Raw genomic sequence first — 57,146 nt, forward strand, 5'->3', positions numbered from 1 at the left:
GTCAGCGATCTCGCAGATGTATTTGCCGTCTCGCGGCCTACGATCTACCGCACCCTCCAACGCACCGAGAGTGCCAATTAGCGTGCAAATATCAGTGCCATTTATCGTGAAGAGTCACACCCGAGGAACGCACTGAAACGCACTGAAACGCAAAACGGGGCGCCCTTGGCGCCCCGTTTTTGTTAGTCCTGCATATTGCACCGGTATCGGGCCCTCTGCTTATTCCGCGGCGGCTGCCTCAGCCGCGTTGATTTCTGCAGCCTTCTGTTCGACCTGTTCAACGATATGGTCGACCATCTCTTCATTGCTCATCTTGTGGCTGGCCTTGCCCGCCAGATAGACCATCCCGGCCCCGGCCCCACCGCCGGTGAAGCCAACATCGGTCATCAACGCCTCACCCGGACCATTCACGACGCAGCCGATGATCGACAGGCTCATCGGGGTGTGGATATGGGCCAGTCGCTCTTCCAGCGCTTCAACCGTCTTGATCACGTCGAACCCCTGCCGCGCGCAGGAGGGACAAGAGATGATATTGACGCCGCGGTGCCGCAGGCCCAGCGATTTCAGGATCTCAAAGCCGACCTTCACCTCTTCGACCGGATCGGCAGAGAGGCTGACCCGCAGCGTATCGCCAATGCCCATCCACAAAAGCTGTCCCAGACCGATGGCCGATTTGATGGTTCCGGAGACAAAGCCCCCTGCCTCGGTAATCCCAAGGTGGATCGGCGCATCTGTCGCCTCGGCCAGTTGCTGATAAGCGGCTGCCGACATGAAGACATCAGAGGCCTTCACCGAAATTTTGAACTCGTGGAAATCGTGATCCTGCAGGATGCGGATATGATCGAGACCGCTTTCGACCATCGCTTCGGGGCACGGCTCACCGTATTTGTCGAGCAGGTGTTTTTCCAATGAGCCGGCGTTGACGCCAATCCGGATCGAACAATTGTGGTCGCGGGCGGCCTTGATCACTTCGGCGACGCGTTTTTCATCGCCGATATTGCCGGGATTGATGCGCAGACAGGCGGCGCCTGCCTCGGCTGCCTCAATCCCGCGTTTGTAGTGGAAATGGATATCCGCAACGATGGGCACCGGGCTTTCGCGCACGATTTCCTTCAGCGCCTTGGACGAAGCCTCATCCGGGACCGAGACGCGCACCAGATCCGCGCCCGCCTCCGCGGCGGCCTGCACTTGGGCGATGGTCGCAGCGACATTGGTGGTCAGCGTATTGGTCATGGTCTGCACAGCGATGGGCGCATCCCCGCCAATCGGCACGTTCCCTACATGGATCTGGCGGCTCTTGCGGCGCTCGATATGGCGCCAGGGTCGAATGTGATTCAGCGACATGCGGTCCGTCCCCTATGGTCCTGCTCCTCAGCCGGTAGATACGTGCTGTGGGCCGCGTCTGCAATGGCAGGCGAGGTCAGACACAGTAAAAGCGGAAAAAGGATCAGTCCTGCGCGCCGTCGACCTGCTGCTGCGCCACCAGGGTCGCAAGGGCGCGGTTGCGGTCATCCTCAAGATCGGCAACCTCGAACCGGCCCGAAATCGCATCCGGGGACAGATCGACATTCTTGGTCACCCGTCCACGCTGGCCCACGGGACCAAAATGCTGTCCATTGACGGCAAAATAGATGCCGCTGCTTTCCCCGGTCTTCAGGGTCGGTGCAACTTCGGTCAGTGGAATCTCGAACCGGTCGCCCGGCTCCATGATCCCTTCGAAGATGACGCTGCCATCCGCGGCGGTCACCTCGACCCATGCCGGACGTACGGCAAGCATTTCCGCGCTTGGCGCCACCTCTTCGACGACCTGCGGTACCGTCAGCTGCTGCCCGGCGATGTCCGCAGGCAGGCTGGCCTCCGCCAGTTGGATGGATGGCAGATCGGGTTCGGCAAAGTTGCCAAAGGTGCGCGGATCAAGTGTTGCAATCGGCGCGTCCCGGGCTTCGAGAACCGGAACATCCAGCGCCTGGGGGCGATAGAGCCGGTCCAGCGCCGCTGCCGCAGGATCCGTATCCGCATTCGCCAGGTTCAGCTGCGCGCCTTCCAGCGGGTCCACATCCGCCAGCACAAGCGGCGTCTGATCGACCGGTGCGAACTGCACCTGCTGCACTTCTTTCAGGATGCTCCAGCCGCCGTAGCCGATGCCAGTGATCAGCGCCGCCAGCACCATCAGCGATCCGATGGCGCGTGGCTCCACATGGCTGAACAGACCACCCGCAGAGGGGGCAAAAGGCGTATTGGGCGAGGTGAACGGGTCGCTGCCCAGCCCACTGGCATTTGCCGCTTGTGCACCGGGTGCAACCTTTGCCTTACGCACCGAGGCCTCGGCCGACATGCCGTGGGCAACCGTAAAGCCGCTTTCGCGGCAGAAGGTCTCAAACGCCTCTTCGGGATCCATGTTCAGATAGCGCGCGTAAGAGCGCACATACCCGGCGATGAAGCCGGGCGTGTCAAAAACTGAAGGATCGGAATTTTCAATCGCAGCGATGTAAGACGCCTTGATGCGCAACTCTCGTTGCACATCAAGCAGGGATTTCCCCATGGTTGCGCGCTCGCCGCGCATCATGTCGCCAAGCCGCAGCTCAAAGTCGTCAAAACTTTTGGGCGCGGATGGCTCACCCTGCTCTTTTGATTTGCGCTGAGTAAGGCGCCCGATCATGCCTGCTGTCCCATCTTTACCTGCCGCAACCGGATTTTGATGTCTGCAGAATCACCCTAACGACTCAAGCTGACCAATCCGTTGATGAAACGATAACACACTCAACAGTTTTGAACACAGAACTGTGCACTACCCGGCCAATTCGGCGCGATTCAGCGCACAATGCGACCAAAGACCGTCCATTGCCTTGACCAAAGCGTCGATTTCCAGCGGTCCATGCACCGGCGACGGGGTGAACCGCAGCCGTTCGGTGCCGCGCGGGACGGTGGGGAAGTTGATCGGCTGAACATAAATGCCGAAATCCGACAGCAGCATATCGCTCAACTTCTTGGTGTGAACCGGGTCGCCGACGATAACCGGCACGATGTGGCTACCGTGATCGATAATCGGCAGGCCCAGCCCCTTGAGGCGCATTTTCAGGATCTTTGCCTGTTCCTGATGCTTCTCGCGCAGCTCGGGCGCGGTCTTGAGGAAAGCCACCGAGGCCGCCGCCCCGGCTGCAACCGTCGGGGCCAGCGAGGTGGTGAAGATAAAGCCGGGCGCATAAGAGCGGATGGCGTCGCACATCTTGGCCGAAGCCGCGATATAACCACCCATCACACCATATGCCTTGGCCAGAGTGCCGTTGATGATATCAATACGGTCTGCGAGACCGTCACGCTCGGCGACGCCGCCGCCGCGTGGGCCGTACATCCCCACCGCATGCACTTCGTCGAGATAGGTCAGCGCGCCAAATTCATCGGCCAGATCACAAATCTCTTCGATGGGACCTAAATCGCCGTCCATGGAGTAGATCGATTCGAAGGCGATCAGCTTGGGCGCCTCCGGATCGTCTGCTTCCAGCAGTTCGCGCAGATGAGCCACGTCATTGTGCCGGAAGATACGCTTGGCCCCGCCGTTGCGGCGCACGCCTTCGATCATCGAAGCATGGTTCAACGCATCGGAATAGATGATCAGACCAGGGAAAAGCTTGGGCAGGGTCGAAAGCGTTGCGTCATTCGCCACATAGGCCGAGGTGAACAGCAAGGATGCCTCCTTGCCGTGCAGATCCGCCAGTTCAGCCTCTAGGCGTTTGTGATAGACGGTGGTGCCCGAGATGTTGCGGGTTCCGCCGGAGCCTGCGCCAGTTGCATCGATCGCCTCATGCATCGCGGCCAGAACCACCGGGTGCTGCCCCATGCCAAGGTAATCGTTACCGCACCAGACGGTGATATCGCTTTCGCTGCCATCGGGACGGGTCCAGACCGCATGCGGGAACTGTCCGTTCTTTCGTTCGATATCGATGAAGGTCCGGTAGCGGCCTTCTTCGTGAAGGCTTTCAATCGCTGCGTCGAGTTTCGCGGTATAGTCCACCGGCATCTCCATAGCTGTAAGTCTGGCACCCAGGGCGCTGGCGCGAAGGCAGTCCCATTCACATTTATGAATAACTACCCTAGACGCCGATTTTGATCAACTGCTTACGCAAAAGGCATGTTGCGCAACATTGATGCAGGTCAAATAGACCTAAGCAACTGAGCCCACAACCCGGCGCGGGCGGCTATTTCCTGACAATTGCGTGCCCCGGGGCGCTGAAAGGCGCCGGTCATAGAGGATCGGAAACTTTGGAAAATACCTGCATGGACAGCCGGCTATGGCGGTTCATCCCCTCGTCCAGCTTCCCCACTGGCGCCTCTTTGACGGCGCTGCTACGGTCCGCGACAAATCATCACAAACCATAATCAGAACGCAGGAGTGAGACATGTCATTGAATGAAGTGCTGGACTGGATCGACGCCGATGTGAACGCAGCAACGGACCGGCTGCTGGACCTTCTGCGGATCCAGTCCGTCTCGACCGACCCGGCCTACAAGGCAGAATGCGAAAAGGCGGCTGACTGGCTGGTGGCAGATCTCAAATCCATCGGCATCGACGCCGAAAAGCGCGTAACCCCCGGCCACCCTATGGTGGTGGGCCACGTGGGGCAGGAAAACAAGGACGCGCCGCATGTCCTGTTCTACGGCCACTATGACGTGCAGCCGGTCGATCCGCTGAACCTGTGGAAGACACCGCCGTTCGAGCCGCAACTGGAAGAGACCGAAAACGGCACCGTCATCCGAGGCCGTGGCGCATCCGACGACAAGGGCCAGCTGATGACCTTTGTCGAAGCCTGCCGCGCCTGGCAGGCGATCCACGGCTCCCTGCCCTGCCGCATCACCTTCTTCTTCGAAGGCGAAGAGGAATCGGGCTCGCCGTCGCTGGTGCCCTTCATGAAAGAGCACGCCGAAGAGCTGAAAGCGGATATCGCGCTGATCTGTGACACCTCCATGGTGTCGCGCGGCGTGCCCTCCATCGCCTCGCAGCTGCGCGGGATGCTGAAGGATGAATTCACCCTGGTCGGCCCGCGCATCGACCTTCATTCGGGGCACTACGGCGGCCCGGGCCTCAACCCGCTGCGCGAAATCAGCCGCATCGTCGCCTCTTTCTATGACGAGGAAACCGGCAAGATCGCCGTCGAAGGCTTCTATGAGGGCGTGAAAGAGGTGCCCGAGGACCAGATGCGCCAGTGGGAAGGCTGCGGTTTTGATGCAGACGACTACCTTGGCAACGCCGGTTACACCCAGGCCCATGGCGAAAAGGACCGCAGCATCCTAGAGCAGCAATGGGCGCGCCCGACGCTGGAGGTCAACGGACTGTGGGGCGGCTATAATGGCGCCGGATCGAAAACCGTGATCCCCTCCGAAGCGCATTGCAAGATTACCTGCCGTCTGGTGGGGGACATGGACCCCGACGCGCTGCGCCTGAAAATCCGCAAGCATATCGAAGATCGCCTGAAACCCGACTGCAAGGTGGTCTGGGACAACGATCTGGAAGGATCGCGTGCTTCGGTGATGGATATCACCCGCCCCGAATTCACCGCCGCCCGCGGCGCGCTGAGCGACGAATGGGAGCGCGAGGCGGTCTTCTGCGGCATGGGCGGATCGATCCCGATCGCGGGTTTCTTCAAATCCATTCTCGGCATGGAATCGATGCTGATCGGGTTTGCCAATGAAGATGACGCGATCCATTCCCCGAACGAGAAATACGACCTCAAGAGCTTTCACAAAGGCATCCGCTCCTGGGCGCGGGTTCTGGAGGCTCTGACCAAGTCGTAAGGGGCCAAGATAGGGGAGCGGCGGCTCCCCGCCACGCCCGGCCCTGTGGGCCGGGCATCCCTCATTCAGGGACGTCACACCACTCAGGGAGGTCAGCTGGATGGCATCAGAAATCGAAACGGGCCGCGCCGAGGTGAACGGCGAGGCGATTGCCTACACCCACCAAGGCAGCGGACCTGCCGTTCTGCTGCTGCATGGGTTCCCGCAAACCCGCGCCATGTGGGATACCGTGGCACCACGCCTTGCCGAACAGTTTACCGTGGTGACCGCCGATCTGCGCGGATATGGCGACAGCAGCAAACCAGGCGACATGACCGCGATGAGCTTTCGCGAGATGGGCGCCGATCAGGTGGCACTGATGCATTCTTTGGGCCATGAGAGCTTTCACCTCGTCGGTCATGACCGCGGCGCACGCACGGCGCACCGGATGGCGCTTGATAGCCCAAACGCCGTTGCTAGCCTAACGGTGATGGACATCGTCCCCACCCACCTGCTGCTGGGTGATCTGCACCAAGAGGTCGCCCGCGCTTATTATCACTGGTTCTTTCTCGCGCAGCCCGCGCCCTTTCCCGAGCGGATGATCGGGGCGGACCCGGACTACTATTTTGAAAGCTGCCTGTTGGGCTGGGGCGGCGCGACGCTGGAGGATTTCCCGGCCGAGGCGCTGGAGGCCTACCGCAAGAGCTGGCGTGATCCGGCGTGCATCCACGCGATGTGCAACGATTACCGCGCCGCAATCGATGTGGATTTCGCGCTAGATGCCGCTGATCTGAACTGTCAGGTCTCCTGCCCCGCGCTGGTCCTTTATGGCGCCACCGGCGCTATGGCGAAACAATACGATGTGGAGGCGACCTGGGCGCCCCGCCTAGCCAACATGCGCGCTGCGGCCATTCCGGGCGGGCATTTCTTCGTGGACCAGCACCCATCGGAAACCGCGGAAGCGCTCATGGACTTTCTCAGTGAACAACCAGCGTTCTGACATCCGGTGATCTTGGCACCGATGGTGTCGGCTACATGGGCACTGAGCCTGTGCAGACTCTCGCGGCCTTGGCCGATGATAGAAGGCACAGCGCGGCCGCCCACCCTTACTGCCAATACCCCGCTCTGCAGGCAGCCTACCCCTTGCGTGCGCGCAGGTCTCTTGCGGCCTTGAGCACCAGCAGCACCAAGGGGGCGCCGTGCATCAGCAGATCGAACCAGTCGAGGGCGCGCTGCAATTCGCCTGCAAACAGCATCCTGAGCTTTTCCCACAGGTGCGGTTCGGGGAAGAAAGGCGCCAGCCCCAGAAGTAGCGCGACAATGATCGCAGTCGTCCAGTCGATGGAATCCAGCAGTTTCATGACGCGCGCATCTAGTCCTGATTTTTCGAGGAAAAAGGAAGTGGCGCGGTTGACGGGGCTCGAACCCGCGACCCCCGGCGTGACAGGCCGGTACTCTAACCAGCTGAGCTACAACCGCGCATGGCCTATATAAGGCGTCCCGACCGGTCCCATTTCGGGAATTCCCATTGTTACATGGGACCAGACTTATAAGTGGCGCGGTTGACGGGGCTCGAACCCGCGACCCCCGGCGTGACAGGCCGGTACTCTAACCAGCTGAGCTACAACCGCGCATGGATCTCATATCATCTGCCTTTCGGCATCCCCCATCCGGAGCGGACCCTGGTATTGCCCAAGGCGGGCAGGCAGCAGTGGCGCGGTTGACGGGGCTCGAACCCGCGACCCCCGGCGTGACAGGCCGGTACTCTAACCAACTGAGCTACAACCGCTCGCTGCCCGTTCAGCATCTCTGCCGAACGTTGGGGTGTAATATTCCCAGGCCTCGGGTATCGTCAAGCGGTGTTTTGTCATTTTATCCGCTTTCGGCCAAAAAAATTCATTCCCAGATGTAAAGCATTGAAACCAAGAGGAAAGCTCCCTATCCCTCCCCGCACTCGCGAACCAAAGACCCGTATTCGCTCCGTCGCCGTGAACCAGAGTAACTGTCGGATCAGCAATAGCGCTCAGGGCCGATCCACTGCTCATCCGAATAGCGGTCGCCATGCGCCCATCCCACGGGCAGCACAGTCTCGATCCGCTCCAAGTCCTCAGGCGTCAGCGTCAGATCGGCGCCCGCGACGCATTCCTCAAGGTGTTTGACGCTGCGGGTCCCGGGGATCGGGATCACGTGGTCGCCGCGAGTCAGCAGCCAAGCGTTGGCCAAAGCTGCCGCCGAGGTCCCCATCTGCGCCGCAAGTGCACGGAACTTATCGGTGATCCGCAGGTTCTCACTCAGATTCGGCTCCATGAACCGCGGGTTGCCAGCAAGGAACGGCAGTTGCGGGATCCGCGCCTTCGGAATCGGGTTGTCTGTCAGCAAGGAGCGCCCCACCGGCGAGAAAGCCACAAAAGCCACCTCGAGTTCGGCGCAGGCCTGTACCAGGCCAAGATCGGGGAACCGGGTCGACAAGGAATATTCCGATTGCACAGCCGCAACAGGAAAGGCCGTCATCGCTCGCCGCACGGTTGAGGGCGCCACCTCCGAAAGACCGATCGCGCGTGTCTTGCCCTTTTCCACAAGGCGACCAAGGTTCGCCGCCGTTTCCTCGGGCGTGAAACGCGGATCGCGGCGGTGCGCATAGAACAGATCGACACACTCGACGCCCAGCCGCTGCAGGGATTTGTCCAGCTCTGCCTCAAGATGCTCTACCGAGTTATCAAAGCACCGATTGCCATCGGCATCGCGCGTGATCGTGGCCTTTGTCGAGATCACAAATTCATCACGCGCCCCGGGATTGGCGCTCAGGTAAGATCCGATGGCGTTTTCGGATTTTCCCATGCCATAGATATTGGCGCTGTCCAGCAGCGTCACACCCAGATCCCGGCAGCTGTCGAGAATGGCGTGGCTTTCGGCCTCATTGGTGGGGCCGTACATGTCTGAAAAGGACATCGCGCCATAGCCGATGCATCCGACCTCTGGTCCCTGGGCTCCAAGTTTGCGCTGCTTCATGAACTCTCTTTCCGGCTTCGATTATGTGTTCGTCCAGCGCATGGTGCAGAAAAGAAGCCCGTTTGTCGAACGCTCTTCCCCGTCGTTCTTGCCTGCCCCTTAGCGCTCAGGCAGAATCAGGCCCATCGCCATTTCCCGCTCTGCGTGAGGACACCCATGTTCGACATCCTGTCAGACCGCACCTATCGCCATCTGTTCCTGGCCCAGGTCGTGGCGCTGATCGGAACCGGGCTTGCCACCGTTGCGCTGGGTCTGCTGGCCTATGATCTGGCGGGCAGCGGCGCGGGGCTGGTGCTCGGCAGTATCTTCACGATCAAGATGATCGCCTATGTGGGGATTGCACCCATCGCCGGGGCCTTTGCCGACCGTGTGAACCGTCGCGCCCTGCTGGTCACGCTGGACCTCGTGCGGGCGGCAGCGGCCCTGTGTCTCCCCTTCGTTACCGAGGTCTGGCAGGTCTATGTGCTGATCTTCCTGCTGCAATCCGCATCAGCTGCCTTTACTCCCACATTCCAGGCCACGATTCCGGACATCCTGCCAGAAGAGGACCGATATACCCGGGCGCTGTCGCTGTCGCGGCTGACCTATGACTTGGAAAACATTGTCAGCCCGACGCTGGCGGCGCTGCTGCTGACCGTTATGGCCTATGACACGCTATTCCTTGGTACGGTCGCTGGCTTTGTCGGCTCGGCCCTGCTTGTCGTCTCAGTGCTGCTGCCCAGCCCCAAATCCACCCAGCGGCGCGGTATCTACGACCGCACCACCCGAGGGATCCGGATCTATCTGGCCACGCCGCGGCTGCGCGGTCTTCTGGCGCTTAATCTTGCAGTCTCGGCGGCCGGAGCCATGGTGCTGGTGAACTCGGTGGTTCTGGTGCGCGGAGAGTTGGGCCTGAGCGAAAGCAATGTGGCCTGGGCGATGTTCGCCTTTGGCTTCGGCTCGATGCTGGCGGCGCTGCTGCTGCCGCCCGTTCTGGACCGGGTGCCGGACCGGCCAGTCATGCTGTCCGGCGCCGGGCTGCTGGTTGCGGCATTGCTGGGGCTGGCGGCCCTGGTGGCGATTACGGGCCTCAGCTGGGGCGGGCTGCTGATCAGCTGGTGTCTGGTCGGCATCGGCTATTCGACGGTCATGACCCCCTCCGGACGGCTGTTGCGCCGCTCTGCCCATGCCGAGGACCGCCCGGCCATCTTTGCCGCGCAGTTTGCCCTCTCCCATGCTTGTTGGCTTCTGACCTATCCGCTGTCTGGCTGGCTGATGACCGTCTTTGGCACGCTCACGGCGCTGATCCTGCTGGCGGCGCTTTCTTTTGTCGGGCTGCTGCTGTGCCGTTTCCTCTGGCCTGCCCAAGCCCCATCGGAGATACCCCATAGCCACGCGGATCTGCCGCCGGATCATCCACACCTGCTTGAGCACGGAGATGAGGCGCACAAGCACACCATCATCATCGACGATCTGCACCGCGACTGGCCGACGCGCGGCTGACAATCAGGCGCTCCCCACGCTGCTCCCAGCCGGCGCACTCACCTCCCCCACGCCAACGTGATCCGCCCGACCTTGCGCAAGCCATGCCGGTATTCGAAACCCGCCGCGAATAGAAAGGATACCCCTATGCCCAAAGCCGTCATCTATCGCATGGATTTGCCCAATTACACCTGTGGTTTCGGCACGGCAGCCCTTGATCTGCTGCGTCGCGAAAAATTCGATATCGAAGAACATGTGCTGCGCACCCGCCGGGAAACGGATGCCTTCAAGGATAAGCACCACGTCACTACAACGCCGCTTGTATTCATTGACGGGGAGAAAATTGGTGGCTTCACTGAGCTGAAGAAACACCTCAAGGCCCAGAAGCCGAAACCAAAACGGTTCTGGAAACGCTGATCCACAAGCCCCCCGTCATGCCCGCGGAGCAAAGACGCGCATAAAGCGGGGGGCGTCTTGCCCCCCTGAAACTGGTCCAAGCTGAGTGCGAAATTTTGGGTACATTTCTGGCAACAGAGGAGTGTACCGATGCCGAAGAAACGATTTAACGACGAACAGATTGCCTTCGCATTGAGGCAGGCAGAAGCTGGAACGACGGTCGGCGAGATATGCCGGAAGTTGGGCATCGCCGAAGCGACGTTCTATCGCTGGAAGAAGGTTTATGCCGGGATGGGTGTGTCGGAGATCCGAAGGCTGAAGCAGCTCGAGGACGAGAATGGCAAGCTGAAACGGCTGGTCGCAGATCTGACTTTGGACAAGCCGATGCTGCAGGATGCTGCGAAAAAAGTGGTGAAGCCTGTTCGACGTCGCGAGGTTGTCCGACACTATCAGCATGTGTTCGAGGTGTCGGAGCGTCGGGCCATGGGCTTCGGGCGGGCTTCTCACAGATACCAATCCAGGCGCAGGTTTCTGGCTATGATAGAAGGGGGCTACACGCCTGCGGTGAGAGTGGTGCATTCGGCCACCAAAGCCCCGATCTGGCGGATGAGTCGCGATGCTATCGCAGCGTTCAACGCACGTTTCACTACACTAACGGTACTGGCGGCGGAAACCGGCGTTCACCGCAACAGGATTCTGGCCGTTCTGGAGACGTCGGGTATCAAAAAATTTGAGCCCGACGGCGGGATGTCGGTCCCGTCTATCTTCGAAGCGAAGTCGTGCCGATCTTACCAGTCTTAAAGGTTCAAAGGGCGTGAAGCGTCGCTTTGCTATGGAAAGCATGGAAAACGATTGATTATCAATGTTCTGAGATAAATCACGCGATGACCACAAGTCCCTCTTGACAGGGGGGGGCATGAAAACCGACAAAACGTGCAATGTTATGGGTCACTGGCACATTCTGCCAGTTAACCAATTCTTTGCACAGACAACCGATTCGGTTAAGTTTGCCTCCAATTTAACGGCTTTATATCAACAGCTTAGACACCAGGCCAAACCCATGTGGGGCATAACCTTGCACACTTGGCGCATAACCTTGCACACCCTACGGCAACAAAAAGGGCCCGCGAATGCGAGCCCGTTTCGTTCCTCATCTATCGTGCGATGCTGCTATTCGTTTTGCAGCATCTCCATAAGTTTGGCGCTGTCTAATGTGTCGCGGTAGTCTGGCGCAGTGAACGGAGACAGCTCCAATGGAAGGCGAGAGTTTTGCGCATAGGCTTCGGCGAAAATATCTACCGACGCAACACTCACGCCGCGAAACCGGCACAATCCGAAGGCCCGGATCAAGAGCTCGATCACGAGCCCCCAGCGTGAAGCACATGCAAAGTCCAGCCGCTCCAGAAAATCCACATCCACAAGATCGTCGACATTGATCCCTCCATGGTCGGCATAAGCATATACGAGTTGTTCAACTCGATCATGTCGGGATCCTTGCCGGGGTCGGCGCTTTTACCCAGGCTGATCTCATCAAAATGTACCGGCGCCAAGAGGTGGGAGAGCTGTTCTTCGGAATTCACGTAAGTAGCCAGTACCGGCACGCCGGACAGGATCAAGATCAGGGGCCACTCGGGCTCTTTCATCAGTGATTTGAAGCTGTCGAGGAAAATCCGGTTCGACTTGGCTCCCGGTGTGAAAACATGCTGGCACTCATCGTAGTAAAAGCCGATCACCCCGTGTTCGCGGCTGTGGTGACGTACCAGGCCCCAAATTTCGCTTTGCGTCCGCCTCGGCGACACAGGATAGCCCAATTTTTCCAGGGTTTTCTGGCCAAGGTCTTTCCAGCTCACCGATCCGTCCAACTTGCAGTACAGGATCTTCCCCGGCATCCCGTTCGGCATTTCAGTCTGGCTGGCATTGAATTCCTCGACCAGTTTGACTGTCTCGGAAGTCTTGCCGACTCTAGATTCTCCGGTCACCATCAAGCCGCGCGCCTCGAAATGCCCAGCGTTGCTGGCCTTAACGTAGTAGTCGGTCACACAATTGGTGAACGCTTCACGCAGGATCGCTGCCCGCGGGAAGGTGTAGTGTGCGTTTTGCAGAGCGCGCGATGCACTGACGCGTTTTGGGTCTATGAAGCTCATTTGGTGTCCGTGGAAAATCGAGTAGTTAGTGGGCTGTCGTATCGGTCAGTGGATCAAGAAAACTCACCCTCCTGATCGGGGCGACCAAGCCGGATGGGCTTTCGAGTGGTTTTGCTTTTCTGTTTGGGCCGTTGCTTCTCGGACGGTTGCACTTCCTTGGTTTCAGGAGCGGGGTTGGATGGCGCGAGATCAATTACCTCTGCATCTCCGATAGGCAGCACGCCTGGACCTGAGGAGGCCGTCGCCAACGAGCCGGGCGCGACAGTGTCCAATGGCACCCTTGTTCTTACGACCTGTGATGATGCGAACAGGGCCTTTGCCTTGGTCCTGGCTTCTTCGAAGGTCACGTAGCTACGAGGCAGGCGGCGTTCTACGCCGATTTTTTGAAGGAGTTCCTGCCTCTCGAGCCGTACCTTCGCAATACGGTCTTCATAGAGCTTCGTGGTTTCAGGATTCTCACGACGGTAGCTCGCCATCAGGTCAAGGTACTCGACGACGGTGAGGTCAGCGAAAATGGTCGTTTGCAAATCTAGCCGATACAGTTCCGGATCGCCTGGAAAGACTGCGGTCGCAAAATTGAGGTTATCCGGGTCGATGAAGACGGACACCTTCCCTTTCCATTTATCTACAGCTTTCTGAAAAGCGTCCGACGAATAGGAAAGGCCGGACAGAACCCGCACACCTTCGTCGTTTGGTTTAAGTTTGAATTTCCAACCCAGATGCTTACGTCGCAGGTCTTCGTTGACAGCTTTGAAAATCCCCCGAGTTTTATTGATCTCGTTGTAGACCTCAGCCGGGCGCCTTCCGCCCATACCCACGCCCATATGTTTCAAAGATGGGTACTCATCGATGAAGAACTTGGTGATAATTTCGTAGAGGACGTCAATATCAAGGACACCAGCTTTATTGGCATCATACGCTGGCAGTTCTCCAGGTTTGCGCCCCGTATATCCGTGAAGAAGCTTCAGCAGCATCGACTCCGTTGTACCAAACATGCGCTCGACAAACGGCTTGTCAGCGGACGCGTGTGTTCGCACGTCGGTGATCGCGGAACCGACGCCAAGAAGAGCCGTTTTAACCTCAGAGTTTCTCAAACCTGTTCCGTTGTCGTTGCGGATTGGACTTGCCCTGAAAAAGTGGAGAGCACCAACTGAGGAACCAGGAGGTGTTCTATGGGAAATGGCAACAGACCGACGCCGGAGTTTCGGCGGGAAGCAGTCAGACTGGCACTGACCAGCGGTCGGACGCGGCGGGAGATCGCGGAAGATCTGGGGATTGGACTTTCGACATTGACGCGATGGCTCAGTCGCGAGCGAGATGCCAGTGATCCGGTCGAGGCTTCGGTCGACGTGCATGCTGAGTTGAAGCGGTTGCGACGCGAGAACGCAGTGCTGAAACAGGAGCGCGACATCCTAAAAAAAGCCGCAGCCTTCTTCGCGAAAGACGCAAGTCGATGAGCTTTGCTTTCATCGAGGCGGAGAAACCGCTCCGCCACGGCATTCACCGTCGCACCAGCCTCCAAGGTCATCGCGACGGCCAAGGCCTTGGCCTCATCCGGCCACCGGCGATGTCCCGACGCGTAAATCTCGACGCCCAGAGATTTGAGAAACGAATTTGTAGCGCACATTGCGAAACGCACTCCCCATCATGAGATGGAGATCACATCGCAGCCGAAGCCATTAGCAGCAATGTGGGGTTGAGACGGCGCTTACCGTTAAACGGCTGCTTCCGCGCAAATTTGATCGCGGCGCGCGGCACGCGGCGCGCCAAAGAGGGAGGTGCATCGAGCGTGCCTAACTTCAGGACAATTCCTGCAAGCCCCGGCCTGTGGGTGAACAGATGCGTCCCTCAGACTGCGCAGAAACTGAGCTTGACCGCGTCTTTCAGATCGTGCCGCGTGAAGCTGACGGGCCCGCCCGCGGTTATCTGGATGTCCGCTTCCGGGAAAACGGCCCACGTCCGCCAAAATCCGCCCCAGTCGCAGCAAAGAAAGATCGGCAGGCTCTGCCAGGCCAAGGCGCAGATCACCCAGCAGATCCCAAAAGGCGAAAAGTTGAAGTTCCCTGGCTGAAACGACACAATTCCCAACTCGCACAGTTCAAAGGGACCTAAGGTCTCTTCCTCCAAGCCACTGAAATCGCCAACCACGCCGCCCCTCACCAAGTGACGTGAAACTGTCAAGAATTAATCGTCGCAGAACAATGGAACGCCTTCAATGGCCTTTTTCAAAACCTTTGGTGGTATCGATAAAAAGTCATGAGTCATTTCATCGAAGTAATTGGCATTCTCATAATAGTTCCAAGAGTGCTCTCGATCCTGAAGAAATGAAAGCGTGTCAATAAGTGACGTACTTATCTTTTGGTCTCTCAACAGGCTGGCGACATCAGGGTTCTCATAGAAATCCTTCATTTTCGAATTGAATAACTTCGGTGTATCCCCAAGCATTCCCCTGTAGTGATGGAGATACCTCCACACTGCAATAATGGGATCCATCTTGTCCAGCGCTTGAAAAATTCTAAACACTTTCGACTGTGCATCTCCCGAAAGGTCCATGACAGCACGGAAAGCCTGGCGATGCTGCTCCGACAAGAACAACCAGACGAAATCATTTGCAATTCTCTCTAACTCATTCGGTGGGACGGTTTTAAATCTTTGTTCCGCATAGACGCGAATGCTCGCCCTCTTGCTTCGAGACAGGCTCGTATAAGCCGGTATGTCACCCAAGATGACTTCATTTATGTCATGATACGCAATTAAGAGTAGAAGGTCCCGCCTATCTCCTGCAGAAAAATCAAGATCCAAACATGGTATAAAGCACTCCGATATATGCGCAAGAGAAATAACGTGATCATATACACTTCTCACTTTGATTTCCGGCTTGAATCCCTGGAGCCTAATTAACTTTCCAGACCTCTTTACACCTTTTAAGGTCTTTACAATGGGGATTCTGCGAACTTGTGGGAGCTGAATTGCCTCCCCTTCAAGATCGTCCAATATCTCCATAACGTGAGATTTTATCCCCAAAGTGCTATCGAAATTCTTTTTGGCACCATATCGCTCAACTTTCAGCGATTGCAAAAAATCTAGCGCGGACGCCAAGCTCTTTCCGTATTCGCTCTTTTTCCTGAAGTCGATGTACTTTCTGTCTTGGAGGAACTCAGGTATTTCACAGTCATCAACAAGGACAGGCACCACCATTGTCTTGCCGCCGGACACTTGTTTGAAAAATTGAGATTGCCATTCGGTCGATACCCACTTCGACCTCACGGCCGCCTCGCTGAGAAACAAAAATATCACATCTGCTTTGGTCAATCCATTTTGAATCTCCTCTGAAATTGATGCGGCATATGGAATATTGTCCTCGTCTATCCAGGTATCGAAACCACCACTTTTCAAATCCGAATTTATTCGGCGTACAAACGCTTTGTCTCTCGATGAATGGCTTAGAAAAATTGAAAGGCGTTGCATTCTGCGTGGCTCACGGTTCTTTGGCTTCTCCAGATTAGGCTTGCCTGCTTGGAGAGATAAGTCAACAGCGCTCAATTGCGGAAGACTTGCCTCATAGCGCCTTGTGTGGCGAGATTTCTAAGTGTTCAGGTTCCGAAAGTATGATTTTTGGGGCTGTCGCGTGGCAATTCTCCAAAGGTATCACGTCTCCCTATACGAGCAGCTTCCGGATTGGCTTTTCGCTGTTCCTTGTCATCTCGCCGCTGACATCCATTTGGTTCGTTTCCGCGAGGTTTCTGCTCTGCCACCCCTGCCGAGCGCCTTGGATGGTATGATCGGGCGACTGTAGTGGAGCTTTCGACTACCGACATTGCTGCAGTCGCCACGAATGACCGCCTCGCGTAAGCTGCGCTGCAGCGGCGAGTTCCTCACCGAAGGTCCGCAATGGGCCGGTTGGGCACTTCCAGCATTGGAGGTGGCGCTGAGCCTGCAAGAGGCGCTTTTGCGCCAAGCAACCATTTGTTACCCAGGCGGCGCACGTCGGCTCCCCTGAGGCCACACCTGAAATTAAAGCGCGAACTTATCTCTATCGAAATTTCCACTCTGGTAGTCCAGCGGAGGCACTGTCGCATGAGCCAAGGCACATAAATCCGACTGGCCTCCGGCCGTTCGATCGACGATGCTCGTAACCCTGTCACTAGACTCCACTCGCAAAGAGATCGCTAGTTGGACACCCAGCTTCAAATCGGCGATTTAGGACCCGAGATGTATCGGCCTTAGATGGAGATCCCGCTTGGTAGATAAGTTACGCTTGGCGGTTGAGCCTTGTGATTGCGAGACGCTGCCCTCCTTTTTCTCGCGCATGGCCGCAATCAACGGTACTGATACTGCGGGTTTCGCCTTGGACCTGGGGTTCAGCTTCAAACGCATCCTAGAGCAAGACGAGCTTGCTGTCGCGGCATTCGCCGCGAGATCAGGATTGACGCAAGATCAACTCTCAACTTTGCTGTCTTGGACTGGCGAGCGTATCGGAGACGTTCGCATGAGATATCGGGGAGAGGTGTTCATATCGCGCGCCCTGCGTAGTCCGACCGTTCGCGGATGCCCTCATTGTCTGCGCGAACAGGCAGAAGGACAAACCTATCCATTGCGGCACATGACAATATCGGGTGCTTGGCAGTGTCGCGGCGCCGATCTGTGCATTCGGCATCACCATCCGCTGGTGCCTCTCTGGACGTACTCCCGGCCGCTCGAGCGCTACAACATCGGCGCAAGGTTGGCAGAGATTCTTCCCGACATTGCTGCGCGCCGGTTTGAAAGCGAACTGATTGAACCATCCGCATATGATCGATGGCTCGATCACCGACTGTTTCAAGGCAATGACGATACGTGGTTGGCCACCCAACCGTTATTTGCAGCCATGACATTCTGCGGTCTGCTCGGGGCAGCTCTCCTCAACAAGCAAGGAGAAGAATCCGAGGATCGCAAAGCAAAGTCCTTGGGCTTCGTAGTCGCCTCGCAAGGGCCTGACGCAATCCGGGAAGAATTGGGGCGCCTGACGCTTGCCGAAGATGGAGGCGACGCAGTCACGAGAGGCGAACTCGCCCCGATCTTCAAAACATTTGATCGCCTCTATCGCCATGATGATGCCTTCGACGGCTTCCGGGATATAGTCAGAGCTCACGTCTTGGAGATCTGGCCAATCGCAGCTGGAGAGGAGATCCTTGGTCAAATCATGGTCGAGCGAAGACTTCATTCTCTGACCTCTGCCAGCAAAGAAACCGGCATAGGGACGGCAGTCCTGAACGACTTCCTGACAGAAGCAGGTGCGTTCAGCTCGGATGACGCCCGCAGTGATGCGCGCAAGACCTTCAACGCGCAGGAATTTCAAGCCCTTTTGGAGGAGATTCCAACACTCGTTGGTCCGATTGCGATGCGCCGAGCAATCGGCGCTACGCTTGCGGAATTAAAGTCTCTTGAGGCGGACGGCGTACTCGTCCCCCGAACTAAAGTGAGGACGATCAAATCGCCATGGCGCGTGCGTGATGGCTTGGCCCTACTTGAGGAACTGGAACTCCAGGCCATTCCGATAGATGAAGACACACCGGGCTGAGACACCATCCAACTTGTTCATAAGAGACTGGGCGTTTCGGTCGGGCGCGTAGTCACTGAGATCCGGGACGGGAATTTGGGTGTCGGCAAACGCAGGGACGTCTTCGGCTACCGCGGGTTCGTCGTGCAAATCGCCGAAGTTGAGCGGTTGACGAAGCACGGACCTCAAGGTGCAAAATCGACCACAATTGGGAACGAAATCAGTGCAGCCGCGTTCGCGCGCTCAATCGGAGTTCGGGAGAAGGGCGCTTTCTTGGCACTAATAGAAGGGGGACATACACCCGCGACTGAGATTTCACACCCGGTGATGAAGCGTCCACAGTGGCGGATGACCAGCTCTGACATCACCGCTTTCCATGAAACCTTCACCACGCCAACGGTCATGGCTGAAGAAAGTGGCATGCACCGAAATACGATTCTTGCGGCCTTGGCTGCTGGAGATGTCCATGCTTTCCAGCCTGATGGCGTGAATGTTGGGCCTATCTACCTTCGTGACGAAGTGGAAGCCATCCTACGCAATCTCGTGATCTGAGGTTTGCAGTCGGCCACTGGGCGTCGAAAACTGGCAAATACCTGTTGTATATCAGCATCTTGAGGGTGCCCCATATCGAAAATAAAATTTTCCCTTGACAGTAGCTGTGCATGAAAGTCGACAAAACGTGCAATGTTATGGGTTACTGGCACATTCGAAAGAATGGCGATCCCTCGAGGACTCGAACCCCGAACCTGCTGATTAGAAGTCAGCTGCTCTATCCAGTTGAGCTAAGGGACCGCTGAGGACCAGTTACGACACCCGCAATGCAAGGGTCAAGGCGCGGCTGACAGGTCCAGATGCATAAAGACAGACCAGGGATCTTCACTGTAGTCCCCAAAGGGCGGACACTCCGAAAATCCGTAGCTTTCATAAAGCTTTCGCGCAGGGAGGAACTCTGGGGTAGAGCCGGTCTCCAGGTAAATGCCAGAGGCGTTTTCCTGACGGGCAAGTTTCAGGAGATGGTCCAGAATGGCCCTGCCCGCGCCACTGCCGCGGGCCTCAGAGAGCGTGTGCATCGATTTCAGCTCACGGGTGTTATCCGCCAGCCGCTTCAGCGCGCCCATACCGATCGCCAGACCATCGCGGCGCAGCAGGAAGAACTGCACGTCCGGACCTTCAAGACCACTGCCGTCCAGCGCGTGACAGCTCTCTTCCGGAGATTGCGCGGCCATCTGATCCAGGTGGCGCCGGATCAGAATCGCCGCATCGGGATCCGAAGGACGGGCCGGTACAATCACGGTTTCGGGCATCTTTGGTTCTGTAAGTCGGGGCAAAGTTGTTTCCACGTGGCAAAAAATTCAACATGATTTCAAAACCTTATTTTACGCCTTTCCTCCCTCGGAGCAAGGATGCCGCGAGAATAGGGGCAAGATCCCGCGAACTCCCTGAAATAGAAAAAGAAAAGTCATGCGAAGCGGGCTCCATCTCAAGATCTGCGGGGGTAGGTCAGGCTGCGTTTTTCGCGGACACCAAGGGGACAACATCTACAAGGAGTAATCCAATCCCTTGCTTGCGGGGATGTCGGAAGGCCGGGATGTTTCCGTTGAGAATTTCGGAAAACAGGTACTCAAATCGGTCGGCCCCGCGCTGGCAAGCATAAAAGATCGGATGCAAATCGCCGGTTCGCCGGACACCGGTGTTGTCGGCGAACCGGCGATTTTTGCCAGTAGCTCATCAAGGTGCGATCGACCAAAGAAGACGTGCCGAACCCAGCCGCGTTCCGTACTTAAGATCAGCGGGAGGACAATTCCTCCGAGAGAGAGAACTTCAATTTGCCGTTTCGTTGCGCCGAGATATTCGGGGAGATCGCAAAGGGGGATCGCGGTCTGGAACGCCTCAACCATCGAAACCGTAGTGACAGCGTCAAATACCATTTTCCCGCTTCCAGGTAGCTTACGACACGGGTAAAGGCTTCGAGCGGTCATACGCGCTGTCTCACACGCAGGGCCGGATTGGGCCGAAATTGGCGCCTAGATTTCTCCAGCCGAACATTGACGAAGCCAATCAGAAGCAGGAATTTGCCCAGGCCTTGACTTGTTCAGCGAGCTCAAGGAGTTGGTCCTCAAGCGTCTTGCCAGTCACCCGTTTACGGGGCTTCAGGTCGTGATCGCCGTCTTCCAGCCAGTGCAGGGTCACGGCATTGGACAGATCGTATTCCTGCACCTCTTCCCGCGTGCCGAATGGATCGCGGGTGCCTTGGCAGATGAGGGTTGGACAGGTGATCTCGGCAAGGTTCTCACCACGTCGATTGCCGGGCTTCTTCGGCGGATGGAACGGGAAGCCGAGGCACAGCATGCCTTTGATCCGCCCCGCGTCATAAAGGTCCTGAGCGATCAGGCTGGCCACGCGGCCGCCCATGCTTTTCCCACCAATGATCAGCGGACCATCGCAGCCAAGCGCATCAATGGCGGCGAGGAATTCTGGCGCGTAGGTGTCGGCCTTTGCCGGTGGGCGTTTAGAGCCGCCAGTGCGACGGGCGGACATGTAGCTGAACTCAAAGCGGGCGACGCGGAAGCCTTGGGCATCCAGCCCTTCGGCAACCGTATCCATCCAAGGGGTGTCCATCGCTGCGCCAGAACCATGGGCCAGAAGGATCGTGGTTCGCCCCGGTTCGTCTCCGTTCAGCAGGAAATCCATCGTGCCCTCCTACGAGATCAGGCTGCGGCGAGATCAGGCTGCGGCGCCTGTGCGCTTAGCCTCTTCGACGGCCAGTTCGGCCATCTTCAGGGCTGCCTCACGGCTGCTGGCAACCGCGATGAACCGTCCGTTGTGACAGAACTTTGCGCCTTTGACGCTGCTGGCTTCTTCCAATGCCTCGTCGGTCAGGCCAGCCCATGCGGCGGGCAGATCGGCGCGTTGTTCAAAGCTGTCACCGCTGATGCGAATACCGCCGATGGACCAGTCATTGTCACGCGGGGCCACCACAAACAGCAGGTGGTCCGCGCCAGTCGCCTCAATGGCTGAGCGGAAGGGCATGCCCATTGGCAATTCTAGAATGCGCGAGGTGCCAGCATCGTGGATCGCCTTGATGACCATGGCTTCGGCACGACGCTTGGCGGCTTTCTTGTTGATCGACGCCTCGACAAACGCCCGTGCGATCGGCAGCGCCTCTGCGAAGGCTTTATCGTCCGCGTCATTGCCGCGGTTGTCGAAGACGGGCTTCAGGCTCTCCAACAGGACCGAGAGGGTCAAAGGCGTCAGCGGACCTGCAACCGAAGGGTTCATCGCGCCGTTGTCGATCAGATCGATGGGCAGGACAAAGCTCTGCTCAAAGCTGGCGTGGATGTCTTCCAGATCGGCCTCGGGGATCTCCAAAGCGCGGAGGTAGTCAAGGCCGTAATGCTTCCAGATCAGACCGAAGGAACTGTAGGGCTGTTCGTCCTCACGCACGGGATTGGGGCGCTGGTGGTGGTCAAAAATACCCGCCTCAGCGTCATACTCGCGGCCCACATCATAGATGATCTTGCCCTCACCGGGGGTGATCCACGCGGCGTCACGGGTGCGCACCACCTCCGCCTGCGGGAACAGGCGGGTCAGGATAACCGAGGAAAGAAGTTCGTCCGCGTGGAAACCGCCATTGTGGGTGACGAGGTGGGTAATGATCATGATGGGCACTCTGGCAGATCTGGAAATACAACGGGCGACCGGTTGGGTCGCCCTGAGGAAATCGCGTTCGGGGGGATTCCGGCGGCGATGCGACAAGCATCAACATGCTGTGCGCCGCGCTCACCAATATCTAAATCTGAGGCTCCGCGAAATCTTTGCCCCGATTCCGCGACAACCTTGCCCCGATTTACAGGTTCAGTGGGTCCAGGGACCGCGGCGGTTTGTGGCGAAGTTATCGCCATAGCCGCCGGGGCGGATGTTGGTCTTGCGGGTCTTCGGTTCGACCACCTCGGCGGTGATGCCGTGATCCTTGGCGTATTCCAGCGCCTCTTCCTTGCTGTCAAAGCGCAGGCGGACCTGGCTTTGGGTATCGGCAGAGGAAGTCCAGCCCATCAGAGGATCAACCTCGCGGGCGCTTGCGGGTGCAAACTCCAGAACCCATTTCCGCGTCTTGGCCATGCCCGAGGTCATGGCGTTTCTCGCTGGCCGGTAAATACGCGCTTGCATTGCAGTCTCCTACTCATCCGATGCTGCCTATATGCGATGATACGCGCGCTGCGGCAAGATCGATTTATCCTTAGTATTGCGACAATGCTAACCCGTCTGCCTGCTGCGCCTGCGCCGCAACAGCGGTTGGATCAGGCGGCGATAGCTGAGCGCCGCGCCGGTATAGGTCATCACCAGAGCAAATGCGGCCGCCAACCCCGCCAAAGTCTGCCCCAATAGGCCAAAAACCTCTCCGGTATGCAGGAACCGCAGGAATATCCGCGCCTGCTGACCCGCGCTGCGGTCAGAGAAGTCACTGCGATCCAATACCGCCCCATCCCGGGCATCCATGGTCAGCGTTACCTGTTTCGTCGGCTGGCGGCCGGTGCCGCTGTCGACGGTGATGCGGATTTTTTCTGCAACCGGCAGCGCAACTTCCATCCGCTGCCAGTCCGGAATATTCGCGCTGGCCTGCAACAGCGCCAGATCGAGACCTGAAACCTCGGCCACGGCGTCCGACGCGCCCTGCCCGGCCCCTGCCCGCCGACGCAGTTGCACCGGTTCTTCGCCATAAAGGCGGAACACAAGATCGCTGGCCCAGGGGTAAGAGATCACCACGCCTGACACCACAATCGCCAGCAGGGGCACAAGCGCCCAGAAGCCGAAGACATGGTGCCAGTTGTAATCGCGGGCCTTGCTGCTGGGCAGGCCTTTGCGAAACCACAGGTTCATGCGGACAATCCGCCATTTCCACGCCCGGGGCCACCAAAGGTAGAGGCCGCTTGCCAGAATGAACAGAAAGCCAAGGTTCGCGGCCCCTGTCACCGCCCTGCCCAGATCGCGCCCATCGCCAGAGAGCGCAAACCAGCGGTGCAGATGTTCAACCGTGGAAAAGAATGCAGCGACTCCCGCACCCTGTTCCGGCAGTAAATCGCCGGTGAATGGATCGAGAAACAGTGTGGAATTTCGCCCGACCTGCACGGCCACGGGGGCATCCGGATCTTTTGCAAAACGAAGCGCTGTCGCCCGCCCCCCTGTTTCAATCGGGGCGATGCCTGCCAGTTCATCCGCAGACAGCCTCTCTGTGCCCACTTCGGACACGGCGGGTGTCTGCGCCCAACGGGTGATCTGCGCCTCATAGGTTAGCAACAGCCCCGTCAGTGACAGCATCAGCACCACAAGGGCAACCATCAGGCCGACCGTCAAATGACTCCAGAAAATAAGCTTCCGCATGGTTTTGTCCCCGGATCGTTTTACGCCACTCTTTCTGCAACGCAGCAGGCCGCAAGCTCCGTCGCAGTGCCGTGCAATTTTTCGGGAACTTGCCCAGGACTTGCCCCTGCCCCCTTGATCTGGAACAAAAAGAGATCAAGTGTATGGCCGCCAGACTGAGGAGCGCCAATGCCCTACGCCCATTCCGACAAATCGCTGCCGATGATGACCGAACGCGAGGCCGTCCAGCGCCCCAAGCTGGAAGGTGGCAAGAGCTTTGTGATGAACACGGAGTTCAGCCCGGCCGGGGATCAGCCCACCGCAATTGCGGAGCTGAGCGCCGGCGTCAACGAAGGTGAGCGCAATCAAGTGCTCTTGGGCGCCACTGGTACGGGCAAGACCTTCACCATGGCCAAGGTGATCGAGGAAACCCAGCGCCCGGCCATCATTCTGGCCCCGAACAAGACGCTGGCGGCGCAGCTGTACGGTGAATTCAAGGGTTTCTTCCCGGAGAACTCGGTCGAGTATTTCGTATCCTTCTACGACTACTACCAGCCGGAGGCCTATGTGCCGCGCAGCGACACCTATATCGAGAAGGAAAGCCAGATCAACGAACAGATCGACCGGATGCGCCACTCGGCCACGCGGGCGCTTCTGGAACGCGATGACGTGATCATCATCGCCTCGGTCTCCTGTATCTACGGTATCGGCTCGGTCGAGACCTATTCGGCAATGACCCAGGATCTGAAGGTCGGTGAGATGTACGACCAGCGGCAGGTGATGGCCGATCTGGTGGCCCAGCAGTACAAGCGCAACGATCAGGCGTTCCAGCGCGGCTCGTTCCGGGTGCGGGGCGACACGCTTGAGGTTTTCCCGGCACACCTTGAGGACCGCGCGTGGAAACTGTCGTTCTTTGGCGAGGAACTGGAGGCGATCACCGAATTCGATCCGCTGACCGGGGAGCGCACGGGGTCCTTCGATCAGATCCGGGTCTATGCGAACTCCCACTATGTGACGCCGAAACCGACGCTGAACCAGGCGGTTATCGAGATCAAGAAAGAGCTCCGGTTGCGGCTGGATCAGCTGGTTGGCGACGGCAAGCTTCTGGAGGCGCAGCGGCTGGAGCAACGCACCAATTTCGACATTGAAATGCTGGAAGCGACGGGCCATTGCAACGGGATCGAGAACTATTCGCGCTATCTGACGGGCCGCGCGCCCGGAGAGCCGCCCCCTACCCTGTTTGAATTTATCCCTGACAACGCGATTGTCTTTGCTGACGAAAGCCACGTCTCCGTGCCGCAGATCGGCGCCATGTACAAGGGCGACCACCGGCGCAAGTTCACCCTGGCCGAACACGGCTTCCGGCTGCCTTCCTGCATGGACAACCGCCCGCTGAAGTTTGAGGAATGGGATGCAATGCGGCCGCAGTCGGTCTTTGTCTCGGCCACCCCCGCCGCGTGGGAACTGGAACAGGCTGGCGGCGTTTTTGCCGAACAGGTGATCCGACCCACGGGTCTGTTGGACCCAATGGTCGAAATCCGCCCCGTCGACATGCAGGTGGACGACCTGCTGGACGAGATCCGTAAGGTATCTGCCGATGGCTTCCGTACGCTTTGTACCGTGCTGACCAAACGCATGGCCGAGGATCTGACCGAATACCTGCACGAGCAGGGTATCAAGGTGCGCTACATGCACAGCGACATCGACACGCTGGAGCGGATCGAAATCCTGCGCGACCTACGGCTTGGCGCCTTTGATGTTCTGGTGGGGATCAACCTCTTGCGGGAGGGCCTTGATATTCCCGAATGCGGGCTGGTGGCCATCCTGGATGCCGATAAGGAAGGCTTCCTGCGCTCTGAAACCTCGCTGATCCAGACCATCGGTCGCGCGGCGCGGAACGCCGATGGCCGTGTCATCATGTATGCCGACCGCATCACCGGCTCGATGGAGCGGGCCATCGGAGAAACCGACCGCCGCCGTGCCAAGCAGATCGCCTATAACGAGGAACACGGCATCACGCCGGAAACCGTCAAGAAGAACGTCGAGGACGTCATGGCGGGTCTCTACCAGGGCGATGTGGACATGAACCGCGTCACCGCCAATATCGACAAGCCGATGCATGGAGCCAATCTCGAAGCCCACCTCAACGGGCTGCGGGAGCAGATGCGCAAGGCCGCCGAGAACCTCGAGTTCGAGGAAGCCGCCCGCCTGCGGGACGAGGTCAAACGACTGGAGGCCGTGGATCTGGCGGTCTCGGACGATCCGCTGGCCCGCCAATCCGCCGTCGATGCGGCTGCTGAGGCTGCGGTGAAAACGCGTGGCAGGTCCACGGCGGGCAAGCCGGGACAACGCGGCGGCAATGTGAAACGAAAATGGAAGTAATCTGAGCCTGTTCAGATCCTGTGCAGGGGGCTGCAAGACGCCCCCTGTCCCGGTTTGCCTCCTTGCCTGATCATCATTCTGTGTTAGCCTGACATGGGTACACAGGAGTTTTGTTTATGAGTATTTTTCGCGTTGCCACCCTCGGTCTGTTTTTGATTTCTGCCGGAGCGCTTCACGCTGGCGGCGATGCAGGTTACGGAGGCAGCGGGTCCTCTGTCGGCCTGTCCGCCGCAACAAGCAATACGGTCGCTAAGACGCTTTCGCGGGGCTTCAGCCGTTGCGAGAATGTCGATTGGGTCTACCGCTACGATTGCTATCGGCTGGTTTACAAACGGTCTGGCGACAAACTGCGCGGCAACACGGCCTATTCCGAAGCGCAAAAGGCGCTGGACCTTGTCGAGAACACCCTTAGCGCTGCGATTGCCAAGAACCGCGATCCGGGTACGAAACCCAAACGTCGTGGGTTTGAGGTATACACTCCGGTCAAACCCTCTGCCCTGCCGAGGATGAAACAACAGACGCGGAAGGCGATCCAGCAAGCCGAAACCATCCTGCTGCGGGCGCCAGAGGAAAAACAGGTCTATTATTCCCGCATTGCCGATGCGCTGAATTCCAACAAGGCGCTGCTCCGCTCCGCTCTGTTGAAGGGCGTACAGCCGGGCAGCACAGCCGTGCGGCTGGCCGCCGTGGCTTTGCACCGTTTGGTCGGGCTGGCTGGATGATCAGACCTGTCGATCCGGTTAGGCATCGGATCAAAACAGATCGGGGGCACGATACACACGCCCCCGTTCTCACTTCTGAAAGTTCAGGAATTACCGTTCCAGATCACCTCAGCGTACCACATGCACGGCGCAACCGGCGTGCCGCACCACCTGCGCTGCGGTCGAGCCCAAGAGCAGATCCTGCATGCCCGGACGGTGGGAGGCGATAATGATCAGATCGGGGTTGTTCTGCTCGGCCCAATCGAGGATCGACCGCCCCGAATGCCCTTCAATGACCATACCTTTGGCATTGGGCAGGGTATCCGCCAGTGCCGACAGCTCGCTTTCCAGCGCGGCGCGGGCCTCGGCCATGTAATCGGCCGGCATATAGGTGATCGCGTAGGACGGGATCTGTTCCACCACATGCAGCAGGGTGATCTTTGCCTCAGGCGTCGCCAAGAGGCGTGCCAGTTTCAAAGGCGCGGATACATCGCGGTCAGGGTCAAAGGAAATCGGTACAAGAATATTGTGATACATTGGGTCCTCCAGTCATTCGGGCTTGGGGACAACATGCCCGGCGCGTGCCCCCAAGGCCTTGATCCATATCAGTCTATTTGCAGATCTCAGTCAAAGGTGGCGGCAACTTCGTACATCACCGGTTCGAAACTGCGGCACAGGGCGCTGATCTGGCGGTTGCGTTCACGCATTTCCTCCGAGCGCAGCATCGCCATGAAATCCTCGCGCCGTTTCCACTGGGAATAGTTTGCGATCCGGGTTTGCGCATCATTCACATGCAGCCCCGCCGCAATGAACCCTGGCTGCCGGGAAATGAAATTGTCATAGGCGTCTGTCAGCGCATCCAGCAGATCCTGACAGGTTCCCGGTGTCATTTCAAAAGTGGTGATGACCGTCTGAATATCGGCCGTTTTGGAAATTGTCGGCATCGTTTCCTCCCGTGATTGGCCCTGAACACCTCCACCCTACGACGATTTTGCCGCAAACAAGACTGTTTTCCGCGTGCAACTTGAGCTTGTGGCAAAAACATCCAAAGGTAGATTTCAAGTCAGCAAAGCAACCCAAGGGAGTTTCAATTGCGGATCTGGATCCTCTCCGGCCTGTTCAGCCTGCTTCTGGCGCCGCCCGCGCTGGCTGGGGCCTGGCTGCGTCAGACAGGCCAGGGTTTTGTTGCCGCCAGCGCCACCCTGCGGCAGACCGAGGATGGCACTCTGCGCCATGAGCTGGGGTATTTCGGGGAATACGGCTGGTCGCCGCGGCTGACCCTTGGGGTGGATCTGAACCAGAACGACCGGCAAACGGGCCACGCCCTGCTGTTTGCCCGGATCCCGCTGACCACCGGGGAAACCCGGCCCCGGCTGGCGCTGACAGTCGCGGGTGGCGGCAGTCACCAGCGTGGCTATTGGAGTCCCATGTCCCGCGCCACCCTGTCCTTCGGGCATGATTTCACGACCGCCCGCGCCAGCGGCTGGATCTCGCTGGATGCCAGTTACGAATACCGGGCCAGCCTCCCCGATCCGATCTGGAAACTTGATGCCACCTTTGGCCTCAACACCCGATCGGCCCTGTCGCCAATGCTGCAGATCGAAACCTCCCGCAGCGTCGGGGCGCCATTGACCTATGCCATCACCCCAAGTCTGCGCTACCGGACGGCACCCGGTCAGGAACTGGTTGTGGGGCTGGAGCACAAACAGGCCAACAGTCAGAGCCTTGGCCTTAAAATATCCCTGTGGCATAGGTTCTGAAACAGGCTCAGGACAACAATCCGATGACAGATCCAATCCGCCCCACCGATGACGAGGCGCGTAGCCTTGCCCAGTCACTGATGGAGAAGGCACGTTTCGCCGCCCTGGGTGTCATTACCGAGGATGGCACACCGCTGGTCACGCGTGTGGCCTTTGGCCTGTCGCCAGAAGGGCATCCGATCAGCCTGATCTCGACCCTCTCCTCCCATACGCGTGCTTTGCAGAACAACGCGGCCTGTTCCTTTCTCGTCGGGGAGCCGGGTGACAAGGGTGATCCCCTGACGCATCCCCGGCTCAGCCTGCAGGGCCATGCGCAGTTCATCCCCAATACCGGCGAAGAACACGCCCGCCTGGCCGCGCATTACCTGCAGGACCACCCCAAGGCGAAGCTCTACATCGGGTTTGGCGATTTTGCCTTTGTCCGGCTGGACGTGACAGCAGGACATCTGAACGGCGGCTTTGGCAAGGCCTTTGTTCTGACCCCAGAAGATCTGACGCCCCCCGCCTGAGTGGCGCGCTAGCGGTCCACCCGCACGATCACCTGCACCTCTCCTTTGACCGCGTCCTGCCAGTTCAGCTTGACCCGGTCCTTACCGCTACCCTGCTCGACCTCGGCATAGGGCATGGCATATCGTTTGCTGCCACCAGACGTGCTGATCGGCCCCAGAGCGGTAATCGCATCCACCTTGCGCGCGTGGCCTTCAAACGGCAGCTGCCCATCCGTGTCGATGGTCCAGGTCGTGGCGGCGCTGCCTTGGGTGTATTCCAGCCGCAGAGGACTGGCGGCGGGAGAGGTGATCCCGTGAAAGGTATTGCCTTCGAAAAAGACCATCTTGCTGCGGCTGAAATCCAGCCCGGAGAAACTGGTATCCACCCGTTCAGCCCGGTCTATGAAACCATTGATCGACCGGAACTTGTTGCCCGAGACCGTGACACCGTTCAGGAAATGCCCGGTGCCATAGGGTTTGACCACGATATAGCTGAACCAGGGCGCGACCTCACCAGACAGAAACACATTGTCAGTGATCGACAGGGCGCTGAAGGAAAAGCCTGAACTGAAATCCGGCGTCGGGTCCTGTTCGTTCGTCCATTCGACAAAACAATTGTCGATGTAATTGTCGGACACGGTCGTCGAACAATAGGTATTCGTCAGCACCAGCCCGGCGGTGCGCACGCCATTGGCGATACTGTCACCCTGAAAGAAATGGTTGCCGGTGACCGTATTATTCGCCCCGGCCAACAGCGCAAAATGGCGGAATTTGCTGGCACGGTTGTTGCGCAGCTTGGCATCATTGGCGTTGACGTTGATGGCCACGCTGCTCCGGTCCGGCACATCAAGCGGCTCTTCGGCGGACAGGAACTGGCAATTGTCGACCAGTATGCCCTGACAGCCCGACCCGATCGAGGTGATCCCGCGATCCTTGGGCCTGGAGATGAAGCAATGATCGAGACTGAAGACGGTGCCCGCCGACGGCAGGCGCAGGGCGCTGCAATGGGAATTGCACTGCACCTCGACCTCGGTCATGCCAAATTTGCTGAGTTGGCTGAAGCCGGAGAAATCCAGCAGATACTTGAAGTCCTTGAAGGTGAAATTCTGCGTGCCCACCGCGTCATAAAGCGGCGCGTTCAGCGTCAGCTCACCCGCGCCGGTGTTCTTGGCCCGCACGTAGATTTCCCGCCCCACCCCGCTGCCTTCGACCAATGCGCCAATGGCGATATTGGCGATATTGGCCACGTTGCGCAGCTTGCGCGGATCGCCGCTGTCGTAGGTCGCCTGAGAGCTCACGGTTTCGGTATCCCAGGCCGCGCCGCCCACGGCGGAAAACTGACCGTTGCGGATCACCCGGCGGGTGGCATAAGAGCTGCGGTTCGGCACCGCCGCCTGCATGTCGATCGGTTTTGTCACGGTGATCACGCGCCCCCGCAGATCCAGCGATTCATGATCCACGTTGTTGAGCAGCGCCTGAAATGCCTTCTTGAAGGCAAGCTCTTCGTCACCAAAGGCAGCGGCATAGGCGGGAAAATCGAAATTGCGCCGCATGAGCAACATTTTGTCTGTCGGCATGGAGAGCGTGCCTTCGAACACCATCTCATTGTACATCGACACCGTTTCGGCCAGATAGAATTCCCCTTCCGGCACCAGAACCCGGCGCCCGTCGGCGGCAGCATCGGCGGCTTCAAAGGCGGCTGTGTTGTCCTGAACCCCGTCCCCGATGGCGCCGAAATCCGTCACATCCACAAGGCTGATCATATCACGCAGAAAGGCGCTTGTGATATCGGTGATCTCGATATCGTCGATCCGCACAACGCCGCCATTGGGGCCAATCAGGTCCAGTCCGAAATGCCCGTGGTCGGCCGCAAGGCCCCAGGGCATATCCACCCCACTGCGACTGCCAGTCCCGACGATGGCCGTGATCTCCACCACCTGCCCATACGAGGTCAGCGTCGTGCTGGTGCCGGTTTCGACCACCCCGGACAGGTGGCTGTTATTGGCCTGCCCGGCCCAGCCCGCGACCCGCACCGTCGGAAGCGCGCCGCTGATCGCCTTGATACGGGCGCGGACCTGCAGGTAACACCCCGGCAAGATCGGCGTCTTTCCCATGAAACGCAGCTTTTGCGTGCTGTCGAGCTTTTGTAGCTCAAGGCAGCCGCCAAAATCCGCATCCGCCGCCACATAGGCCGCGTTCACCACCCCGTCATAAGTATCCGAGCCCGGCGTGCCATCGCCGCTGGACCACTGATCCAGCCCTTCCTCGAAGGGTGAAGGCGCCAGTTGCAGCCCATCGGTGATCACCTTGTTCATGGGAAACCCTTTCCTATGCCACGACGCGCCAGCAGCGCAGATCGGAAAGGGTTTAGAATGTCCGGCTTAATCCGGCGTCAGACAGGCGCGCGCTGCTCCTGCACCGGGCCTCATGCCTTCAGGCATTGCCTTGTGGCACTTTCAGGATTTGCACGGCGTTGATTTTCCAATCGCTGCCTTCCCCGACAACCTGATAATCCAGCAGGTGCAGCCGCCCGTCCTGATCTGTGATCAGCACCCGTTGCCAGAGGTTACCGGCGACCTCTCGCAGCTCCAGATAGCGGACCTGGTTTGGGCGCAGAACCATGGGATAGCCGCGCTCGACCATCTGACCAAAGCGTTCGGGCGTGCCAAACAGGCTGCGGATGCGGGGGGAGGCAAAACCGAAAGCCCGCGTGACGTCATCATCGCGAAACGCCTCAATCTGGGCCCCGATCACGCGAGTGATCCGGTCCCTGTCCTCTGCCCCCGCAGGCAGCGCCAGAAGCACCAGCGAAAACACAAAACTTGCAAACCTGAACATTGGCGACCTCCAACGATACCTAGATGTTTTAGCTAGGCCAGGAATGCGGGAGGTCAAAAATTAGATGACAAGGGCGTAGCTTGCGGGCCGTCAAAAAAAGGGCGCCGCATTGGGCGCCCTTCTCATCCTTGTCTTGCGGTGGTCTCAGACCAGCTCGCCAGCCAGTGCCTTGTCGATCAGGGCCACGGTCTCTTCCACGCCGTAAAGGGCGACGAAGCCACCAAAGCGCGGACCCTGGCTGGCGCCCAGCAGAACCTCATAAAGCGCCTTAAACCAGTCGCGCATGTTCTCCTTGCCGAAATGCTCGCGCCCCACCTCAAAGACGATGCCTTGCAGCGCTTCGCCCGTGGTCTCGCCATCCCAGGATGCCAGTTTGCCGCGGAATTCCTCCAACGCGGCACGCTCGGCGTCGCTCGGCGCGCGGAACACTTTCTGCGGCTCGACGAAATCTTCGTAGTATTTGACGGCAAAGCCCGCCGCCGCGTCCAGATCGGGGTGGGTCTGCGGCGTTGCATCGGGCGCATAGCGGCGGATAAAGCCCCAGAGCGTTTCCTTGTCATGCGCCGACGCCACAGAGGCCAAGTTCAGCAGCATCGAGAAAGGCACCACCATCTTGGACTCCGGCACATCCCCGCCGTGGATGTGCCAGACCGGGTTGTTGAGCTGCCCCTTGAGATCCTGACCGTGGTAGGCTCGCAACTGCTGATGGTATTCATCCATCGCCTTGGGGATCACATCGAAATGCATCCGCTTGGCCGTTTTCGGCTTTTGATACATGAAATAGGTAAGGCTCTCGGACGAGGCATAGGTCAGCCATTCGTCGATCGACACGCCATTGCCCGAGGTCTTGGAGATCTTCTGGCCGTTCTCATCGAGGAACAGCTCATAAGTAAAATGCTCAGGCGCGCGCCAGCCCAGGATCCGGCAGATCTTGTCATAGATCGGCGTGTTGGTGCTGTGGTCCTTGCCGTACATTTCGAAATCAACTTCCAGCGCTGCCCAGCGCGCGCCGAAATCCGGTTTCCACTGCAGTTTCACGTTGCCGCCGGTGACCGGCAGGGTCCATTCCTTGCCGTCCTCATCGTCAAAGGTAATGCTGTGGTTTTCCACATCCACCTTTTTCATCGGTACGTATAGAACGCGGCCAGTTTCCGGGTGGATCGGCAGGAAGATCGAATAGGTCTGGCGCCGTTCCTCGCGCAGGGATTTCAGCATGACCTCCATGATCTCGTCATAGCGTTCGCAGGCGCGCTTCAGGATCTCGTCAAACTGGCCCGAGCCATAGAATTCGGTCGCCGAGTAGAATTCATACTCGAACCCGAAGGTATCCAGGAACCGGCGCAGCATGGCGTTGTTGTGGTGGCCAAAGCTGTCGTGGGTGCCAAAGGGATCGGGCACCGAGGTCAGCGGCTTTTGCAAGTGGTCGTGCAGGCTCTCGGCATTCGGGACATTGCCCGGCACCTTACGCATGCCGTCCAGATCGTCGGAAAAGCAGATCAGTTTGGTCGGGATATCGGAGATCACCTCGAAGGCGCGCTTGATCATCGTGGTGCGCGCAACCTCGCCAAAGGTGCCGATATGAGGCAGACCCGAGGGACCATAGCCGGTTTCAAACAGCACATAGCCCTTTTCCGGCGCGCCCTTGGCATAACGTTTGAGAATGCGGCGTGCTTCTTCAAACGGCCAGGCTTTGCTCGTCAGAGCGGTTTCGCGCAGTTCAGACATGTTGTTCTCCATCGGGGCCGCCAATCGGCCTATATCCGCTTTACCGGTATGCGTCTTGCATCCGGCCTCCTCCTCTATTGTGCCGGTGCGGCATAAGTCAATAAACACTGGCGCCAAACCCCGTCGCCCCGCGCAACAAAACCTGCAGGATCCGCCTGTCGGCGGCAAAACACCGCCCCGGGGGCCGACCTGCGGACCGGCATGGTTGCACCCGCAGAAAACCCCGCCTATCGTCCGTGATGTACAGTGGTTTTACAAAAGGTTGCCCCCATGAGCGAGCAAGCCCCCCATCCGATGACGCCGCAGGATTGCCTCGTGGCGCTGATGGTGGCGATTTCGGCCTCGGACGAGAACATCCGCACCGCCGAGCTGGTCAAGATCCAATCCGCAGTCAACATGTTGCCGGTCTTTGCCGACTATGACATCGACCGGATCAACACGATCTCGCAGACCGTTTTCGACCTATTCGAGCAGGAGGACGGGCTGGACGCCCTGTTTGGCCTGATCCGGGACAACCTGCCAGAACGCCTGTTCGAAACCGCCTATGCGCTGGCCTGTGACGTGGCTGCTGCCGATGGCACGCTGGCGGAATCCGAGCTGCGCCTTTTGGAAGAAATGCGGTATGAGCTGAACATCGACCGCCTGCACGCCGCAGCCATCGAACGCGGCGCCCGCGCGCGGCACATGGTTTAGGCACGGCCCCACTTAGGACCCACACACAAGAACCTGCCCGCAGCAGCTTTATGCTCGGGCCGTTCGTAAGCAAATTCTGACGGCTTCTGACGGGCGCAAGGCGTGATACTCCTCGCCCTGCGCCCTTTGACCATCACAGCATGGTATAATCTGTCAGGCCGAAATCTTCGATGTCGCCATAGGTTCCAAGCAGCAGGCTGTTGCGCCCCCATTCCAACAGGAACCCGCGATCGAAATATTCCCCGGCCCAGGGGCCTGAGCTGAACTCATCCTCCATATTGATGAAGGTGACCGTGATCTCTTTGCCGGTGCGGATAATCAAGTCGGCACCGTTGTTGTCAGTATCGTGGATCCAGTCATGACCGGATCTCTTACCAAAGACAAAGGTATCGCGCCCGACAGTGTCATACATCTTGTCGTTTCCGCGGCCACCGTTGACACGGTCGTTCCCAGCGCCAGCTTCGATGTAGTCATCGCCACCACCGCCAAAGATCTTGTCGCGTCGCCCGTCCCAGTAGCCAACGTCGCCATAGATTTCATCATCCCCTCGGCCGCCTTTCAGGGTGTCTTTCCCCAACCCGCCGCGGATGAAGTCGTTGCCGTTCCCCCCGCTCACGAAATCACGCCCTTCACCGCTAAGGATGGTGTCGTCCCCGGCGCGGCCAAAGATTTTGTCCCGGCCATCCATGTTGAACTGGGTGCCGTAGCCAAAGAACATCTGATCCGGGTCAATGACATCCACCGAGGGAACGCCATTGTAAACCCAGCCATTTCCATAAAGCAGTTCCTCTACGGTGCCATCAAAACCACCGTTGTCCTCGAACTCCATCGCTTCGGTCAGATCGGTAACATCGATCCGTAGGCCCCGCATGTTGAAGATCTTGGCGGTCCCACCATCATCGGTCAGTTGCTCCACCTTGATGTGGCGAATCTCCCCGCCGGTAACCTCATCGCCCTGATAGGTGAAACCGACGCCCTTGATCGTCATCCGCAGGTCGAGCGGAAAGCCCGCAAACCCCAACTGCCCCTCAACGACCAGGGCGCGGTCAGTTGATGTCTTGATAGGGAAATCATCATTCCCGACGATTCCGTTGAAAAGATTGAAGATGTTATGCGGTTGGGCAAACCCCATCTCGTCTGCGTTCTGTCCCCAAGAAACCTTCGCACGCATTATTTCCACCCCTTAATACTGTCACCAGATTGAACTCTACATCTAGCTACCGCTAACAGATCGATGGATTTGTTCCAAGTATTGCGCCTCGCCTCCATATGGCTCAAATAGAAAATCAGCGACTCAAACCGGATAACGCGTTCAGACGGCTGAAAACTTAGGCGATCACCTTTGCCGACTGTTGCACGGCAGGCATACACAAAAGCAGCATAGCGAACTAACATCCGTAAAAAATTCGCAAAAGTTAATGGAGCCGCCCGCGGCTACTGCAACCATAAGGATTTCAAAACACTTCGGAAGATCCTGAAAAGATTGTTTATCCTTCCGTTGCACCGAAAATATTGAAAAACACGCCCACACCTCAAATCGTTTATTGATTGCAACAATTCAACGTTTTGCACGTATCGACAGACCCTTTTTCCTGCCGATTACTAAGGCAAGAGTTATTATATGAGGACGATTTGATGTTGAAAATTATCAAGCCCCGAACTCGGCGGGAAAGAAAGTTCGAAGAACAGCAGGCGGTTCTGGACGTCATCGACAGGACACAGGCCGTTATCGAGTTTGCGACAGACGGCACAATCCTAAAAGCAAACAAGAATTTCCTCGAAACCCTGGGCTATGAACTCAGCGAGATCGAAGGGCATCATCATTCGATGTTCGTCAAGCCCGAAGACGCGCAATCGGCGGATTATGCGACCTTCTGGTCGGGATTGGCATCGGGGGAATATTATTCGGACCGCTTCGAACGAGTTTCGAAATCCGGCGAACCTGTCTGGATACAGGCAACCTATGCGCCCGTATTCGACTCTGAAGGCAAGGTGCGCAAAGTCATCAAGATTGCCACCGACGTGTCCGATGCCAGCGCCCGCCAGGAAGCCATGGATGGCATCCTTACCGGGCTTGAGGCCATCAGCCAGGGCGATCTGCGGCACCGGGTCGAGGTATCAGACATCAAAGAGCTGAGCACCCTCGGCACCACCTTCAATGCAGCCATCGAAAAGCTGGAGCAAGTGGTGCTATCGGTCAAACAGGTTGCATCGACAGTCTCCGCAGCCGCCGACGGGATCGAAGGCTCTTCAGGGGAACTGTCGTCACGCACGGAATCGCAGGCGGCGACATTGGAAGAAACCGCCGCCGCAGTGGAAGAGCTGTCATCAGCGGTGAATTCCTCGGCCAATCTGGCGCAGGATGTCAAAGGCATCGCAGATACGGCGCAGCGGACTGCTAAGGACAGCAATAAAGTCATGGACCGGGCCGTCGACGCGATGGAGGCGATCAAGCAATCCTCCGAGGAAATCGGAAGCATCGTCTCCCTCATTGACGACATTTCGTTTCAGACCAACCTTCTGGCTTTGAATGCCGCCGTCGAGGCCGCCCGTGCCGGAGAGGCAGGCAGGGGGTTTTCGGTGGTTGCGGCCGAGGTTCGAACCCTGGCCCAGCGCTCGGGCAGCGCTGCAGGGGAAATCAAAAAGCTGATCGAACGCAGCTCTTCGCAGGTGCATTCGGGTGTGGATGTCGTGGCACAGGTCGGCCAGGAACTTCAGACCATCATTGGCGGCGCATCGGACATCTCCGAACGCATCGGTCATATCGCCAGTGGCGCCAAGGAACAGGCAGCCGCCTTGCAAGAGATCAACGTTGGCATCGGTCAGCTTGATCAGGTCACGCAGCGCAATGCCGCAATGGTGGAAGAAACCAGCGCGGTCAGTCTGGACCTGTCGCACAATGCCCGGCTGCTGCAGCAGCGTGTCGCTACTTTCAAGGTCGGCGGTGACGCGGGGCAAGGCACCGTCCGGGCTGTCCAAGCCACCCCGGAAACGCCCCTACAAACACACCGTCCGGCGGCCTGAGACGGGGGTTTCAAAACCCTCCCCCAGCACTGGCTTTCTTCGACCCCCAACGAACAAACCGCGCCGCAGCAATGCGGCACGGTTTGGTATTCTAGCCTTCAGACTGGTTTAGCCCTTGGCGTAGCCGATGCTTTGCAGGGCGTCCTTTATCTCATCCAGGATGGCCGGATCGTCGATGGTTGCGGGCATCTTGTAGGGCGTGCCGTCTGCGATATTGACCATGGTGCCGCGCAGGATCTTGCCAGACCGCGTCTTGGGCAGGCGGTCCACCACTACGGCCAATTTGAATGCCGCAACCGGGCCAATCTTTTCGCGTACCAGCTTCACGACCTCAGAGACGATCTCCTCACCCGGGCGGTTGGTGCCCGCGTTCAGGCAAAGAAAGCCAACCGGCATCTGCCCCTTCAACTGATCACTAACGCCGATCACCGCGCATTCGGCAACATCGGGGTGCGAGGCCAGAACCTCCTCCATGCCGCCGGTGGACAGGCGATGGCCGGCAACGTTGATCACATCGTCAGTGCGCGCCATGATATAAAGGTAACCATCCTCATCCTTCATGCCTGCATCGCCGGTTTCATAGTAGCCTGGGAAGGTGGTTAGATAGCTTTTCTTGAAACGTTCCTCGGCATTCCAGAGGTTCGGCAGGGTGCCCGGCGGCAAGGGCAGCTTCACCGCGATGGCGCCAAGTTCACCTGCAGGCATCGGATTACCGCCCTCATCCAGGATATCCACCTCATAGCCCGGCATCGGCACGGCGGGCGAGCCAAGCTTGGTCGGCAGCTCCTCGATCCCCAGCGGGTTCGCTGCGATGGACCAGCCGGTTTCAGTTTGCCACCAGTGGTCGACCACCGGCACCTTCAGCTGGTCCTGCGCCCAGGTGATGGTGTCAGGGTCAGCACGTTCGCCCGCGAGATACACCTGTTTCAAGCAGGACAGATCGTATTTACCAACGAATTCGCCCTTGGGGTCTTCGCGCTTCACGGCGCGGAACGCCGTAGGCGCGGTAAAGAAGCTCTTGACGTTATGCTCGGAAATCACCCGCCAGAAAGTACCCGCATCGGGGGTGCCCACAGGTTTACCTTCGAACACGATTGTGGTGTTGCCATGGATCAGTGGCCCATAGCAGATGTAGCTGTGCCCGACGACCCAGCCCACGTCAGACGCCGCCCAGAACACATCGCCCGGATCAACGTTGTAGATGTTCTTCATCGACCAGTTCAGCGCCACCAGCTGCCCGCCAGTATGGCGGATCACGCCCTTGGGCTGCCCCGTGGTCCCGGAGGTATAGAGGATATAGGCTGGGTGATTGCCCTCGACCGGCACGCAATCGACCGGCTCGACCCCATACTGGAAGCCGTGCCAGTTGACATCACGCCCTTCGACCAGCTCGGCAACCTCTTGTTCACGCTGGAAGATCACGCAGAAGTCGGGCTTGTGCGTGGCCAGATCAATGGCTCCATCCAAGAGCGGCTTGTAGTGGACCACCCGGCCCGGCTCCAACCCGCAGGAGGCAGCGATGATCGCCTTGGGAGTGGCATCGTCGATACGCACCGCCAGTTCGTTTGCCGCAAAACCGCCAAAGACCACCGAATGCACCGCGCCGATACGGGCGCAGGCCAGCATCGCCTCAAGCGCCTCGGGGATCATCGGCATGTAGATGATGACCCGGTCACCCTTTTCAACACCCTTAGCCCGCAGTGCGCCGGCCAGCGTGGCGACGCGGTTGCGCAGCTCGACGAATGAAATCTCGCGCTTGGTATGGGTGATCGGGCTGTCATAGATGATCGCCGTCTGCTCACCCCGTCCGTTTTCCACGTGGCGGTCAACGGCGTTGTAGCAGGTGTTGACCATGCCGTCGGCGAACCATTCATACAGCCCGCCGCCAAGATCGCTCAGCGCCCGGCTCGGAGCCTGGTCCCAATCGATCGCTTTCGCGGCCTCCATCCAGAACCCCTCAGGATCCGATTTCCAGCTGGCATATACGTCTTGATACGACATGGCGTCCTCCTCGCTCCTCGATGCAAAAGAGTTATGCCCAAGCGATGCGCCCGGGCAAGCCGCCGAAGGAACGTGGCGTCACAGTGTAGCAGAAATTTGCAATTTCGGCCTGTTACGCCCTGCAAATATATGCAAACGCGGCGGAGCCTTACGTATTACGGCGCGATTTCTGAAAATCTGCAAAGTTGCAAAGCCGATTTGGCTAAGGCCTGCCGCTACGCCTTCGAATCAATGCGCAGCACTCCACGCGTCAGGACGCCCATCTTGCGTTCCGCGCGACATCCGCACAGCCCTGCCCGTTCCCGCAGCAAGTCGCAAAATGATCCCTGGTTTTGCCGCATATCCCCTTGCAACCCGACGCGCGGCGTCTAACCTGCCGGCAGGAGAATTACATATGACACAAAGCGATATCTGGCGTCTCAGCGCCACCGAATTGACCACCCAGACCCGTGCCGGGGACATTTCCGCCGAGGCTGCGGTTCAGTCCTCGATCGACCGCATGCAGGAAGCAAATCCCGCGCTCAATGCGGTGGTCGAAGACCTGAGCGCCGAGGCACTGGAACGCGCCCGGACCCTCGACAAGGCACGCGCTGCAGGCGCTGCGCCCGGCCCGCTGCACGGGGTGCCAGTCACCATCAAGATCAACGTCGACCAGGCGGGTCATGCAACCTCGAACGGGGTCACCGCGCTAAAGGATCTCATCGCCCCGGCGGATGCCCCGGTGGTCGAGAACCTGCACAAGGCCGGTGCCGTCGTGATTGGGCGCACCAATACGCCGGAGTTTTCATTCCGTGCCGATACTGACAACCCGCTGCACGGACGCACCTACAATCCCTGGGGGCGGCATATTTCGCCGGGTGGCTCTTCTGGCGGCGCAGGTTCAGCCGTAATGGCCGGGATCGGCGCGCTGGGGCATGGCAATGATATCGGCGGCTCTCTGCGCTTTCCGGCTGCGGCCAACGGCGCGGTCACGGTGAAACCGGGCCTGGGCCGTGTGCCTGCCTGGAACCCCAGCCAGAAGGCAGAGCGCGGCATGCTGGCGCAATCCATGTCGGTGCAGGGTCTGATCACCCGCTCGGCCGAGGATCTGCATCTGGCAATGCCGACGATGATCGCCCCCGATGCGCGCGATCCCTTCCACGTCCCCCTGCCCTGGCGCGGGGAGGAACCCGAAGGACCGATCAAGGTCGCCTTTACCCGCAACACCCATGGCTATGATCCGCACCCCGAGGTCGAGGCCGCGCTGCTGACCGCCCGCGATGCGCTGAGCGATGCCGGTTACGTGGTGGAAGAGGTCGAGCCGCCCAATGTGTTCGAGGCAGGCCGCAACGGCTATCGCGCCCTGATGGGCGAGGTCTACGCGATGATGAAAAAGGACGTGGATGCCGCCGGATCGCAAACCGTACGCGACATCTTCGAGGTCTACTTCCAGGAGTTCCCGCCTTTCATGGGCGATGAGCTGCTGCAGATGATGGCAAAACGCAGCCATTATGCGCGGGAGTGGTCCCTTTTCCAGCAGGACTACCCGCTGGTGCTGACCCCCTTCCTGCCGCAGCCCTTCTTCAAACCGGATCGCGACACCGAAGGCGCTGAAGGAGTGCACGAGGTGCTGGGCTGCGCGGTCTATTCCTATGCGATGAACTTCATGGGGCTGCCCGCGGGCTGCGTTCCCTCCCGGCTGGCGCAGCTGGAGCAAGGCCCGCAGCCGATCAACGTCCAGATCGTATCGCCGCGCTGGCGCGAAGACATGGCGGTCGATGCCTGCGCCGCGATCGAGGCTCGCGTTGGCCGTATGCATCTGCCGCTGTGGGAGATGATGGATCAGGGCTGACACAGCCTGCCCCAACCTTGAACACCTTTATAAAGGGGCGCTGCAAACCGCAGCGCCCCTTTTCACATCTCAGTCTTCTGGATCAGGTGAACTGCTCCGAGATCAGCCGCTCTTCCAGTCCGTGGCCGGGATCAAACAGGATTTTGTGCCGGATGCTTGTATCCGTCCGGATCTCCACCCAGTCGATATTCTCGAATGAGATTGAATCCGCTTCGGCCATCACCGGGCGTTTGTCGGCCTCCAGCACGTCAAAACGCACATTGGCGGTACTGGGCAGCAGCGCTCCGCGCCAACGCCGCGGGCGAAAGGCTGCCACCGCCGTCAGGGCCAGCACATCGGCGCCGATGGGCAGAATGGGGCCGTGGGCAGAGTAGTTATAGGCGGTGGAGCCGGCCGGCGTGGACACCAGCGCCCCGTCGCAAACCAGCTCGGCCAGCCGCTGTCGCCCATCCACCGAAATCTTCAGCCGCGCCGCCTGTGGCCCGGCGCGGAGCAGCGACACCTCGTTGATCGCAAGCGCGTGGTGAATCTTTCCATCCCGGTCCATTGCCGTCATCGATAGAGGGTTGATGATTTCCTGTTCCGCTTCCCGCAGCCGCTCGATCAGCGCCTCTTCGTGATATTCATTCATCAGGAAGCCGACGGTGCCCCGGTTCATGCCATAGACCGGCGCGGGCAGATCGACGGTTTCGTGCATGGTGCGCAGCATGAAGCCGTCTCCGCCCAGTGCCACGATCACTTCCGCCTCCTGCGGCGGGACATTTCCATAGCGGTCGACCAAAGCCTTGAGCGCGGTTTGCGCCACCTTGGCGGAGCTGGCCAGAAAGGCGATTCTCATGAAGCTATTCTCATTGGGGCCACCCTGAGGTCACGACTGGGGGCGCAGGGCGCGGAAATCTGTTTCCGGTGGTGCGCATTCGGTTCCGAAACAAGCACAGCTGCCCCACAAAGACCAGAGTGGCCGTTCTGCCGCAGGTAATAGTCGCTTTACGGGCTTTTAGATCGGCCGTGTTTCCGATAGGAAATCGCGCAATCCCACCTCCAACCCGACGGAGCCAGCATGACCGAGACCACCCGTGACCCCGGTTTTTTCACCCAGTCCCTCGCCGATCGCGATCCCGAACTGTATTCTTCGATCACTGACGAGCTGGGCCGCCAGCGCGACGAGATCGAGCTGATCGCATCGGAGAACATCGTTTCTGCCGCAGTGATGGAAGCACAGGGATCCGTGCTGACCAACAAATACGCCGAAGGCTACCCGGGGCGCCGCTACTACGGTGGCTGCCAGTATGTCGACGTGGCGGAAAACCTGGCGATCGAACGCGCCAAGGAACTGTTCGGCTGCGGCTTTGCCAATGTTCAGCCGAACTCGGGCAGCCAAGCCAACCAGGGCGTCTTCCAGGCGCTGATCAAACCCGGCGACACCATCCTTGGTATGGATCTCGCCTCGGGCGGTCACCTGACCCACGGCGCCGCGCCCAACCAGTCGGGCAAATGGTTCAACGCCGTGCACTATGGCGTGCGCCGCGACGACAACCTGATCGACTACGATCAGGTCGAAGCCATGGCGCTGGAGCACCAGCCCAAGCTGATCATCGCCGGCGGCTCCGCGATCCCGCGGGTCATCGACTTTGCCCGCTTCCGCGCAATCGCAGATAAGGTTGGTGCCTATCTGCACGTGGATATGGCCCACTTCGCCGGTCTCGTGGCCGCAGGTGAGCATCCCTCGCCCTTCCCGCACGCGCATGTGGTGACCACGACCACCCACAAGACCCTGCGCGGTCCGCGCGGCGGCATGATCTTGACCAACGATGCCGACATCGCCAAGAAGGTGAACTCCGCCATCTTCCCCGGTATCCAGGGCGGCCCGCTGATGCATGTGATCGCAGCCAAGGCTGTTGCGTTCGGAGAGGCCCTGCGTCCCGAGTTCAAAAGCTACCAGAAGCAAGTGCGCGCCAATGCCGTAGCCCTTGCTGATCAGCTGATCAAGGGCGGCCTGGACATCGTCACCGGCGGCACCGACACCCACGTCATGCTGGTCGACCTGCGCCCCAAAGGCGTGACCGGCAATATCGTGGACAAGGCCCTTGGCCGTGCGCATATCACCACCAACAAGAACGGCATCCCGTTTGACCCGGAAAAGCCGACCGTGACCTCGGGCATCCGCCTTGGCACCCCGGCGGGCACCACCCGCGGCTTTGGCGAGGAAGAGTTCCGTCACATCGCTGACCTGATCGTCGAGGTGATCGATGGTCTGGCCGCCAACGGTGAAGACGGCAACGAGGCCGTGGAAGAGGCCGTACGCGGCAAGGTCGCAGCCCTCTGCGCCCGCTTCCCGCTCTACCCGAACCTCTGATCCCAGAACGGTTCTTTATGCTTCCAGTGCCCGGCGCGATGACATCGCGCCGGGCATTTTTCTTGCCGAATGTCAGTTTATCGGGCAATGGATATTCCCAAGGAGGAGTACGGCGCCTGACAGGACCGTCTCCGCCCTGCGCAGTTTGGTAACCATTTATTTTGTTTGAGATCTTGTAACATGGCGAATTTTCCCGCCGGTCCCAACCGCACCCGCCGCCTTGAACGCCGACTTGGCGATGCCATGCGGGCCCGCCTGCCCTTTGCCGTGGCGGAATTTGTTATGTTCGGTCTCAAGCAAGCCTGGGCTGCCATATTCGGAGCCTTGCTCCTGTTCGGCATTCTCTTCAGCAATCACATCTGGCAGCCGGACTGGGTGCTCGCGCGCTATGACGCGCTGCTGATGTACGCGCTGGCCTTGCAGGCGTTGCTTTTGTGGACCGGGATGGAAAGCTGGCGCGAAGTTCGTGTGATCCTGCTGTTTCACCTGACCGGCACCGCAATGGAGATCTTCAAGGTCCATATGGGCAGTTGGAGCTATCCGGGCGACGGTCTGTTCAAGATATATCAGGTACCGGTTTTCTCCGGCTTCATGTATGCCTCGGTGGGCTCCTATATGGCGCGGGTTATCCGGCTGTTCGATATGCGCTTTGCCCCCTATCCGCCCTACTGGATGCCCCTTCTGCTTGCGGCGGCGATCTATGGCAATTTCTTCGCCCATCACTTCCTGCCGGACATGCGCGTCGCGCTTTTTGCGGCAACGGTGATCATTTTCCTGCGTACCCGTATCTGGTTCACCATCGGCCATAACCGCTATTGGATGCCCCTCCCGCTTGCGGCCTTTCTGTCCAGCTTCTTCCTGTGGCTGGCTGAAAACATCGGCACCGGCACGCGCACCTGGCTTTATCATGGGCAGGCTCCGACAGATTGGGTGAGCCTTGCCAAGATGGGGTCTTGGTATCTGCTGCTCTACGTAAGCTTTGCCACGGTTACCCTGGTTTTCCGCGAAGCGCTGAGCAACAAGCCGCTGCACGCCTCGCGTCCCCGTGTCAAAGACCCCACCGGCGCAGCAAAGGCGCCCTAGCTGCGCTAGACGAACCCACGCCAGCGCAACACGAGGATCAGCAGCGCCACGACGGCCAGCAGGGAAAACGCCATGCTGCCCAGCATCTGCAACAGCCGGTCCTTGCGCCGCTCCGCCAGATTGATGCTGCGCAGATGAGCCGTAACCTCGCGGCTGGCTCCATGCAGCGCCGCCTGATCCAGCGTCAGGCTCAGCTTCGGATGCTCCAGCAGCGGCAGGGCTTCGGCCAGTCTCATCCCCTGTCGGTAGATCCGCCGCGGCAACTGGCGGCGCGCCTTGCGTAGGGCCAAAGGCAGATCACCCGAGGCCTGCGTACGCTCGGCCAGCAGGCTGCGGATTTCTTCGATTTCCTCAAGGACGGTCTGTGACATCGTTCTGGGCTCCGGTCTGGCGGCGTCCTGCCTGCCAAGGCGCAACCTACCGCGTTCACATAGCTGGCTCAATGGGGCTGGCGCCGCTGCGCCATCGCGTTTATCACCTGCCCCCATGCTGAACACGATCCTGCACGGTACCCCGACTGACCGCCCGCCACTTCTGATCGCCCACGGGCTTTATGGCTCGGCCCGTAACTGGGGCGTCATTGCCAAACGCCTGTCCGATGAGCGCCAGGTGATCGCAGTGGATATGCGCAACCATGGCAACAGCCCCTGGAGCGACAGCCACAGCTATCCCGATATGGCCGAGGATCTGGCCGAGGTGATCGCGGCCCACGGCGGACAGATGGATGTGATCGGCCACTCGATGGGCGGCAAGGCCTCGATGATGCTGGCGCTGCTGCACCCGCAGGCGGTGCGGCGCCTGCTGGTCGCCGACATTGCCCCGGTCAGCTATACCCACAGTCAGATCCAGTTCATCGAAGCCATGCGGCAGGTGGATCTGGAACAGGTGACGCGTCGCTCGGATGCCCATGCACAGCTAGCTAAACTGGGTGTGGAACCAGCTTTGCAGAGCTTCTTCACGCAATCGCTTGATATTCAGGGAAAACGCTGGCTACTGAACCTTGATGCGCTGGCCAATCATATGCCCGACATCATGTCCTTTCCGCAGGTTGAGGCCAGCTGGGACGGGCTTGCGCTGTTTCTGTCCGGCGCCAATTCGGACTATGTGCTGCCGGAGCACAGGCCGCAGATCCGGGCCAAGTTCCCCAACGCACGGTTCGCCAAGATCCCCGATGCCGGGCACTGGCTGCATGCAGAAAACCCGCGCGCCTTTGAACAGACGGCGCGGGCCTTTTTCAACGCCTGAACAGGCTGTGTCATGATCCGGGCCACCCTGATCCTGGAACGGCCCGGATGATCGCGATTACATGCCCTTGTCGACCGGCTCTTCGATCGAGGCACCCGCTGCTGCCCAATCGGACAGGCCGCCGGTGTTGTAAACGGTTTCATAGCCCATATCCTTGAGCAGCTTGCCCGCAAGGGCCGCCCGGCCACCGCTGGCACAATGCAGCAAGATCGGACGATCCATCTTCAGGGTGTCGTCGTGGAACGGGCTGGCCGGATCGGCGCGGAATTCCAGCATGCCGCGGGGGATATGGTGCGACCCCCGCACCCGGCCATTGGCCGACAGTTCCGGCGCATCACGGATATCCAGCAGCAAGGCGCCTTGCTCCAGCAGTTTCTGCGCCTCTTCCACCGGCAGGCGCTCCACGGCGGCGTTGGCGTCTTGCATCATCTGTTGCAGAGTCAGGGGCATGACAGTTTCCTTTTCTTGATCAGCAGGTTCAGCCGCCCATCCATCATCGGCGGCTCCTCTCGCAGCACGCTACGCGCGAAGGCATCCGGGCAGCAACCCCGCAAAGGCCGCGCCTCAACCAGCCGTGATCCCCGCCCTGCCGAAAGTGTGCCCACGCCAACCGGAACAAGGTTGCCGTGGGTCGGTTTCCTCAGCGCGCGCTGATCTTTTCCGGTTTCGCCATCCATTCGCGCCCCTTCAGCATGGCCTTCCAGTAGATCGGCGGCAGGATCTTCTCCTTCAGCAGCCAGGCTGTGCGCGAAGGCTTGGTGCCGTCCAGCAGGAACTTCGGGAAACTCGGCAGCATGGCGCCGCCATAGCCGAACTCGGCCAAGACGATCTTGCCGCGTTCCACCGTCAGCGGACAGGAGCCATAGCCATTGTATTGCGCGACCGGCGCCTTGCCTTCGATATCCGCCGCCAGGTTTTCCGCCACGATGGGCGCCTGAATGCGTGCCGCGGCAGCGGTTTTGGCATTTGGCGCGTTCATCACATCGCCCAGCGACCAGATATTGTCATAGCGCGTGTGGCGCAGCGTGGACTGATCCACATCGACCCAGCCTGCGGCATCGGCCAGCGGCGACACCCGGATGAAATCCGGCGCCGTCTGCGGCGGGCAGACATGCATCATGTCGAACTCCATCTCGACCCGCTCGACTGGGGTGTCCGGCTTGGCCACATCAAACCAAGCTTTGCGTGCCTCGCCATCGACCGCCACCAGATTGTGGAAGAAGTTCAGATGGGCGCCGTATTTCTTCACGTAGCCTTCCAGCGCAGGCACGTAATCCTTCACGCCAAACAACACACCACCGGCATTGTTGAACTGAATGTCGATATCCTTCAGCACCCCATTGCGCAGCCAGGCATCACCCGACAGGTACATCGCCTTTTGCGGCGCCCCGGCGCATTTGATCGGCATCGGAGGCTGGGTGAAGATGGCCCGCCCCTTTTTCAGACCGCGCACCAGCTCCCAGGTGTAGGGCGCCAGATCGTAGCGGTAGTTCGAGGTAACCCCATTCTTGCCCAGCGTTTCAACCAACCCTTCGACCTTGTGCCAGTCCAGCTTCAGCCCCGGACAGACCACCAGACGGTCGTATTTCACCACCCGGCAGCCATCCAGAACGACGGCATCGTCCTTGGGCTCAAAGGCCGCGACCGCCGCCTTGATCCAATGCACGTCCTTGGGGATCAGCGATCCCATGGTCCGCACCGTGTCTTGCGCGTCAAAGATACCGCCACCGACCATGGTCCAGCCCGGTTGATAATAATGGATATCCGCCGGGTCGATGATCGCGATATCAAGATCCGGCTTGCGGGATTTCAGGCTGGAGGCCACCGAGATCCCGGCCGCGCCGCCGCCGACGATGACCACGTCGAACCGCGCATCCGCCCGGTCGGTCGGCGTTTTGCCGCCATTGGCAATCCGGCGCACAACCCCGCCCATGTCATAGCCAGCCGCATTGGTCGTGGCGAGGATATCCGCAACGCTGAGCCGGTCGGCCTGCGACAGCGACCACAAGGTTGCCGAGCGGGTGCCCGAGCGGCAATAGGCCAGCACCGGCCCCGGCAACTCCGTCAGGGCCGCACCGAACCCGGCGGCATCCGCGTCGCTGACCTTGCCCGACACGATCGGCAGGTAGCGCGCCTCAAGCCCCAGCTTTTCAGCCGCAGCCTGAATTTCGTCAAAGGTGGGCTGATCCGCCCCCTCCCCGTCCGGCCGGTTGCAGATGATCGCCCGATACCCCGCATCGCGGATCGCGGGCAGGTCCGCGATGGTGATCTGCGGGCTGACCGACAGGCCGCTGGTCAATGTCTTGAAGTCCATGGTGTCTCCTCACGTCTGGTGGCGCGCGACCAGCAAAACCAGCCCGTGCAGCTCCCGAAAGTCAGATCACCGGACCTGACATCGGCAAACACTGCAGCCCCCTCTCACAAAACTACATTCATTTTATAAGTTTTTACGCTACACCCGTCGGTGACTTAGTCACCAAAGCCGCAGATGCCGGACATCACCCCAGGGCATCACGCCTTTGCGGCGTCTTCCGCCAGGCTCAGCAGAGCCCCGCGATCCTGAATATGGACGCTTCCCCGCGCCTGCCGAATCCATCCGCGGCGCTGGAATTCCTGCAATTGCCGCGACACCACCTCGCGGGCGGTGCCCAGTTCGACGGCGAGCCGCTGGTGCGTGGTCTCGATCCGGTCATCGCCTTTGGAAATCTCCAGCAGCCGCTGCGCCAGCCGCACGTCCATCCGCTGGAAGGCGATTTCATCGATCACCAGAAACAGATCGGTAATCCGCCGCGAAAAGGCGGTGAAGACAAAATTCCGGAACGAGGATGACTGCGCCACCAGATCGTCAAAAACCAGACGTGGCACGGCGGCGGCCCGCACCTCGGTTTCCGCGATACCTTCGGCGGAATATTCCGCATAGCCCATCAGGCAGGCGGTGGTGAGAACGCAGCTTTCGCCGCCGCCCACACGGTAGAGGACGATCTCACGGCCACTGTCCGACAAATGCTGAACCCGGACGGTGCCTTCCAGCAGGAACAGCATATGCTCGGCCGTTTTGCCCGGCCCAAACAGAACAGTCCCCGCAGGCACATCGATCAGGGTGCTGCGCTGTAGCAGCACCTGTCTGGCCGGGGTTTCCAGCTGCGAAAGACCGGGGAACAGATCGACCCAATCCCGGCTTTCGCTCTCCGCCGTCACGTTGCGCTCTCCGGTCGGGGGTCCAGCGGCGCGATCCGGGCCAATAGGTCGCCCCTGTTCGAAGCGATATCTGCGATGGTCACTTCTTCCAGCACCGCCATGAAGGCCCGGGTAGCCTCCTGAATCTTTCGGGAGAGTTTGCAAACCCCCATCAGCGGGCAGGTATTCTTATCGGGGTTGAAACACTCCACCACTTCCATCGCCCCCTCGGTCAGGCGCACCACATCCGCGACCACGATTTCGTGAGCAGGCCGCCCCAGACGAAAACCTCCGCCGCGCCCGCGCTGGGTCTGCAGGTAGCCCGCCTTGCCCAGTTCATGCACGATTTTCACCACGTGGGGGCGCGACAGCCCATGGATCTGCACCATGTCCTCGACCCGCACCAATGCGGGCGCCTTCAGCGTTGCCAACTGCAGGGAACGCAAGGCATAATTGGTATATCTGGTCAGCTTCATGATTGTCTCCCCGGCGCCGCAGGATACGCAGCAGGGCCATTATAGGACCGCAGTCACGGCAGCGAAAGTGCGCCCCCAGCGCACGCACGCTCCCGCTCCTGCCATGCGGCCAAACCGGCGTATCCACCCTGAACCGCGAGGCCGAAAAATGCTGAGCGGCATTAACTCTATTATCACAAGTTTTATGAAATTTGTGAGCCAGCACGTCACGCTGCATTCGAACAAACCTCGGACCAACAAGGCGCAATATGAACGACTGGACTTCCGGCTATGTGGCCGATCTTGATTACACACATGACTTTTTTCGCGAACTGGCGCCGTCCCACCTCGCCTTCTGCGCCGTCTCTCAAGGGAAGAAACACGGGCTGAACCGATCCAAGCTGACCTATTGTGAACTGGGCTGCGGTCAGGGGGTTTCGGCAAATCTTCTGGCAGCCGCCAACCCGCATATCGAATTCCACGCCATGGATTTCAATCCAGCCCATATGGTTGGCGCAAGAGAGCTCGCCAAAGAGGCCGAGCTCGAAAACATGCATTTCCACGAACAGTCGTTCGAAGACTTCGCCAATGCCCCCGGCCTGCCCGAGACCTTTGATGTCATCGCCCTGCACGGGGTCTACAGCTGGGTGTCCAGAGAAAACCAGCAGCATATCCTCGACTTCCTGTCGAAGCGGCTGAAATCCGGCGGCATGGTCTACATCAGCTACAACACACAACCGGGCTGGGCGGCGGCCGTGCCCCTGCGCCGCACCCTGGTGGACCGCACGGCGCAAGGCAGTGGTCCCCTAGCCGAGCGGATCAGCGATGCGATCCATCACCTGGAACAACTGGATCAGGCCGGAGCGGGGTATATTTCCTCGAACCCGTCGCTGTCCGCATGGATTGAAAAGATCAAGAACATGTCGCCCAACTATCTGGCGCATGAGTATCTCAACAGGGACTGGACCCCGTTCCATTTCGCCGATGTGGCCAGCGACATGTCCCAGGCCAAACTGTCCTTCATGGCCTCGACCGATCCGATGGATCATCTGGACGACGTGTCATTTTCCGCCGAGCAGCTGGCCCTTCTGAACGCGGAAACCGATCCGGTGCGCCGTCAGGGCCTGCGGGATCTTTTGCTGAACGAGCAATTCCGCACCGACCTGTTTATCCGTGGGGAACTGCCCCACACGGCACGCGGCGCCATCGGCGCCTGGTTTGAAACCACGCTGGCGCTGTCGCGCCGCTATGGCGGTGGGCGACTGACCTTCAAGGGGCGTCAGGGAGACCTGCCGCTGCAACCAGAGCAATACGCGCCGGTGCTGACGGCGCTGCAGGACGGCCCGCTAACGGTCCGCGATCTGCTGGATCAGGGCGCCTTCGGGCAAAACACATGGGAGGCCATCACCCGTATCCTGACCGTTCTGATCGGCGCAGGCCACATCACCCCCTGCTTGCCGCAGGAAGGTCTGGAAGAACGCGCCGCACATTGCCGCGCCTTCAATACCGCCGTGTGCAAACGCGCTGAAGACAGCGAAACCCTGCGCTTTCTGGCTTCACCCGTGACTGGCGGCGGCATCGAAATGGACCGGTTTGAACAGCTGTTCCTGCTGGCCCGCAGCGAAGGGCTGGAAACGCCGAATGAATGGGCAGAGTTGGCCTGGCAGATCCTCGCGCCGCAAGGCTATCGGCTGCATGCCGATGGCCGTATTCTGGAAACACCCGAGGAAAACCTTGCGGTTCTGCGGGTGCGGGCCAACACATTTGCAGCCCAGCGCCTGCCGCTCTGCGAAAGCCTCGGCCTCACGCTTGAGCCACCAATGCCGAACCCAGAGGCCCAGCCCCACTCGCAGGCTGTCGCCTGACGGGGCCAACGGCTCCTACACATCCGACCTCCGGTAGCTGCCGGGGGTCGTACCCGTCCAGCGTTTGAAAGCGCGGTGGAAATTCGCGGCAGAGGCAAAGCCCACGTCCTGCGACACCGCCTCGATGCTCTTTGCCCCAAGTGACAGATCGCGGACGGCAATATCGCGCCGCAAACCGTCCTTGATCTCCTGAAACGAAGTGTTTTCGGCATCAAGACGCCGGATCAGCGTGCGGGGCGTCAGGTTCAGCGCACGCGCCGCATCTTCCAGATTGCAACTCAGCCGCTCTGATTGCAGCAGCAGCTCACGCACGCGCAGCATCACCGCATGCTCCCGGAAGCTGGTAAAGATCCAGTCCCGCGGCGCCCGGATCAGAAACTCCTGCATCTCGGCCTCGCTGCGCGACACTGGCAGCCGGTCCAGCGTTCCTTCGAAGGTCAGCGAGGAACTCACCTCACCAAACCTGACCGGCGCGGGAAACAGGATAGGGTAATCCTCCGCAAACTCAGGCTTTTGGAAGGCAAAGCTGACCTCCCGCAGTGGCAACTCTCGCCCCGCCACCCATGAGGCAATCCCATGGGCAAGCTTCAGCAATAGCATATGCCCGAACCTGTTCTGGCCGCCATCGCCCTGCGGCTCCAGAACAATCTGCAGCCTGTCCTCTCCGGTCTCAAGCCGCACGCGGCAATCATCCAGGACTAAGTTCCAGAACGAGCTAAAGCGAAACAAGGCCGCCGAAAGCGACGACGCCCCGAGCACCGAGGTACAGAGCAGTTTCAGCGCCCCAGACCGGACCGGGCGGCTCCACAACCCCATCATTTCATCGCCGGTTTCACTGGCCACCAACTGGTAAAGCCGCACGATCTGGTCATGGGTGACACGCCCCAACGGCTGCGCCGCATCATCCAATCCGATCTGATCAAGGAATCCTACAAGCTGGCCCGGCGCGCAATGCACCCGCAAGGTCGACAGCCAATCTTCGAGAAAGGCCCGCGATACCGTCGGCAGGATCAGTGCGCCCTGCGCATGTTCCGGGGGGAGCGGCGACATGGTATTTGTCACTTTTAGCAAGTTTCGCGTCCACAGAGGATATAGACCACACTTAGAGCAATGTCTATCTGGCGGGAATGGCAACCGCTAAAGAAAGGCCGCCCCATGACATTTGATGCCCCGGTCAAAGACATGATTTTCAATATCCAGCATCTTGCGGGATGGTCAGAGGTGACCAGCCTGCCTGCCTATGACGGGCTGGAACTCGAGGATGCGGCGGCTGCCCTCACCGAACTTGCTCGGTTCACGGCCGAAGAGATTGCCCCGCTCAACGCACCCGGCGACCAGTCCGGCGCACGTCTTGAAAATGGCCGGGTGATCCTGCCCGTTGGCTTTACCGAGGCCTATGGCAAGTTCGTCGAAATGGGCTGGCAAAGCCTGCCCCACCCGGAGGATTTCGGCGGTCAGGGCCTCCCCCGCGCCGTCGGCGCCGCCGCTACGGAAATGCTGAACGCCGCCAACATGAGCTTTGCCCTTTGCCCCCTGCTGACCGATGGCGCGGTCGAGGCGCTGCTGACAGCCGGGTCAGAGGAAACCAAGGCGATCTATCTTGAAAATCTGGTGTCCGGCAAATGGACCGGCACCATGAACCTGACCGAACCGCAGGCCGGCAGCGATCTGGCCCTGTTGCGCAGCCGCGCCGAACGGCAGGACGACGGCACCTATGCGATCACCGGCACCAAGATCTTCATCACCTATGGTGAGCATGACATGGCCGAAAACACCATTCATCTGGTGCTGGCCCGCACGCCTGATGCCCCCGCAGGCGTCAAAGGCATCAGCCTGTTTCTGGTGCCGAAATATATGGTCAATTCCGACGGCACCCCGGGCACGCGCAACGCCGTGAACTGTGCCAGCATCGAACACAAGCTGGGCATCACGGCCAGCCCGACCGCAGTCCTGAACTTCGAAGGCGCCACCGGCTTTTTGATCGGCGAAGAAAACTCCGGGCTACGCTACATGTTCGAGATGATGAACTCCGCCCGTTATGCCGTTGGTCTGCAAGGGGTTGCCATTGCCGAACGCGCCTATCAGCAGGCCATAAGTTTCGCCCGCGAACGCATTCAATCAAGCCCGGTCGATGGCTCCAGCCGCGAGGCGGTGGCAATCATCAACCACCCCGACGTCCGCCGCATGCTGATGCGCATGCGCGCAGTGACCGAAGGCGGCCGGGCGATGGCGGCCTTCACCGCCGGCTGGCAGGATCTGGCGAAACATTCCGCCGGCGGCGAAGAGCGCGCTGCAGCCACCGCAATCTCGGAGTTCCTGACACCGCTGGTCAAAGGTTTCTGCACCGAGATGGGCGTCGAGGTCGCCTCGACCGGGGTGCAGGTGCACGGCGGCATGGGCTTTATCGAGGAAACCGGCGCGGCCCAGCACTACCGCGACGCGCGCATCCTGCCGATCTATGAAGGCACCACCGCGATCCAGGCCAATGATCTGGTGGGCCGCAAGACCCTGCGCGATGGCGGCGAAACCGCGCTGCGGCTGGCCGGGATGATCGCGCAGACCGAGGCGGAGCTGGCGCAAGGCTCTGACGCGGCACAATCAGTTGGCACGCGGCTGACCAATGCGCGGCAAGCCTTTGAGGCTGTGGTTCGCCACATGGCCGCAACCGGCAAGGAAAACCCGAAGGCGGCGTTTGGCGCCGGGGTCCCCTATCTGATGCTGGCAGGCAATCTGGTTGCAGGCTGGCAGCTGGCGCGCTCCCTGATGGCTGCCGAAACCGCATTGCAGGTCGGCGAGGACCCGGCCTTCATGCAGGCCAAGATCGCCACGGCGCGTTTCTACGCCGATCACATCCTGATCGATGTCGGTGCGCAAGCTGACCGGATCCTCAATGGCTCGGACAGCCTGCTGGCCGCGGTGCTCTGACCTCCCCCAATCCATGGCAGGTGGCCCAAGGGGCCGCCGCCCTTTTCCCACATTTTCCGAAAGGACATCCCCATGACCGTCGAAATCGACATCTCCCGATTCACCAACCTGGCCATTGACGCGCAGGAGGATGGCGTCTGGGTGGTGACACTCAACCGGCCGACCAAACGCAACGCGTTGGATATCGACACCATCGAAGAACTGGTTGAGTTCTTCTCGCTGGCGCCGCGCGCGGGGGTCAAGGCAGTGGTGCTGGCTGGGGCTGGCGATCACTTTTGCGCTGGTCTCGACCTCATTGAGCACCACGACGAAGACCGCAGCCCGGCCGATTTCATGCACGTCTGCCTGCGCTGGCACGAAGCCTTCAACAAGATGGAGTACGGCGGCGTTCCGATCATCGCAGCCCTGCAGGGCGCGGTTGTTGGCGGCGGGCTGGAGCTGGCCAGCTCGGCCCATATCCGGGTGATGGACCAGACCACCTATTTCGCCCTGCCCGAAGGCCAGCGCGGCCTGTTCACCGGCGGCGGCGCCACCATCCGGGTCACCGATCTGGTCGGCAAATCCCGCATGATCGACATGATGCTGACCGGCCGGGTCTACAAAGGCCAGGAAGCCAGCGATCTGGGTCTCGCGCAATATATCGTCGAAGGCTCCAGCCTGGACAAGGCGATGGAACTTGCCCGCCGCGCTGCCGAGAACCTGCCCCTGTCGAACTTTGCCATCTGCTCGGCCGTCAGCCACATGCAGAACATGTCGGCGCTGGATGCAGCCTATGCCGAAGCCGTGGTGGCCGGCGTGGTGAACACCCAGCCCGACGCGCGCGCTCGCCTCGCGGCCTTTGCCGACAAAAGCGCCGCCCGCGTGCGCCCCGACAGCTGATCTCAGCCGCCCTTTGAAACTAATGGTCCGGGCGGCTCCGCCCGGACTACATGCCTCCCCGACCGCGCGTGCCGACGAGCGACGAATGCGCGCAGCTCGACAGAGAGCACATCGCAGCAGCTGGTGTCTCACAAATTGAAATCCCCCCGCTACGACAGACCAACTGTCTGTTCCGACGTTAAAATTCGGTACCACTTGCCCCAATCCGTCCACGGAACCCCCGGTTTCTGTAGGACATCCGGGACTATTTGCTCTAAATTGATCATCATAAATGCCTTGAACTTCACCTCGCCACCGGGTCCAAAGCCGTTGCTGGTTGGGAGAAGACAAGATGACCGCGATCGAAGGGTTTTACAGGGCCGAATTCATGACACCAGAACACCACGGGTTCGGTGTTCTGGCCATCGCGAATGGAACCGCCCGCGGGGGCGACTCGATCATGTCCTACGTTGGCAGTTGCGACTGCTCCGGCGGTGATGTGACCCTTGACCTGGAGGTCTGCCGCCATTCGCATCTGGGAAACATGCAGCCGATTTTCAAAACGGACTGTTGCACCCTGTGCATCACGGGCAAGCAGATCGAAGGCGGCCGGATCGCTGGCACCGGACACAGCCCCGAAGCCCCTGACATTACGTTCAAATTGATCCTGACCAAGCTGCGCGATTGATAAGGCGACACAGCGCGCGTTGCGCCAGCGCCGTAAGGCAGTGACCGGCGAACGCCGGATCGCAAATAGGTGTCTTGCCTCCCCCGCGACGCGTTGATAGGCAGCGCCACGAAATCCGGTCGCAGCCTACCCGGATACCAAAACAAGGGCCCAACATGAAAACACTTGTCATCTGCTCAGGCGGACTCGATTCCGTGTCGCTTGCGCATATCGTCGCCGCTGAGCGTCAGCTCACCCGGCTTGTTTCCTTTGACTATGGCCAGCGCCACCGCAAGGAACTGGACTTTGCCGCCGCTGCCGCGCAGCGCCTTAATGTCCCCCACCACCTGATCGACATGCGCCCCATCGGCGCCGCGCTGACCGGATCGGCGCTCACCGACGACATCGACGTCCCCGACGGTCATTACGCAGAAGAAACGATGCGCATCACCGTCGTGCCAAACCGCAACGCCATCATGCTCGCCATCGGGTTCGGCGTTGCCGCCGCCAACGGGGATGAGGCCGTCGCCACCGCCGTACATGGCGGCGATCACTTCATCTATCCCGATTGCCGTCCCGGGTTCACCCGGGCGTTCGAGACCATGCAGAGGGCCGCGCTAGACGGCTATGCCGATGTCGATCTCTACACGCCTTTTGTAGAACGCAGCAAAGCCGACATCGTGGCCGATGGCGCCCGCCACGGCACCCCCTTTGCCGAGACCTGGTCCTGCTACAAGGGCGGCGATCTGCATTGCGGGCGCTGCGGCACCTGTGTTGAGCGCCGCGAGGCTTTCCACCTCGCCGGGGTCGCGGATCCGACAGCCTATGCCGACCCGGACTACTGGCTCTCCGCCATTGCCGGAAAGGAGGGGCACTGATGTTTCGCATCCGCAAGGAGTTTCATTTCTCCGCCTCGCATCAGCTTTCCCATCTGCCGGACGACCACCAATGCGCGCGCCTGCATGGGCACAATTACATCGTTGTGGTGGAACTGGCTGCCAAGGCGCTGAACGCGGATGGGTTCGTGCGCGATTACCACGACCTGAAACCGCTCAAGACCTATATCGACGAGACCTTCGACCACCGACACCTGAACGATGTGCTGGATGTGCCCTCGACGGCTGAAAACATGGCGCGCCATTTCCACGACTGGTGCGCCGCCCGCTGGCCTGAAACCAGCGCGGTTCTGGTCAGTGAGACGCCAAAAACCTGGGCTGAATACCGACCATGACCCTGCGTATTGCCGAGATTTTCGGTCCCACCATCCAGGGCGAAGGCGCCCTGATCGGTGAGCCGACCGTATTCGTACGCGCAGGGGGCTGCGATTACCGCTGCAGCTGGTGCGACAGCCTGCACGCGGTGGACAGCGCCTATCGCCACACCTGGACACCCATGAG

The 57,146-nt window shown here is 59.7% G+C and carries 52 protein-coding genes, 4 tRNA genes and 2 pseudogenes (1 of these 58 running past the window's edge); 25 read left to right on the plus strand and 33 right to left on the minus strand.

The genetic code is table 11. From position 1 onward, the window contains the following. Window positions 1–219 precede the first annotated feature (219 nt). From ispG to hemA, 3 genes are all read right to left on the minus strand, one after another. Window positions 220–1,344 carry a flavodoxin-dependent (E)-4-hydroxy-3-methylbut-2-enyl-diphosphate synthase gene (gene ispG, locus SM763_RS20245; RefSeq protein ID WP_347508991.1) on the minus strand — a complete coding sequence of 375 codons (1,125 nt, stop codon included), beginning with the start codon at window positions 1,342–1,344 and terminating at the stop codon, window positions 220–222. Between the two features lie 103 nt (window positions 1,345–1,447). Beyond that, window positions 1,448–2,659, minus strand: a complete 1,212-nt coding sequence (locus tag SM763_RS20250) for a helix-turn-helix domain-containing protein (protein WP_368999575.1) — start codon at window positions 2,657–2,659, stop codon at window positions 1,448–1,450. 129 nt (window positions 2,660–2,788) lie between these two features. Beyond that, window positions 2,789–4,012, minus strand: coding sequence for a 5-aminolevulinate synthase (gene hemA / locus SM763_RS20255; RefSeq protein WP_347508994.1), 1,224 nt, complete (start codon window positions 4,010–4,012; stop codon window positions 2,789–2,791). A 385-nt stretch (window positions 4,013–4,397) separates the two neighbouring features. Between hemA and SM763_RS20260 the strand changes: the two genes are divergently transcribed. Both SM763_RS20260 and SM763_RS20265 read left to right on the plus strand, forming a co-directional pair. After that, entirely contained in the window at window positions 4,398–5,789 is a 1,392-nt protein-coding gene (locus SM763_RS20260) for a M20/M25/M40 family metallo-hydrolase (RefSeq protein WP_368999576.1), read from the plus strand. 100 nt (window positions 5,790–5,889) lie between these two features. After that, on the plus strand, window positions 5,890–6,768 hold the full coding sequence (locus tag SM763_RS20265) for an alpha/beta fold hydrolase (protein ID WP_347508995.1): 879 nt from the start codon (window positions 5,890–5,892) through the stop codon (window positions 6,766–6,768). Between the two features lie 136 nt (window positions 6,769–6,904). Here the strand turns inward: SM763_RS20265 and SM763_RS20270 are convergent, their stop codons facing one another. The 5 genes from SM763_RS20270 to SM763_RS20290 form a co-directional block, all read right to left on the minus strand. Beyond that, window positions 6,905–7,129, minus strand: coding sequence for an RND transporter (locus tag SM763_RS20270; protein WP_065270619.1), 225 nt, complete (start codon window positions 7,127–7,129; stop codon window positions 6,905–6,907). Window positions 7,130–7,170: 41 nt separating this feature from the next. Continuing rightward, a tRNA-Asp gene (locus SM763_RS20275) sits at window positions 7,171–7,247 on the minus strand. A gap of 75 nt (window positions 7,248–7,322) precedes the next feature. Then, a tRNA-Asp gene (locus SM763_RS20280) sits at window positions 7,323–7,399 on the minus strand. An 81-nt stretch (window positions 7,400–7,480) separates the two neighbouring features. Beyond that, window positions 7,481–7,557: transfer RNA gene (locus SM763_RS20285), tRNA-Asp, on the minus strand. A gap of 221 nt (window positions 7,558–7,778) precedes the next feature. Continuing rightward, the gene (locus tag SM763_RS20290; protein WP_347508996.1) at window positions 7,779–8,777 is read right to left on the minus strand and encodes an aldo/keto reductase; all 999 of its coding nucleotides are present in this window, start codon (window positions 8,775–8,777) and stop codon (window positions 7,779–7,781) included. A 156-nt stretch (window positions 8,778–8,933) separates the two neighbouring features. On the opposite strand from SM763_RS20290, the gene SM763_RS20295 reads away from it, so the two are divergent. The 3 genes and pseudogenes from SM763_RS20295 to SM763_RS20305 form a co-directional block, all read left to right on the plus strand. After that, on the plus strand, window positions 8,934–10,259 hold the full coding sequence (locus SM763_RS20295; protein WP_347508997.1) for an MFS transporter: 1,326 nt from the start codon (window positions 8,934–8,936) through the stop codon (window positions 10,257–10,259). Window positions 10,260–10,385: 126 nt separating this feature from the next. Continuing rightward, window positions 10,386–10,655 (plus strand): glutaredoxin family protein, encoded by a 270-nt coding sequence (locus tag SM763_RS20300; protein WP_274835636.1) that lies wholly within the window; start codon window positions 10,386–10,388, stop codon window positions 10,653–10,655. Window positions 10,656–10,784: 129 nt separating this feature from the next. Further along, window positions 10,785–11,156 (plus strand): annotated as a pseudogene (locus tag SM763_RS20305) (transposase); the annotation flags it as partial. An 836-nt stretch (window positions 11,157–11,992) separates the two neighbouring features. Here the strand turns inward: SM763_RS20305 and SM763_RS20310 are convergent. Next, window positions 11,993–12,778: an ATP-binding protein gene (locus SM763_RS20310; protein WP_347508998.1), complete on the minus strand. Its 786-nt coding sequence runs from the start codon at window positions 12,776–12,778 to the stop codon at window positions 11,993–11,995. A gap of 53 nt (window positions 12,779–12,831) precedes the next feature. After that, entirely contained in the window at window positions 12,832–13,872 is a 1,041-nt protein-coding gene (locus tag SM763_RS20315; protein WP_347508999.1) for a hypothetical protein, read from the minus strand. Between the two features lie 78 nt (window positions 13,873–13,950). On the opposite strand from SM763_RS20315, the pseudogene SM763_RS20320 reads away from it, so the two are divergent. Next, window positions 13,951–14,261 (plus strand): annotated as a pseudogene (locus SM763_RS20320) (transposase); the annotation flags it as partial. 365 nt (window positions 14,262–14,626) lie between these two features. Here the strand turns inward: SM763_RS20320 and SM763_RS20325 are convergent. Both SM763_RS20325 and SM763_RS20330 read right to left on the minus strand, forming a co-directional pair. Beyond that, complete coding sequence (locus SM763_RS20325; protein WP_368999577.1) at window positions 14,627–14,926, minus strand: hypothetical protein; 300 nt, start codon at window positions 14,924–14,926, stop codon at window positions 14,627–14,629. 36 nt (window positions 14,927–14,962) lie between these two features. Beyond that, complete coding sequence (locus tag SM763_RS20330) at window positions 14,963–16,321, minus strand: TIR domain-containing protein (RefSeq protein WP_368999578.1); 1,359 nt, start codon at window positions 16,319–16,321, stop codon at window positions 14,963–14,965. A gap of 697 nt (window positions 16,322–17,018) precedes the next feature. On the opposite strand from SM763_RS20330, the gene SM763_RS20335 reads away from it, so the two are divergent. After that, entirely contained in the window at window positions 17,019–18,338 is a 1,320-nt protein-coding gene (locus SM763_RS20335; RefSeq protein ID WP_368999579.1) for a TniQ family protein, read from the plus strand. 75 nt (window positions 18,339–18,413) lie between these two features. After that, window positions 18,414–18,869, plus strand: a complete 456-nt coding sequence (locus tag SM763_RS20340) for a hypothetical protein (protein ID WP_347510672.1) — start codon at window positions 18,414–18,416, stop codon at window positions 18,867–18,869. Between the two features lie 163 nt (window positions 18,870–19,032). On the opposite strand, the gene SM763_RS20345 is transcribed toward SM763_RS20340, so the two are convergent. From SM763_RS20345 to SM763_RS20375, 7 genes are all read right to left on the minus strand, one after another. Next, window positions 19,033–19,109: transfer RNA gene (locus tag SM763_RS20345), tRNA-Arg, on the minus strand. Between the two features lie 35 nt (window positions 19,110–19,144). Beyond that, a complete protein-coding gene (locus SM763_RS20350; RefSeq protein WP_490363300.1) occupies window positions 19,145–19,645 on the minus strand; it encodes a GNAT family N-acetyltransferase in 501 nt (166 codons plus the stop codon). Window positions 19,646–19,855: 210 nt separating this feature from the next. After that, on the minus strand, window positions 19,856–20,245 hold the full coding sequence (locus SM763_RS20355) for a hypothetical protein (RefSeq protein WP_347510671.1): 390 nt from the start codon (window positions 20,243–20,245) through the stop codon (window positions 19,856–19,858). Window positions 20,246–20,375: 130 nt separating this feature from the next. After that, window positions 20,376–21,008, minus strand: coding sequence for an alpha/beta family hydrolase (locus SM763_RS20360; RefSeq protein ID WP_347510670.1), 633 nt, complete (start codon window positions 21,006–21,008; stop codon window positions 20,376–20,378). Window positions 21,009–21,041: 33 nt separating this feature from the next. Further along, complete coding sequence (locus tag SM763_RS20365) at window positions 21,042–21,977, minus strand: MYG1 family protein (RefSeq protein WP_347510669.1); 936 nt, start codon at window positions 21,975–21,977, stop codon at window positions 21,042–21,044. Window positions 21,978–22,172: 195 nt separating this feature from the next. Beyond that, window positions 22,173–22,484, minus strand: a complete 312-nt coding sequence (locus SM763_RS20370) for an ETC complex I subunit (protein WP_065270634.1) — start codon at window positions 22,482–22,484, stop codon at window positions 22,173–22,175. Window positions 22,485–22,571: 87 nt separating this feature from the next. Further along, window positions 22,572–23,696 carry a PepSY-associated TM helix domain-containing protein gene (locus tag SM763_RS20375; protein WP_347510668.1) on the minus strand — a complete coding sequence of 375 codons (1,125 nt, stop codon included), beginning with the start codon at window positions 23,694–23,696 and terminating at the stop codon, window positions 22,572–22,574. A gap of 168 nt (window positions 23,697–23,864) precedes the next feature. Between SM763_RS20375 and uvrB the strand changes: the two genes are divergently transcribed. Both uvrB and SM763_RS20385 read left to right on the plus strand, forming a co-directional pair. Then, complete coding sequence (gene uvrB, locus SM763_RS20380; protein ID WP_347510667.1) at window positions 23,865–26,057, plus strand: excinuclease ABC subunit UvrB; 2,193 nt, start codon at window positions 23,865–23,867, stop codon at window positions 26,055–26,057. Window positions 26,058–26,173: 116 nt separating this feature from the next. Further along, entirely contained in the window at window positions 26,174–26,779 is a 606-nt protein-coding gene (locus SM763_RS20385; RefSeq protein WP_347510666.1) for a hypothetical protein, read from the plus strand. Between the two features lie 108 nt (window positions 26,780–26,887). Here SM763_RS20385 and SM763_RS20390 read toward each other — a convergent pair whose 3' ends face one another. Next, window positions 26,888–27,295, minus strand: coding sequence for a universal stress protein (locus SM763_RS20390; protein WP_347510665.1), 408 nt, complete (start codon window positions 27,293–27,295; stop codon window positions 26,888–26,890). 86 nt (window positions 27,296–27,381) lie between these two features. Then, window positions 27,382–27,702, minus strand: coding sequence for an antibiotic biosynthesis monooxygenase family protein (locus tag SM763_RS20395; protein WP_065270639.1), 321 nt, complete (start codon window positions 27,700–27,702; stop codon window positions 27,382–27,384). Window positions 27,703–27,849: 147 nt separating this feature from the next. On the opposite strand from SM763_RS20395, the gene SM763_RS20400 reads away from it, so the two are divergent. After that, window positions 27,850–28,518 carry a hypothetical protein gene (locus SM763_RS20400; protein ID WP_347510664.1) on the plus strand — a complete coding sequence of 223 codons (669 nt, stop codon included), beginning with the start codon at window positions 27,850–27,852 and terminating at the stop codon, window positions 28,516–28,518. A gap of 23 nt (window positions 28,519–28,541) precedes the next feature. Beyond that, window positions 28,542–29,027, plus strand: coding sequence for a HugZ family pyridoxamine 5'-phosphate oxidase (locus SM763_RS20405; protein ID WP_347510663.1), 486 nt, complete (start codon window positions 28,542–28,544; stop codon window positions 29,025–29,027). A gap of 8 nt (window positions 29,028–29,035) precedes the next feature. Here SM763_RS20405 and SM763_RS20410 read toward each other — a convergent pair whose 3' ends face one another. The 3 genes from SM763_RS20410 to SM763_RS20420 all read right to left on the minus strand — a co-directional run bounded on the left by SM763_RS20410 (window position 29,036) and on the right by SM763_RS20420 (window position 33,569). Further along, window positions 29,036–31,321, minus strand: coding sequence for a glycosyl hydrolase family 28-related protein (locus SM763_RS20410; protein ID WP_347510662.1), 2,286 nt, complete (start codon window positions 31,319–31,321; stop codon window positions 29,036–29,038). A gap of 118 nt (window positions 31,322–31,439) precedes the next feature. Further along, window positions 31,440–31,844 carry a DUF4864 domain-containing protein gene (locus tag SM763_RS20415; RefSeq protein ID WP_347510661.1) on the minus strand — a complete coding sequence of 135 codons (405 nt, stop codon included), beginning with the start codon at window positions 31,842–31,844 and terminating at the stop codon, window positions 31,440–31,442. A 144-nt stretch (window positions 31,845–31,988) separates the two neighbouring features. Continuing rightward, window positions 31,989–33,569 carry a lysine--tRNA ligase gene (locus tag SM763_RS20420; protein WP_347510660.1) on the minus strand — a complete coding sequence of 527 codons (1,581 nt, stop codon included), beginning with the start codon at window positions 33,567–33,569 and terminating at the stop codon, window positions 31,989–31,991. 270 nt (window positions 33,570–33,839) lie between these two features. Between SM763_RS20420 and SM763_RS20425 the strand changes: the two genes are divergently transcribed. Beyond that, a complete protein-coding gene (locus SM763_RS20425) occupies window positions 33,840–34,262 on the plus strand; it encodes a tellurite resistance TerB family protein (protein WP_065270643.1) in 423 nt (140 codons plus the stop codon). Window positions 34,263–34,395: 133 nt separating this feature from the next. Here the strand turns inward: SM763_RS20425 and SM763_RS20430 are convergent, their stop codons facing one another. Further along, window positions 34,396–35,433: a calcium-binding protein gene (locus SM763_RS20430; RefSeq protein ID WP_274839504.1), complete on the minus strand. Its 1,038-nt coding sequence runs from the start codon at window positions 35,431–35,433 to the stop codon at window positions 34,396–34,398. A gap of 464 nt (window positions 35,434–35,897) precedes the next feature. Between SM763_RS20430 and SM763_RS20435 the strand changes: the two genes are divergently transcribed. After that, window positions 35,898–37,286, plus strand: a complete 1,389-nt coding sequence (locus SM763_RS20435; RefSeq protein ID WP_347511144.1) for a methyl-accepting chemotaxis protein — start codon at window positions 35,898–35,900, stop codon at window positions 37,284–37,286. Window positions 37,287–37,394: 108 nt separating this feature from the next. Here the strand turns inward: SM763_RS20435 and prpE are convergent, their stop codons facing one another. Then, a complete protein-coding gene (gene prpE, locus SM763_RS20440) occupies window positions 37,395–39,287 on the minus strand; it encodes a propionate-CoA ligase PrpE (protein WP_274828444.1) in 1,893 nt (630 codons plus the stop codon). 394 nt (window positions 39,288–39,681) lie between these two features. On the opposite strand from prpE, the gene SM763_RS20445 reads away from it, so the two are divergent. Continuing rightward, window positions 39,682–41,118: an amidase family protein gene (locus tag SM763_RS20445; protein ID WP_347510973.1), complete on the plus strand. Its 1,437-nt coding sequence runs from the start codon at window positions 39,682–39,684 to the stop codon at window positions 41,116–41,118. A gap of 82 nt (window positions 41,119–41,200) precedes the next feature. Here the strand turns inward: SM763_RS20445 and SM763_RS20450 are convergent, their stop codons facing one another. Next, complete coding sequence (locus SM763_RS20450; RefSeq protein ID WP_274828442.1) at window positions 41,201–41,956, minus strand: NAD kinase; 756 nt, start codon at window positions 41,954–41,956, stop codon at window positions 41,201–41,203. A gap of 222 nt (window positions 41,957–42,178) precedes the next feature. Between SM763_RS20450 and glyA the strand changes: the two genes are divergently transcribed. Both glyA and SM763_RS20460 read left to right on the plus strand, forming a co-directional pair. Continuing rightward, window positions 42,179–43,474 (plus strand): serine hydroxymethyltransferase, encoded by a 1,296-nt coding sequence (glyA, locus tag SM763_RS20455; RefSeq protein ID WP_274834205.1) that lies wholly within the window; start codon window positions 42,179–42,181, stop codon window positions 43,472–43,474. A 180-nt stretch (window positions 43,475–43,654) separates the two neighbouring features. After that, the gene (locus SM763_RS20460; protein ID WP_490363301.1) at window positions 43,655–44,557 is read left to right on the plus strand and encodes a DUF817 domain-containing protein; all 903 of its coding nucleotides are present in this window, start codon (window positions 43,655–43,657) and stop codon (window positions 44,555–44,557) included. A gap of 5 nt (window positions 44,558–44,562) precedes the next feature. On the opposite strand, the gene SM763_RS20465 is transcribed toward SM763_RS20460, so the two are convergent. Then, window positions 44,563–44,928, minus strand: a complete 366-nt coding sequence (locus SM763_RS20465; RefSeq protein ID WP_065270651.1) for a hypothetical protein — start codon at window positions 44,926–44,928, stop codon at window positions 44,563–44,565. A gap of 115 nt (window positions 44,929–45,043) precedes the next feature. Here SM763_RS20465 and SM763_RS20470 point away from each other — a divergent pair, with 115 nt between their 5' ends. Next, window positions 45,044–45,802 carry an alpha/beta fold hydrolase gene (locus SM763_RS20470; RefSeq protein WP_274867156.1) on the plus strand — a complete coding sequence of 253 codons (759 nt, stop codon included), beginning with the start codon at window positions 45,044–45,046 and terminating at the stop codon, window positions 45,800–45,802. A 57-nt stretch (window positions 45,803–45,859) separates the two neighbouring features. Here the strand turns inward: SM763_RS20470 and SM763_RS20475 are convergent, their stop codons facing one another. From SM763_RS20475 to SM763_RS20490, 4 genes are all read right to left on the minus strand, one after another. Beyond that, entirely contained in the window at window positions 45,860–46,252 is a 393-nt protein-coding gene (locus tag SM763_RS20475; protein WP_065270653.1) for a rhodanese-like domain-containing protein, read from the minus strand. 190 nt (window positions 46,253–46,442) lie between these two features. Further along, window positions 46,443–48,116 (minus strand): bifunctional protein tyrosine phosphatase family protein/NAD(P)/FAD-dependent oxidoreductase, encoded by a 1,674-nt coding sequence (locus tag SM763_RS20480; protein ID WP_347510723.1) that lies wholly within the window; start codon window positions 48,114–48,116, stop codon window positions 46,443–46,445. 197 nt (window positions 48,117–48,313) lie between these two features. Next, the gene (locus SM763_RS20485) at window positions 48,314–49,000 is read right to left on the minus strand and encodes a Crp/Fnr family transcriptional regulator (RefSeq protein ID WP_347510724.1); all 687 of its coding nucleotides are present in this window, start codon (window positions 48,998–49,000) and stop codon (window positions 48,314–48,316) included. After that, a complete protein-coding gene (locus tag SM763_RS20490) occupies window positions 48,997–49,455 on the minus strand; it encodes an Rrf2 family transcriptional regulator (RefSeq protein WP_368999580.1) in 459 nt (152 codons plus the stop codon). The genes SM763_RS20485 and SM763_RS20490 overlap by 4 nt, the downstream gene beginning before the upstream one ends. Window positions 49,456–49,703: 248 nt before the next feature. Between SM763_RS20490 and SM763_RS20495 the strand changes: the two genes are divergently transcribed. Then, window positions 49,704–51,299, plus strand: a complete 1,596-nt coding sequence (locus SM763_RS20495; protein WP_347510726.1) for a methyltransferase regulatory domain-containing protein — start codon at window positions 49,704–49,706, stop codon at window positions 51,297–51,299. Window positions 51,300–51,314: 15 nt separating this feature from the next. On the opposite strand, the gene SM763_RS20500 is transcribed toward SM763_RS20495, so the two are convergent. Beyond that, entirely contained in the window at window positions 51,315–52,349 is a 1,035-nt protein-coding gene (locus tag SM763_RS20500; protein ID WP_347510727.1) for an AraC family transcriptional regulator, read from the minus strand. A gap of 105 nt (window positions 52,350–52,454) precedes the next feature. Between SM763_RS20500 and SM763_RS20505 the strand changes: the two genes are divergently transcribed. The 6 genes from SM763_RS20505 to queE all read left to right on the plus strand — a co-directional run. Continuing rightward, window positions 52,455–54,224, plus strand: coding sequence for an acyl-CoA dehydrogenase family protein (locus tag SM763_RS20505; protein WP_347510728.1), 1,770 nt, complete (start codon window positions 52,455–52,457; stop codon window positions 54,222–54,224). A 72-nt stretch (window positions 54,225–54,296) separates the two neighbouring features. Then, window positions 54,297–55,103, plus strand: a complete 807-nt coding sequence (locus tag SM763_RS20510) for a crotonase/enoyl-CoA hydratase family protein (RefSeq protein ID WP_274867162.1) — start codon at window positions 54,297–54,299, stop codon at window positions 55,101–55,103. A 331-nt stretch (window positions 55,104–55,434) separates the two neighbouring features. Next, on the plus strand, window positions 55,435–55,770 hold the full coding sequence (locus SM763_RS20515; protein ID WP_368999581.1) for a hypothetical protein: 336 nt from the start codon (window positions 55,435–55,437) through the stop codon (window positions 55,768–55,770). Between the two features lie 155 nt (window positions 55,771–55,925). Continuing rightward, window positions 55,926–56,627 (plus strand): 7-cyano-7-deazaguanine synthase QueC, encoded by a 702-nt coding sequence (queC, locus tag SM763_RS20520; protein WP_274828431.1) that lies wholly within the window; start codon window positions 55,926–55,928, stop codon window positions 56,625–56,627. Continuing rightward, complete coding sequence (queD, locus tag SM763_RS20525) at window positions 56,627–56,980, plus strand: 6-carboxytetrahydropterin synthase QueD (RefSeq protein ID WP_274828430.1); 354 nt, start codon at window positions 56,627–56,629, stop codon at window positions 56,978–56,980. Before queC ends, queD begins: the two co-directional genes overlap by 1 nt. Then, window positions 56,977–57,146, plus strand: the beginning of a protein-coding gene (queE, locus tag SM763_RS20530; protein WP_368999582.1) for a 7-carboxy-7-deazaguanine synthase QueE. It continues 538 nt past the right edge of the window; only the first 170 of its 708 coding nucleotides appear in the window; the start codon lies at window positions 56,977–56,979; its stop codon lies off the right edge, out of view. Before queD ends, queE begins: the two co-directional genes overlap by 4 nt.

This window comes from Pseudophaeobacter sp. C1-32P7 (genome assembly GCF_041008775.1).
GTDB lineage: Bacteria > Pseudomonadota > Alphaproteobacteria > Rhodobacterales > Rhodobacteraceae > Phycobacter > Phycobacter gallaeciensis_A.

Bases quoted from the DNA above. Each gene is read 5' to 3' on its own strand.
- SM763_RS20460 (WP_490363301.1), top strand. From the start codon at position 43,655: ATGGCGAATTTTCCCGCCGGTCCCAACCGCACCCGCCGCCTTGAACGC.
- SM763_RS20500 (WP_347510727.1), bottom strand. From the start codon at position 52,349: ATGTCGCCGCTCCCCCCGGAACATGCGCAGGGCGCACTGATCCTGCCG.
- SM763_RS20415 (WP_347510661.1), bottom strand. From the start codon at position 31,844: ATGTTCAGGTTTGCAAGTTTTGTGTTTTCGCTGGTGCTTCTGGCGCTG.
- SM763_RS20355 (WP_347510671.1), bottom strand. From the start codon at position 20,245: ATGGTATTTGACGCTGTCACTACGGTTTCGATGGTTGAGGCGTTCCAG.
- SM763_RS20375 (WP_347510668.1), bottom strand. From the start codon at position 23,696: ATGCGGAAGCTTATTTTCTGGAGTCATTTGACGGTCGGCCTGATGGTT.
- SM763_RS20385 (WP_347510666.1), top strand. From the start codon at position 26,174: ATGAGTATTTTTCGCGTTGCCACCCTCGGTCTGTTTTTGATTTCTGCC.
- queD (WP_274828430.1), top strand. From the start codon at position 56,627: ATGTTTCGCATCCGCAAGGAGTTTCATTTCTCCGCCTCGCATCAGCTT.
- SM763_RS20495 (WP_347510726.1), top strand. From the start codon at position 49,704: ATGAACGACTGGACTTCCGGCTATGTGGCCGATCTTGATTACACACAT.
- queC (WP_274828431.1), top strand. From the start codon at position 55,926: ATGAAAACACTTGTCATCTGCTCAGGCGGACTCGATTCCGTGTCGCTT.
- prpE (WP_274828444.1), bottom strand. From the start codon at position 39,287: ATGTCGTATCAAGACGTATATGCCAGCTGGAAATCGGATCCTGAGGGG.
- SM763_RS20420 (WP_347510660.1), bottom strand. From the start codon at position 33,569: ATGTCTGAACTGCGCGAAACCGCTCTGACGAGCAAAGCCTGGCCGTTT.
- SM763_RS20465 (WP_065270651.1), bottom strand. From the start codon at position 44,928: ATGTCACAGACCGTCCTTGAGGAAATCGAAGAAATCCGCAGCCTGCTG.
- SM763_RS20290 (WP_347508996.1), bottom strand. From the start codon at position 8,777: ATGAAGCAGCGCAAACTTGGAGCCCAGGGACCAGAGGTCGGATGCATC.
- SM763_RS20510 (WP_274867162.1), top strand. From the start codon at position 54,297: ATGACCGTCGAAATCGACATCTCCCGATTCACCAACCTGGCCATTGAC.
- SM763_RS20505 (WP_347510728.1), top strand. From the start codon at position 52,455: ATGACATTTGATGCCCCGGTCAAAGACATGATTTTCAATATCCAGCAT.
- SM763_RS20445 (WP_347510973.1), top strand. From the start codon at position 39,682: ATGACACAAAGCGATATCTGGCGTCTCAGCGCCACCGAATTGACCACC.
- glyA (WP_274834205.1), top strand. From the start codon at position 42,179: ATGACCGAGACCACCCGTGACCCCGGTTTTTTCACCCAGTCCCTCGCC.
- SM763_RS20270 (WP_065270619.1), bottom strand. From the start codon at position 7,129: ATGAAACTGCTGGATTCCATCGACTGGACGACTGCGATCATTGTCGCG.
- SM763_RS20390 (WP_347510665.1), bottom strand. From the start codon at position 27,295: ATGTATCACAATATTCTTGTACCGATTTCCTTTGACCCTGACCGCGAT.
- SM763_RS20405 (WP_347510663.1), top strand. From the start codon at position 28,542: ATGACAGATCCAATCCGCCCCACCGATGACGAGGCGCGTAGCCTTGCC.
- uvrB (WP_347510667.1), top strand. From the start codon at position 23,865: ATGCCCTACGCCCATTCCGACAAATCGCTGCCGATGATGACCGAACGC.
- SM763_RS20515 (WP_368999581.1), top strand. From the start codon at position 55,435: ATGACCGCGATCGAAGGGTTTTACAGGGCCGAATTCATGACACCAGAA.
- SM763_RS20360 (WP_347510670.1), bottom strand. From the start codon at position 21,008: ATGGATTTCCTGCTGAACGGAGACGAACCGGGGCGAACCACGATCCTT.
- SM763_RS20265 (WP_347508995.1), top strand. From the start codon at position 5,890: ATGGCATCAGAAATCGAAACGGGCCGCGCCGAGGTGAACGGCGAGGCG.
- SM763_RS20310 (WP_347508998.1), bottom strand. From the start codon at position 12,778: ATGAGCTTCATAGACCCAAAACGCGTCAGTGCATCGCGCGCTCTGCAA.
- SM763_RS20430 (WP_274839504.1), bottom strand. From the start codon at position 35,433: ATGCGTGCGAAGGTTTCTTGGGGACAGAACGCAGACGAGATGGGGTTT.
- SM763_RS20250 (WP_368999575.1), bottom strand. From the start codon at position 2,659: ATGATCGGGCGCCTTACTCAGCGCAAATCAAAAGAGCAGGGTGAGCCA.
- ispG (WP_347508991.1), bottom strand. From the start codon at position 1,344: ATGTCGCTGAATCACATTCGACCCTGGCGCCATATCGAGCGCCGCAAG.
- SM763_RS20475 (WP_065270653.1), bottom strand. From the start codon at position 46,252: ATGCCCCTGACTCTGCAACAGATGATGCAAGACGCCAACGCCGCCGTG.
- SM763_RS20365 (WP_347510669.1), bottom strand. From the start codon at position 21,977: ATGATCATTACCCACCTCGTCACCCACAATGGCGGTTTCCACGCGGAC.
- SM763_RS20490 (WP_368999580.1), bottom strand. From the start codon at position 49,455: ATGAAGCTGACCAGATATACCAATTATGCCTTGCGTTCCCTGCAGTTG.
- SM763_RS20295 (WP_347508997.1), top strand. From the start codon at position 8,934: ATGTTCGACATCCTGTCAGACCGCACCTATCGCCATCTGTTCCTGGCC.
- SM763_RS20480 (WP_347510723.1), bottom strand. From the start codon at position 48,116: ATGGACTTCAAGACATTGACCAGCGGCCTGTCGGTCAGCCCGCAGATC.
- SM763_RS20435 (WP_347511144.1), top strand. From the start codon at position 35,898: ATGTTGAAAATTATCAAGCCCCGAACTCGGCGGGAAAGAAAGTTCGAA.
- SM763_RS20260 (WP_368999576.1), top strand. From the start codon at position 4,398: ATGTCATTGAATGAAGTGCTGGACTGGATCGACGCCGATGTGAACGCA.
- SM763_RS20395 (WP_065270639.1), bottom strand. From the start codon at position 27,702: ATGCCGACAATTTCCAAAACGGCCGATATTCAGACGGTCATCACCACT.
- SM763_RS20370 (WP_065270634.1), bottom strand. From the start codon at position 22,484: ATGCAAGCGCGTATTTACCGGCCAGCGAGAAACGCCATGACCTCGGGC.
- SM763_RS20470 (WP_274867156.1), top strand. From the start codon at position 45,044: ATGCTGAACACGATCCTGCACGGTACCCCGACTGACCGCCCGCCACTT.
- SM763_RS20450 (WP_274828442.1), bottom strand. From the start codon at position 41,956: ATGAGAATCGCCTTTCTGGCCAGCTCCGCCAAGGTGGCGCAAACCGCG.
- SM763_RS20300 (WP_274835636.1), top strand. From the start codon at position 10,386: ATGCCCAAAGCCGTCATCTATCGCATGGATTTGCCCAATTACACCTGT.
- SM763_RS20425 (WP_065270643.1), top strand. From the start codon at position 33,840: ATGAGCGAGCAAGCCCCCCATCCGATGACGCCGCAGGATTGCCTCGTG.
- SM763_RS20410 (WP_347510662.1), bottom strand. From the start codon at position 31,321: ATGAACAAGGTGATCACCGATGGGCTGCAACTGGCGCCTTCACCCTTC.